This window comes from Rapidithrix thailandica (assembly GCF_039710355.1).
Classification (GTDB): Bacteria; Bacteroidota; Bacteroidia; order Cytophagales; family Flammeovirgaceae; genus Rapidithrix; species Rapidithrix thailandica.
Genome location: NZ_JBDKWZ010000014.1, coordinates 1 through 57,671, shown reverse-complemented (window position 1 = coordinate 57,671; position 57,671 = coordinate 1). Strand labels below are relative to the sequence as shown.

The window sequence follows — 57,671 nt, the reverse complement described above, 5'->3', positions numbered from 1 at the left end:
AACATCAGGAGGAGAATTTTCAGGTTTGATTGGTGAGATTACAACTTGCCCTTTAACCAAGGAACAACTCAATAGCAAACATATCAATAGGGAAAAATAAAAAACTTTCATATAAGAATTTGGTTTATGATTAAAATCTAAAATTTAACTAAGTATTTACTGTTTCCCTTTCAACTCACTCACTTCTTGGCGCAGTTGACGATTCTCTTCTTGTAGGGATTTCACCGTTTTCTCAAAAATTTCCATTTTTTTATTCTGCTCTATCAAATACAAAGTCAGTTCTTCCACTTTTTGCAACAGCTTGGCATCCATCTCAGCTACGTCAATGCCGTTTTGTTCCACCTCTTTGGCCGAAGGAATTTCCGGTAGGTGCCGGTTTTCCCGAACAAATTCTTCCACTTCTGCCAGGGATTTTAACTTATAATTATCCGAAAAAACATAATCCGGCCATACCCCTGTGCCGTCTCCGGACAATTCTACTTTTACCCCTTCCATTATCGCTTTTCCTTTCACCGCAAAGGCATAGCCATCCGGTACCGAATTGGTATTGATACCGACTTTGTTCTTGTCAAATTCTCCATAGATCAAAGGGATTTCACTGGAGGAGTTTTCTATATAGAGACGATGGCTAATGTTCTGTATATTTTCATTCGACCCGGCTGCATAACCAATAAAGACATTGCGTTCTCCTGTACGGTTTTCTCTACCAGCCATTGCTCCCAGAAATACATTGTAATTTCCACTATTATGGTACAACCCTGCCATATCCCCTATTGCAGTATTGTATATAGACACATTGGCATCCTTATTAACTTCCTCTCCCTTTTCCGTATGAAAATACCCAGCACCAGAAGCCCTACCAATAAATACATTTCCTGATCCTACAGCTGTATAAAAGCCTGCTTGATACCCTAAAAACACATTGTTATTACTTTCTCCAGAGCCATTCGCATAGTCTATATATCTACCTGCCAATGCTCCCAAAAATACATTCTGAGAACCTTTCACATTGCTTTCCCCTGCATAACTCCCCAAAAAAGTGTTATAATAGGCAGATTGACTGTTTACTCCGGCAGTACTTCCCACAAATGTGTTGCTATAACCATTTTCAGTTGCCAAGTAGTTGGACTTACCTGCATTATACCCCAGAAACGTATTCCGGTACCCTATTCCATCTACAGTACCTGAGTTAATACCTATCATGGTATTAAAATTTTCATTGCTCAATTTGACAAACTCTCGCCCTTCAACTTTGTAACTTCCAGAGGTGTTGATATCGCCGTTGACGTCCAATTTATAATTAGAATAGTTGACGCCTATACCCACATTTCCATCAGGCCGGAAGGTCATCCAAGGGCTGGTATGTACTGAGCTTTCCGTGCTGTTTCCCCCTATGTATCCATACCTCAATTCATTGTTTGTATTAAGATAGGCACCAAAGGCAAATAACTTACCAGTACTGTTTACTGTAAAACTATACTCCCGGGCCCAGCCGGAATTCACACCACTTCTATTAATATTAATTCCATAGGGATAACCTACTGGTTCATCAAGTTGGATATTGCTATCGAAAGGATAAGTAATCTGACCTTGTCCGAAAGCAGGAGCAACCAGGGTGAGTATACATAATACTACGATGCCAGACTTGCATGCCCGGCTTACAAGGGAAATTGTTTTCATCAAAATACGGGGTTAGAGAATTTTGTTATTTTACGATATATATGGTATACAATTAACGGGCAAAGTTAAAAACTATATGGATAGTTGAAAATCTCTTATTCAAATTTTCATACCTATTTTCTATATACATTATGTGAAAAGTGTAATTACTTACTTTTTTTACATAATTGACCAATACAACTACATGTATATTTCACCAAATAACACCTCTCAAGTCTTACCCCATGATCCTTGGACTCTGCCCCTTTATCACGAGTTTTACTCTAGAGATACAGGCTCCTTAATGAAATATTCAAAAAATTGCTTGATTCGTCTAAATTATTTTTTTACTATTGTGTGATCGAAAACAACGTATCAATCAACTCTACTTACTTAGTGTTTTAGAGTAGCTGCTCCCCACATCTGCAAACAAGTAGTTGCCAATAATCCCCAAAACTTAGGTATCCTTTAATTATATCAAGTTTCCCTTCCTGAAAAGGATAGAAAATATCTCTTTATAGGAAAATTGTCAGTTCTGTTAGGAATGAATAGGTATTATCCTTTCACTATAGTGCCATTAATCAAATTGTACCTCTAAATTCCTTTGTATATAACATACAAATATGAATAAACCATTTAACAAGAACTTGCTCTCTTTCAATAAATTGAATAATTATTCTATATAAACGCTGAAGGAAAACCAAGTAGATTTTAACATTTCATTCACAAAACTTAAGCGAGTTTATCATTTTCTTAATGAATTGCATTATCCGGCTCCTATACTGATTTATTACTTTAGCCCCGGAATCAAAAAATAGTATAAAAAACAACGACAAATAGGTTCAGACTAAAATATCAATATCAACCAGCCCAACTATCATCATGCTTTTTCTATAACAATGCATTGGTGGCTTTCCGCTCCAAGCACTCAACAGCCTATAGGCCGGCTTGTTGAGAAGATTGTATGTACTGTTATATAAAAATTAAACTTTAAAATTCGAGCAATCCTCTAAACGAGGAAGTAGATATATCTGTCAATTTACTTCCCTGGCTGAGGTATGCCTCATTTTTTCTACATAAATCGTATTACTTCAACTAAACTTCAATTATTCATGAAACAATTGTTTACACTGTTTATCTTTCTCACCGTGCTTGTCCCCCAAATGGGATTTAGTCAGCACATCACCAAAGGAACAGTGACTGACGCTTCAGGGGAAGCTCTTCCCGGAGTAACGGTTTCTGTTAAAAACACGCATTCCGGTACGGTTACCGACCTTGATGGTAAATACTCTGTCAATGCTCCTGCTGATGCTGTTCTTATTTTTTCCTATGTAGGTTATGAAACACAAGAAGCTTCTGTCAGTGGCCGGAGCGAAATTAACGTGGTGCTGCAGGAGGCGTCCAAAATGATGGACGAAGTGGTGGTCACGGCTATCGGTATCAAACAACAAAAAACAAAATTGGGTTATGCTACCCAGGAAATGGACACCGAATCGTTACGGGAATCCAAAACGTTGAACCCCGGTAGTGCTTTGGCCGGACAAATTGCCGGATTGACAGTAAATAACCCTACCGGTATTTTCCAAGAACCGACCTTCGAGTTGAGGGGAAAAAAGCCGTTAATCGTTGTCAATGGCATCCCGGTAGAATCTGACTTTTTTGATATCTCTGCCGAAGACATCGAGAACATCAACGTCTTGAAAGGAACCTCTGCCTCAGCACTGTATGGCTCCAGAGGTAAAGATGGCGCTATTTTAATTACGACTAAAAACGCTGAAAAGGAAGGCCTGGAAGTAAACTTTACCACCAACCATATGTTCTCTGCCGGATTTACGGTTTTCCCGGAAACGCAAACGCAGTATGGAAACGGTTCCAAAGGGAAATACGAGTTCTGGGATGGCGCTGACGGTGGTGTCTCTGACGGTGATATGATCTGGGGACCTAAATTTGAACCGGGGGTAAAAGTGGCTCAATGGAACAGCCCTATCCGGGACAAAGTGACCGGCGAGGTGATCGAATGGTATGGAAATGTAGCCGGAACCATTTATGACGACAAATCCCGGTACGAGCGGGTTCCTACCGAATGGAAAAGACACGATAACCTGAAAGACTTTTTGAAAACAGGTATGGTCAGCACAAACGATTTATCCATTTCTTATAAGGGGGAAAAAGCAAGTTATTATGTATCAGCGAAGTACGCCTACCAAAAAGGTCGTGTTCCTAATACATCCGTACACACAGGCGGATTGAACTTCACCTCTACTTTTGATTTGTTGAAAAACCTGAAATTGGATGCCTCCCTATCCTACAACAAAGTGTACTCACCTAATTACCCCCGTTACGGATACGGACCGAAAAACCATATGTACACGATTTTGATCTGGATGGGAGACGATGTAAACGGACAAGATTTGAAAAATCATATGTATGTACCCGGACTGGAAGGTTATAGACAAGCCAATTACAACTATGCCTGGTACAACAACGTGTATTTTGCCGCGAATGAATTGGAGCAACAGCACAACCGGGATGTTTACAACGGTCAACTGAAATTAAACTGGCAAATTACACCTAAATTGAACTTACAAGGCCGGATCAACGGTCGTGGAAAAAAGCTTTTTGAAGACCGCGCAACTCCAAAATCTTATTTGAATTACGGAGATTCCCGGAACGGAGATTATAAAATGTGGAATACTTCGCAACTGAACCTGGATGCGGATATATTGGCTACTTACACACAAGATATCACGTCAAATATCGGAATGACACTTAACGCAGGTGCCTCTTCTTTCTTCCGCAGCTACCAACAAGAATATGCTTCCTCGGACGGATTAATTGTACCGGGTGTATATAGTTTGTACAATACGCAAGGGCCCGTACAGGCAACCAATAACCTCAATGAAAAAACGATCCGCAGTCTTTACGGAATGATCGAATTCGATTTGTTCGGAGCTCTTTTCCTGAACTTCTCTGCCAGAAATGACTGGTCATCCACCTTGTCTACCGTCAACAACTCGTACTTCTACCCTTCTGTTTCAGTCAGTACATTGGTATCCGAATACATCAAAATGCCTGACTTTATTGACATGGTCAAACTTTACGGTTCTTGGGCACAAGTTTCCAGTGATTTAGATCCTTACAATATTTCTGCTACTTATGCCAAAGGTGTAACTTATGGCACGCTTCCCTCAGTGTATTATCCGGGAACCTTGATCAATCCTGATATCAAGCCAGAACAAAGTACCTCTACGGAACTCGGATTATCTACTTCGCTTGCAAAAGGAAAGCTATCCTTTGATGTAACGTACTATAATGTGATTGATAAAAATCAAATCATCAAACTGGATGTTTCCGAGGCTTCAGGATTTCCGGAACGTTTGGTAAACGGAAATGTCTACGAAACCAATGGTGTGGAAGTAATGGCCAAGTGGAAAGCCATCAAAGCGGAAAATTTCTCTTGGAACATAGGCGCTAACTGGAGTAGCTATGTGAAGAAAATCACGGAAATTTACGGAGGTGCGGATGTCTATGAAAATTTGAGAGTAGGTGACCGGGCCGACAGCTACTATGCTACCGTATGGCAAAAAAGCGCTACCGGAGAGTTAATCCTGGATGCTGACAAAAGCATGCCTATCCGAGACCCATACAAACAAAATGTCGGGCATTTGTTACCCGACTGGCGCTTAGGTTTGCAAAACCGTTTCAAAATTCACGATTTCAATGTTTCTGTAGATATCGATGGTGCCTGGGGGGGCTTGATGAATTCTCTTACGGTAGAAAAAATGTGGTGGGGAGGAAAACACCCGAACTCTGTGGAATACAGAGATGCGGAATACGCTGCCGGCAAACCTGTGTTTGTGCCTCAAGGAGTCGTAGTGACCGGTGGAGAGCTTAAAAGAGATACCGATGGCAGCATCATTTCGGATACCCGTACCTATGAACCCAACACTACCGCAGTAGATTGGCAAACCTGGAGCCAAAACTACCCTTATAGAGCTGTGGTCACTGAAGACGAGAGTGAGAAATTTGCCAATACGTTTGACCGAAGCTACTTCAAACTGAGAAGAGTGTCCGTAGGGTATGACCTGACCAATATTATGGATCTGGGAAAAATCAAGCAACTGAATGTCACGGTATACGGATACAACCTGTTGATGTGGAAAAAAATGGATTTGCTGGATCCTGATTACGGAAATGATGATAACCTGCAAGACCCTTCCTCCAGGTTTGTCGGGTTTTCACTCAATGCGAAGTTCTAATCCCCACTTCAGTCAATGGTTTGAAGATTTAATTTTAGAAAATTATGAAAAAATTACTGATATATATTTTACCGTTTTTAGTGGCTTTGTCTTCCTGCCGTGATTTGGAAGAAATCAATGTCAATCCCAATTTACCATTAGAGACTCACCCACAGTTTCAATTGACGAAAATACAATGGGATGCCTTTCGGGAAAAAGCCGGCACCGGACCTTTGTACGCCACCAAAATGCTGGTGCAAACCGATGGAGTGAACTCCGGTCAATACTACCAATGGGACAGAGGAAGCTTTGAAGATTTTGGGAACCTTCGCGACATACAGAAGATGATGGAAGAAGCCCAACAACTCGAAAGCAATGCTTATATAGCCCTTGCCAAGTTCTTCCGCTCTTTCTACTTTTATTCGCTTACGCTTACCTTTGGCGACATTCCGTATGCCCAGGCCTTACAGGGAGAAACCGACTCAAATTTCACGCCTGTTTACAACAGCCAGAAAGAGGTATTTTTGGGAATTTTAAAAGAGCTGGAAGAAGCCAATACTTTATTGTCTGAAGAAGCGGGTAGCATTGCAGGGGATATTATTTTTGACGGAGATATCACCCAATGGCAAAAAACGATCAATGCCTTCCGCTTGAAAGTATTGATGAGTCTTTCTCATAAAGTAGGCGACAGTGAATTTAATATCAAATCTACCTTTGTCCAGATTGTTCAAAACGAACCGCTTTTCGAAAGTACGGAAGACAATGCCCAATTGGTATTTCTAGACCAGGAAGGCAACCGGTACCCGGAATTTAACTCCAGTGGCTATGGCTCGGGTATGTATATGGATTCGACCTTTGTCAAACGCTTACAAATCCACCAGGACCCCCGTTTGTTCATTTATTGTACACAAACCAAAAACGCCAAAGAGGCAGGAAAAGCCATCAATGATTTTACCGCTTATGAAGGAGGTGATCCTGCTGTTCCTTATAGCAAGGTGAATGACAAAGCTTTGGCAGGAAATGTTTCTAAAGTAAATGAACGCTATCACAAAGACCCTACAAACGAACCCATGGTCTTGATCGGCTACCCGGAGCAACAATTTATTTTGGCTGAAGCAGTGGTAAGAGGTTGGATTAACGGTGACGCCAATGCCTATTACCAATCCGGAGTCAAAGGTTCTTTCAAATTCTATGAAATGCATGCCGAAGGATATGAACAATACGTAGATGAAAATGCAGCCAACCACTACCTGGCATTGACTGAAAACGACCTTGACCAAGTCGCTACAGCGGAGGAAAAAATTGAACTGATTATCTTACAAAGGTACTTTCAGACATTCCAACAATCCGGCTGGACTGCCTTTTTTGAACATTTGAGAACGGGTTACCCGTCTTTCCGCAGACCGGATGGTGTTGACATTCCTTTCCGCTGGATTTACCCTCAATCCGAATACAACTACAACACGGAGAATGTTTCTATTGCGATAGAACGGCAATTCGGAGCCGGCAATGACAAAATCAACCAAGAAGTTTGGTGGTTACAATAAAGACCTTTCGCATGATTAACCTTTAGTCTTCTCACCTACTAACCAACCGGGTGCCAGTGTAATACTGGCGCCTTTTCTTTTTAAAAGGGATTACTCTTCCGAAAAATGCCCTAAACACTCTCGAATTATTGCCCCCTCATTTGCTAACTTTGTTTATGAAGTGAATTAAACTTTTTCTTTTTCCTAAAAAATGTTTCAAAAAGGCCTCCTCTGTGTTACTTTTTTCAACAATAGCTTTGGCTATTCTCTTCAAAAAGTGCCTTGATGAGCCGATTTTGATTCTATTTTCGGTCAAAAACGATAAGTTGAAATCACTTCTATTATAATTTTTTGCGAACAGTAAACCTATTTTATGAAATTTTTTAGAACTACTATTTCCATACTAGGGATGGTCTTACTTCTTTGGGGATGTGAACAGAAACAAGTCAAACTGCTTCCCGTTCAAATCATTCCCCAACCCCGGTCGATCGATATACAGGAGGCCCCTCCCTTTCTCTTGGACAAAGATATTCAAGTATTTATCAATGATTCCAGCATGTTGCCGGCGGCTAGTTTATTGCAAGATATTCTACCTGTCAACAGCACACTGGCCTGGTACAACGAAGAAATTCCTCAAACAGGCTTTTTGTTACAACTTTCTCCCGAACTGGACTCTTTAAGTCGGGAAGGGTATTCATTACAAGTGAACGAAAAACAAGTCGGCATCCGTTCGGCAGGGCCTCAAGGCTTATTTTATGCAGTAGAATCCATCCGGCAGTTATTACCAGCCCAAAAAGAAGTACCGGCAAATACAGTCTTGGGCCTCCCGGCAGTCCGGATTCAGGATGCTCCCCGTTTTGCCTGGAGAGGTATGCATTTGGATGTGTCCCGTCATTTTATGCCGTTGGATTTTGTCAAAAAATACATCGATTATTTAGCCCTCCACAAGCTCAATGTCTTTCATTGGCACTTGGTAGACGGCATCGGTTGGCGCATCGAAATCAAATCTCACCCGGAGCTAACGGACTGGGGTGCCTGGCGTGTGGTGAAAGAAGGAAAAAAGCCCTGGCAGGATTTTGAAATATGGAAACCAGGGGATGAGCGACCGAAATACGGAGGATATTATACCCAGGAAGAAATTAAAGAGGTGTTGGCTTATGCCAAAGAACGCTTTGTGACGGTAGTACCGGAAATCGAACTCCCCGGCCATTCCGAAGTGGTTTTCCAATGTTATCCTGATTTGTTATGCCAAGATCATAAAGGAAAATCTTTGAAAAATATCGGTGTTTATTGCGCCAGCAACCCAAAGAGCTATACTTTATTGGAAGAAATATTGGATGAAGTGATCGAGCTTTTTCCCTCCGAATACATTCATATTGGCGGTGATGAAGTAAGCAAAAGCAATTGGAAAGCATGTGCCAATTGTCAAAAGTTGATGAAAAAAGAAGGCTATACACCGCATGAATTGCAAAGTCATTTTGTCAATCATTTTGATAAATACCTCAAAGAAAAAGGACGTAAATTGATTGGCTGGCATGAAATCCTGGAAGGTGAGCTAAGCCCTTCAGCCACCATTATGTACTGGGGAGGAGAAAAAGGGGTGGCGGATAATTTGAGCATGGGCCATCCCACCGTACTGACTACCGGTTCGCACTTTTACTTTGATCACTATCAAAGCTTGAGTAAGGAAGAACCAAAAGCCTTTGGAGGCTATGCCCCCCTGAAAAAAGTATACGAATACGAGCCTGTTCCCGATGGTTTGGACAAATCCTTAAAAAATAACCTTTTAGGAGTTCAGGCCAATATCTGGACAGAATATGTTCCCAACCCTCAACATGCAGAGTATATGGTTTTTCCCCGGATGGCTGCTTTAGCTGAAGTAGCTTGGCAGGCTGAAGGAACAAAAAACTGGGAACGATTTCAAAATAAAATGGAAGCGTTATTAAACCACTACCAAGCCTTAGGCATAAACTACGCTCCTAGCGCCTTCAGGCCGGATATTCAATTTGCGCTCGACCGTGAAAGCAAACGCCTGAAAGTCACCCTGGAAACCGAATTAAAAGCAGACATCTATTATACGACCGACGGATCGGAACCAAGTCCTCAGTCAGGGACACCATACCAAGCCCCTTTTTGGTTAGATGCATCCTGTACAATAAAAGCCATCGCTGTAAAAAACGGTAAAATCATCAATAAGCCGGAAACAAAAGAGGCTATTTTACACAAAGCCATAGGTACAGAAGTCGAACTGAACAACGAAGGCTATGGAAAGTACAAAGCAGAAGGAGGATACACCCTGGTAGACGCAGACTTTGGCGGAGACAAATGGGGCAATGGCAAATGGCTGGGCATTCTTAACCGCGACTTGGAAGCCACTCTAAAGCTAGATACTCTCTCTGAAATTCGACAAATTAAATTAAGTTGTATTGAAGAAACCAGCGCGGGAGTTTATTTTCCGGCAGCCATTGAAGTGGCCGTATCTCAAGATGGTAAATCCTATCAAACGGTTCAGGCCTTCAAAAATGAAAGATCTTTACCCATTCCGAAAGTTCCGGATATCCATACCAACACCTTTGAACTCAACTTTGATCCGGTAGCATGTCAGTACATTCGTGTAAAAGCCCAATACCAAAAAGTTAATAACCAAGGAGTTTTCATCTTTGCAGATGAGCTCATGGTAGAATAAGGTTATCTCTATATTTGTAAATAAAAAGTGTACGGGAATACTTGCCTGTACACTTTTTATTTTTCACTTGACTAAGTAAACTTGAACTTATTTCAATCACTCCCCCTTCCCTAAAAAGGATCCCCCGTTACTCGGTAGCACTACTTTCGGCTTATTCTTGGAAACTTTATGTGAATTCTTTTTTAGATCCCACATTTTTTTATAAACTTGTCACATAGTATTACTTCCGTTTTTTAGGTATGTATAATATCCAAGAAGTAGAGTTTTTACTAAAAAAAATATTGTGAGTACCTGTGGCTTTTCAATTTTTTTATGAAAAAAGAAGTACTTAAGGAAATCCTGTTTCCGGAAAGCAGGACAAAGCAGCTGAATATGAACTTTTTACTTCAGGCTTGGTAATTTTTATAACAATTATCTTATTCGTTGTCTTTAGTACGGAAAAGGAAAGAAAAATGCCCGCCTATCGACCCTTACAGGTTGATCTTCTTCACCTAACCCTCAATTTAATTTGCTACTAATTTCTTACCTGGTTGGTAGATTTGCCAACCAGGTCCTTTCTTTTTTCGATTGGTTTTAGTTGAGTAAATTGATGTACCCTTGTTGAATAGTTTCTAAGACCCCTAGTCACTCATTTGCCAAACTACACAGACCATGGGGTTATTTTCAGAAAAACCCTTCTGTAACCTTCCTGTTATCCATAACACAAGGGAAAATGGCTAAAAATTCTATAAATTCGCTTATCCTGTTATTAATCTTAATATTACCTATTCAAAAATGAAAAAAATGTACACCTTACAGTTTGCACTGAACAAGTGGTTGCTTTACTGTCTATTGTTTTCGGTGACTGCCTGTACACAAAAGCAGCAAAAAGAGGAAGCACAGACAACTGCCGCTACTCCACCCAATATCATCTACATATTGGCGGATGACATGGGTTATGGAGAATTGGGTTGTTACGGGCAAAGTAAAATAGAAACGCCCAATATCGACAAGCTTGCAGCCAATGGAATGAAATTTACCCAACACTACTCCGGAGCACCGGTTTGCGCCCCGGCACGAGGAGTATTACTGACCGGACTGCATGCCGGTCATGCGCATATCCGGGGAAATGACGAATGGGCCGAACGCGGAGACGTTTGGGACTTCGCAAAAGCGGTTGAAGACCCAAACTTGGAGGGACAAAGACCCATCCCGGCCGATACGCCTACTATTGGCAAACTTTTGCAACAATCCGGATATAAAACCGGAGTAGTAGGAAAGTGGGGACTGGGAGCGCCTTTAACTGATGGTATTCCGAATCAGCGGGGCTTTGATTTTTTCTTTGGATATAATTGTCAACGCCAGGCACATACCTATTACCCTAAACACTTGTGGAAAAACCAAGAAAAAGTACTGTTGGATAATGAACTGGTAGTGCCCAATGCCAAATTGGCAAAAGATGCCGATCCGTATGACTCTGCAAGTTATGCCAAGTACAACCTGACGGATTATGCTCCGGAGCTCATGCAAAAAGAAGTGTTGAACTTCATTGAAGCAAATAAAGAGCAGCCCTTCTTTATGTATTATGCCACTCCGATTCCTCATGCACCTATTCAAGCACCAAAGCGTTGGGTGGATTATTATGTGAAAAAATTCGGAGAGGAAGAACCTTATTTAGGCAACCGGGGCTACTTCCCACATCGTAATCCTAAGGCAGGCTATGCGGCAATGATTTCTTACCTGGATGAACAAGTGGGTGAAATTGTAGCCAAACTCAAAGAACTGGGTCTTTATGAAAATACCCTGATCGTCTTTACCAGTGACAACGGCCCCACCTATAACGGAGGAACCGAATCCCCTTGGTTTAATAGCGGTGGACCGTTTAAAAGCGAATATGGATGGGGGAAAGGCTTTTTGAAAGAGGGAGGCATCCGTGTTCCGATGATTGCCAGCTGGCCCGGTCATATCAAAGCGGGTACACAGACGGATCACGCTTCTGCCTTTTATGATATTTTGCCTACTTTCTGTGAAATTACCGGCACACAAGCTCCGGACAATACAGACGGCATCAGCTTCCTCCCCACACTATTGGGCCAAAAGCAAACAAAAAGTCACGATTTTCTGTATTGGGAATTTCCAGCTTACGGAGGACAACAAGCCGTCCGGATGGGGAATTGGAAAGGAATCCGTAAAAATATTCTGGACAAGAAAAAAGAAATGGAATTTGAACTCTTTGACCTCAGTGCAGACATACAAGAAGTCAATAATCTGGCTGACCAACACCCTGAAATCGTAGAGAAGATTCTAAAAATTATGGAACGCGAACATACCCCTGCTTCAATCGAACGCTTTAAAATGCCCGCTTTGGGAGATGAATTAGCCGCAAAAGCCGAATAAACCGACAAAAAATACCTTGCTTCATAGACCTGTACCTTAAGAGGCAGGTCTTTTTTTATACCATTTGCTTGACACAATACTACTTTTTCGGCAACTTGTATAAGGGATCCTATACATACAGGCATTGCATGCACAGAAGAAAAGAATATAGCCAAAAGTATTTTCGTATTAAAAAGCATTTGTATTCCCCTACATACAACTACCAAAGCGAACAAAATGCCCTAACCAACCAGATCTATTATTAGGATTACCCATTCTACTAAACAAAGAAATAAAACTCAAACATTATGAAAGTTCTCAAAATCATTTTGATCATTGTGGTGATACTGGCCGCAGTGTATGTCTTTCTACCTGGTTCAAGCCATGTGGAGCGCTCTGTTATGATCAACTCCCAGCCTGAAAAAGTCTATACGGTGGTTAATAATATGCACAGGTTTAACGATTGGTCGCCTTGGGCCAAAATTGACCCCAATACACAGTATGAATTTGAAGGGCCCGAAAGTGGCGAAGGGGCCAAAATGAGCTGGACCAGTGACCATAATGAAGTGGGCAATGGCAGCCAATGGATTGAAAAGTCAGTTCCGAATAAAGAGGTGGTTACGATGCTCACTTTTGATGAAGGAGACCCCGCCAAAGCCAAGTTTTTGCTGGAGCCTACAGATGAAGGAACAAAAGTTACCTGGGCATTTGATGCCGAACTTACTGGGTTTATGAAAATCATTGGCCTGGGAATGGACGGCTTCCTCGGCCCTATGTACGAAGAGGGATTGAACAATTTGAAAAACTTGGTGGAAAACATGCCGGACGATATGGAAACCACTGATGAGTGGCCGGAGGAGGAATGGCCGGAGGAAGAGGAAAATGTCGTTGAAAATTAAACGCGTTATTGGAGACTTTATCCGGCTTGACCATAGGAGTGAATGGCAGGTTAAACCCAAAAAATATTGGGTTCAATCAAATTTCAAACACCTTTTGAACTATAGAAAATGAACCGGAATAAAGTCTAAAAAAATGACCAATATTTCGAATACAAAACTTAAGCAAGGAATACATTTGTCCTCAACATACCTTTTTCAATGATAATTGTATCCCTTGCCTTATTTTGTTTTTTTAGGGAGCCTCCGGTTTTTCTTTGATCTCAGGAAAATAGATGCTCAAGTCTAAAGGGTCTTCCAATGCTTCTTGCTGCCGTAATAACTCTTCAAACAAGGAGGCTTTCACTTGCCGATGCGCTATAGAAGTTGAAAGATCTTCTGTTTCTGCCGGATCGTTTTCCAGATCAAACAACAATGCCTTCCGGGCTTTGGGATAGAGAATCAATTTGTACCGGTCCGTTCGGATCATTCTCTGTAAGTTCATATAACATCCGTACACAGAAGCATAGACACTGGATGCACTTGGGTCTTTAATATAAGGCATCAGGCTGTTAAACTCTACCTCCTTTGGTTTTTGAATGCCTGCCATCTCCAAAACAGTTGCCATAACATCCTGTAGATATACTTGTTGTGACCGCTGACTACCTTTGGGAATTTCCGGACCTACAATCATCAAAGGTACCCGTATACTGTGGTCATACATATTTTGCTTGCCCAATAAGCCATGTTGCCCAACGGCTAAGCCATGGTCTGAAGTGAAAATAAGATAGGTATTGTCCCTCTTTCCCGAGGCGTCCAGCGCTTCCAAAACCCGTCCGATTTGATCATCCAGATGAGTGATAATGGCATAATACTCCTGAATATGTTTTTGTATGGCCAAAGGAGTTCTTGGAAAAGGCGCCAATCGTTCATCTCTTAAATCCGAGCCACAACCGATACTATCTTTATAAGGGTACAATTCCTGAAAATTTTCCGGTAATACAATCTGTTCCAACGGATAACGCTCTACAAATTCCTTGGGCGCTTGCCTTGGATCATGAGGGGCATTGAATGCCAGGTACATAAAAAAGGGCTTTTCCCGGGTATTCGCCTCCCGGATATACTGAACGGCATCATCCGCCAATACTTCACTCCAATGTTTGCCTCCTTTCCAAAAGCCTTCATACTTTGTATGCCAGGGCAACCAAGTAGTGTCCTTTTCGCTTTGGGGCCGGTTGTACCCTTGTGGGGTTTGATTCGGCATTCCGGGCCGAATATGACTGACATATTGAAAAATACTGTCTACAGGTGCTTTTACATGCCATTTCCCGGTAAAGTACGTTTCGTATCCCGCCTGTTTCAAGTGCTGTGTCCAGAATTTGCCCTCATCCACCAGACTATCCAGATGAGACTCAGCATTGTTGGCCCGCCATACGGTCATCCCTGTATTGAGCATGGTACGGCTGGCTACACATACCGCTCCATGCCATGCGCCCATATTGTAGGCATGGGTAAAGGTTGTCCCCTCTTTAGCAAATCGATCCATATTAGGCGTTTGTACGGCTTCCTTTCCAAAGGCATTGACAGTACTAAAACGCTGATCGTCTGTGTAGATAAAAATAAAATTGGGTTTTTGACTTGAAGAATTTTCTGTTTTTTCACCGCAACCCAATGCCCATACTCCCCATACCAAAAGCCATGCATACCGAAGCATTTTCATATTCAGGATCAAATTAAAGGACATAAAAAACACTGATTTCAAAGTAAATAACAGCTTAATCCAAGTAATAAAGTATTGTACTTATTTCTTTAGTAAAGGTCTTTTTTGAACTCCCTCATTCACTAACGTGCAAATGTCTATCGCAAATCGAGTTATTTTACTCCTGTAATTTTCAATGCCTGTGCATATTCACTAGGCAAAGCCAACACGGAAAGTTCAGGGATTTCAACAAGCAAATTTCCCTTTTCCTGTCGCCAATTCAGTTGCATTTCCGTCCCGAGAACTTGAATTTTTGCATCTTTTTTTACTTTTAAATCTTTGATAATCAACTGCTTTTCCGGCCAACGAGGTAAAATAGCAAAAACAGCCTCTTCATTTTGAGTAAAAAACATTTCTTTGACGGCATAGCCGGGCTCCGGATCTATGGTTTGTTTTAAGATAAAATCTCCCCCCAAATAATGCTGCCCTTCCGGTTTGTAATCTTTTTTTCCTGCTGACCATTGATAAGGCTTGTCCCAAGTGCGGGTTCCATAAATCGCCTCTCCGTTTACCTTCAGCCATTCTCCGATTTGCAATAGACGCTCTTGCATGATCACCGGAATTTTACCGTGTCCGTCCGGACCGATATCCAATAAGAGGTTCCCTCCCCTACTCACTACATCCACCAACATCAGCACCAGGGTTTGAGCGGAATTATAATCTTCAAGATCTTCATTCCGGTTAAAACCAAAGGAAAACCCAATACCCCGGCACTCTTCCCAAGGATGGCCGCCTTCCAAGCCCGATTCGTACTCAGTGGTATAATAACCTCCGTGTTTATGCCGGTCACCTTTCCCCCAACGGTCATTAATCACGACATCTTTCGGGGCTTTGGAGTCGTTGTACAACCATGCCAATAATTCGGCAGATTTCCACTCTTCCGCAGTTTTTTCCCACTCCCCGTCGGCAAAAATCAAATGGGGCTGATAGCGGTTGACCACATCTTTGAACTGTGGGTGAAAATGCTCATTAACAAAGCGGTCAAAATCTTTCTGATACCAAGGGTGGAACCATTCGTACAGAGAATAATAAAGACCAAACTTTACGGAGGTCTTATCCATTGCCTCTTTTAATTCTCCTAATAAATCTCTATTTGCCCCGGTTTCCATGCTGTTCCACGGAAATCCCCAGTTAGTCGAAGCCTCCTGGCTGGGCCATAGGCAAAAACCATCGTGATGTTTGGACGTGATGGCGATGTATTTCGCTCCGGATTTTTCAAACAGTCGGGCCCATGCATTTGCATCAAACAATTCTGCTTGAAACATTTCCCCAAAATTGTAATAACTGAAGTGCGGGCCGTAAGTACGGGTATGGTAATCGTAAACTTCCGTGCCTGAAAATTTTCCATTTCCGAATAAAGTCTTGTTTTGCAACCAATATTGGTACCATTCGGAATACGTTCCTTTGGGCGACCAGGCAGGAACCGAATACGGTCCCCAATGAATAAAAATACCAAATTTGGCATCCTGAAACCAACCCGGTACCGGGCGACTATCCAATGATTCCCAATTGGCTTCGTATTTTTCGGTTTGTGAAAAACTCATCGAGCTGGTCAAGCAAATGAACATACTTAAGAAGAGTCCGATTTTCATTCTTGTAAGTGTCATGGATGTCTAATTATTTAAGCTTAAGATCGGTGGTTGCCGTTTGCTGATTACGGTAATATTTTACTTGAAGATGCTCTTTCCATTTGTTTCCTTGAAACTGGTTGAGTAGCTCTGCCATGTTGTTCACTTCTTTTCCGTCCAGTCCCAATAGTACATCCCCTTTCTGCAATCCGGCTGTTGCCATAAGGCTCCCCTCTTCGATGGCTAAAATAAGCACTCCATTTTCTCCACTCAAGCCCGCTGCCGATCTCTCGGCCAAGGTCTCCACATTTTTGAGGGTAGCCCCCAGCCACTCGGCTTGCACTGAAGTTTTTTCTTCCAGTTCAAAAAACAATTGAGGGATTGCCGGTGATTTGGCCATTTTTTTCAACAAAGGCAACTGTACACCAAAGCTATCCATACTAAAATTTTGAAAACCAACTTCCAGGGCTGAAGATTGTTCTCCTACCCGGAAGTCGCCTTGAGAAGCAGCGACAAATTTCGGGTCACCGGCCTGGCTGTGTTGCCCCACGGTTCCTTTCTGCGACAATTTAAGGGCATTTTCAGAAGTAAAAAAATTATAATCCACTTCTTTTCCCCAGGCCTGCAAGGCAATGTCCTGATGAGATGTCATGACGATATTTGCACGAAAAATGTCGTTACTTTGCTTAAACCATACATGAGGGTGAAAACCGTTATTGACTAAAATATTGTTCTCCACCACTCGGTGAAAACCTTCTCGCAATTTCAGGCCTCCACTCAGGCATAAGTTATTGTAAATATGATAATTGGAAGAGCCATCGTCCAGGTCAATGTCCCAGCCATGATCACAACGGAAGCGGTTATTCCGGATAGTAGTCGTATAGATCGCGTCCCAAGCCGGCATCCCGGGATGCCGGGCCACCAAGCTGTCCATTACTTTCCGGTTGGGATGCCAAAAGCGGTCTCTTCCCCAAGAGTTAAAAGCTCCGTGGTCTCCGGTTTCCAGTACGGTATTGAACACATCGTTATAGGCGATATCATGCCCGCCCCAAGTGCCTTCACTGATATTGATTCCGGCCCGAGGAATGTCGTAAATACTATTATGTATCACCGAAATCTTCGCAGCCATAGAGATTTGTACTCCGGCCACTTGCTTCTCTATCGTACCGATATCGTGTATTAGATTGTTTTCAGCCAGACAATTTTCGGGATAAAGGGTATTTTTAGGACCTTTCAACGTATCCATTTCTTCCCAAGGTACAAACTCCTTGTATTGAAAAGACGGGGAACGGACGGCCGAAGGATCGCCTACAAAGGCGATGGCTGTCGCACCACATTGATAGATATGATTTCCAACGATTCGAATATCACGATTATACCCGTCCACAAAGATGACATTTCCCCCTAAATTCCGAAAGGTATTCTGTTCAATACTGCAATTTTCAGCCCCGGAGAGGGTAATTGCCCCTCCCCTGTAAACCATCCAATCGCTTCTTAACAAAGGTTCGTATTTTTCAAAAAGAGTCCGTTGGCTTTGTTCAAATACGATTCCGGAAATGCTCACACCTTTTACCGGATTATCTCTACTTCCTTTAATGTTTATCAACTGTTTTAAATGACTCACTTCCGTTTTGGCTGAAGTTAAATCCAGTCCTTCCGGTGGCCAGAAGTAGACAGTCTTTTCTTCTTGGTCAAAATACCACTCTCCCGGGCTATCCAATTCTTCCCGGATATTCTCCACCATTCGATAGTTTTTGTGCAAATTCCAAGGGCGGTTATTTTGATGCCCTCCGGCCAAAACCGGTGCTCCCTTCTCGTCCAAACCGGTAATTTGATAGTGAAACCCTCCCCATTCGGCTCCGTGTAAAACATGCAAAATTCCCCCTTGGGGCTGTTTCCAATGTTTGATTCTTTCCGGGGCAATGGCATCGGCTGCACTGCCATTCCAATGATTTTGTTGAGCATCTATGTTGGGATAACGGGCCAGTACCTGTACTTCACCATTGATCACTAACTGATCGAAGCCTTGCGAAGTATTGACCTTAGCCTTCCATAAGCCTCCTTCAAAAGGCTCCCAGCGAGCCTCTAATCGCTTTGCACCCTTCACAACCACCTGACCTTTGTCTTTTGTAGTTAATCGAATACCGCTCAACTCAGGACCTATTTCCAATGTTTGGCCCAGGTAATACTCTCCCGCTGCTATTTGGATTTCAATTTCCTGAGCAGGAGCTTCTCTCCGAAGCTCTCTGGCAGCTTGTAAAGCCTTTTCTAATTGGTGAAATGAATCGGGATGTGAATTCGTCTGGCCTTCCGGTACAACTGTGAGAACTCTGTCTGAAGATGAAGTACAGCCTATACAAAGCATACTGGCAACCAAAGCCCATGCGTAGAGAATTTTCATATTTACAAATTAAGGATTTTTAGTGTTAGCTTCTGATTTTAGTGAATGCAATCTAGGGATTATTCATTGCTTGGACAAAGCAAACGTTTGCTACTATTTGGTAGGAAAAACCGGAAACCAATGGGCTTCGCATAAGGTAAAAGAGTGACAAATTATGTTCTTTCCAAAGGCCGGGTGGTCTCTCTCAATACCAGATTTGTGTTCAATACTACTGAAGTCGTATCATCAATCAACTGATCTTCTTCAATTTGGGTAAGCAAAAGTTGGGCGGCACTCTTTCCCATTTGTAAGGCTGGTTGGAACACGGTACTTAATGCAGGAGTCATATAGGTAGCAACCGGTTCATCGGCAAAACCGATAACGGAGACATCTTCCGGGATACGCAAACCGTTTTGTTTCACCGCCTGTACAAACTCAAAGGCAATGTAATCGTTATAGGCAAACACCCCATCCGGTCTATCCGGCCCGTCCAACAAGGCATGAAATTTTTCAGCCCGTTGTTCGGCCAAATCCTCCCAATCCACCAACAGATTTTCGTTTACATTCAAACCTTTGTTTTTCAAGCTTTCCATATACCCCATCTGCCGGTAAAAGGAGGTTGAAAGCTCATCAGGGCCTTTGAGATAAGCAATTTTTTTACAGGCTGTTTGTATTAAGTAGTCAGTTGCCTGATAGGCCCCTTCAAAATCATTGGTAATGACCGAAGGGGCTGCCAAATCTTCGCAAATACGGTCAATAAATACAATCGGCACCTGATTTTTAATGACTTTTTCAAAGTGCCCGTATTCTTTTGTATGATCACATAGGGAGACCAATAGCCCGTCTACACGTGAATGCAAGAGGGTTTCCGCAGCTTTCTTTTCTTTCAGTACATCGTCATTGGAAGAGCAAATGACTAATTGATACCCGGCTTGACTGACCACCTCATCAATTCCCTTAATGGCTTTGGAAAAGAAGTTATGAGTGACATCCGGCACGATAAGTCCCAAATTATATGTTTTTTTGATCAACAAATTGCGGGCTGGAATATTAGGGACATAACCCCATAGTTCAGCCAATTTCAATACCTCTTTTTTGGTAGATTCTTTCACTGTGGAAACATCATTCAGCGCACGGGAAACCGTTGAAGGCGAAAGGTTTAGCTCTTTTGCGATATCAACAATTGTCACATTTCTTTTCTGCATGTTGCTACGGATTTACATTCTTCCCTTGAGATGAGGGGTATGGTAAAAATACAAAAGAAGTAGCTTATCTTTACTTGAACGGACAAAATAAGCTAACTCTCCCCTACTCTTTTGTGGAAAAGGCAAAAGATTTGCGTCAAAGGACGGAGATTACTTTGTTATTCGCATAAAACTTTATGCAAAGCAAATTAGAAGGTATGATGGCTGTTATTTTAGTGAATATGGAGAATGTGGAGTATATTTCGAATAAAATAAGAGCGTGTTTAAATTCCATCCTCTGGCTCAAAAATTCCCATTTCAAGAACCTTAGCGCATCATTTTGAATGGCGGCTCCCCGCAACGAATTTCAAACATGTTCTAAGCACTAAACAATGGTTTATTTACTTTTTTGCCAAAAATGTTTTAATTAAACGGCTCCTTATCTTACTTCATTCACACATTCCCCCTTTCTCAAATAAATACTCTTTGTAAGACCACAACCTGGATCTTTTCAAATGAAATCAGACATTACTTTCCCATCCTATTCCGCAAGATGCTTATACGTGCGGTAACCGTACAAAGCCACCACAACAAAACAGATCAAAGGCAAGATAAATGAAAAGTTGACTGCAGGCATCCCCATCATGGTCTGTTGGTCAATAATGGCTGCCTGAAGCGGAGGCATCAAAGCTCCCCCAACAATTGCCATTACTAATCCGGCGGCTCCGATTTCGGCATCATTTCCTACATTTTCAAGGGCAATTCCATAAATTGTCGGAAACATCAGAGACATAAATGCTGAGGTTGCTACCAAACAATAGAGCCCTGCCATTCCTTGTAAAAGGATGGTTCCGCTTATACACAAAAAGCCACCGATGGCAAATAACATCAGCAATCTTCCGGCATTCACATACTTCATTAAGAATGTAGAAACAAACCGGCTTAATAGAAAACCTACCATAGCCACAATATTATATACTTGGGCTTCCGCCTTGGAAAGACCTAGATTTTCCGCATATTGAATAATGAAGGTCCAACACATAATTTGTGCCCCTACATAAAACACCTGAGCCAGCACCCCTTCTCTATACCGCATATTGGCAAACAAGCGCTTAAAGGTTCCGCCCAAGTCCAAGCCATTCGCATTTTTCCGGGCTTTCTCCGGCATTTTGGTAAATGCAATCACCACTAACATTACGATCACAACCAGACCGATCATGATATAGGGATCGCGAATCACCATTAAATCCTGTGCCCGGACGGTGGCTTTTTCAGTTACTTCCAGTGTAGAATAGATCAAATTCCCCGCGCTGTCTTTATCATCGGATTGCAACGCAGCCAAAATAAATTGTTGGGCGACAAACATGCCTGTCAAAGAACCCATAGGATTAAACGACTGAGCCAAATTCAGTCTTCTGGTGGCTGTTTCCGGGGCTCCCATCGATAAAATAAAGGGATTGGCAGTCGTTTCCAAAAATGCCAAGCCAAAAGTGAGAATGTAATACGCTACCAGGAAAAAACCGAACATTTCAAACTGCGCAGCCGGATAAAATAACAATGCCCCTACGGCATACAACCCTAAGCCTATGAGTACTCCGGTTTTATAAGAATATTTTTTGACAAATAATGCCGCAGGTATAGCCATGGTAAAATACCCTCCGTAAAAAGCAAATTGTACCAATGAAGCCTTGAAATTGGAAATCTCCATTACCGTTTGGAAAGCGGAGACCATGGGATTGGTGATATCGTTGGCAAAGCCCCAAAGTGCAAACAGACAGGTAATGAGAATAAAAGGAAGCAATAATTTTTTGGAGACCACCGGACTCTTTTGTGCGGACGTTTCCATAGTTAAGTTATCAGGACTTTCCTGTATCATATTTACTGTGGTTAATTTCTTTTATTAAACTGAGAGATATAGCCGAGTTCCCGACTTTTTTGCCAGGGGATTTTTCATTGAAGAGCGTAGGCTTTTGCCTTTTACAATCACGATAAAAGATGCTCTTAACAAAAGGCAGCAAATTATGTATAATTCGCAAAATTCACAATCGGCCCATTCAAATATTTTAATGAAAACGTTTGCGAAATTGTATTCCCGGTACAAAGAATTACCATTGTGTTGTTTTAACTAAATACTTGGTTACAGGCACTTACAATAACAATGTACAAACCAATGAGTTATCTCTGCAATTTCTTCTTGAGAATTGTTAAAAGGAAATGAATGGTTTTCTATCTAAAATTATACATCTTTGTAACAAACCGCACCCTAAGTAATACACCATTAGCAAAACATTAGCAGTAAGAATATTGCGATTCATAAACACCTAAACTTTCTCCGTTTTATAACAAGGAAGTGGTTTACACTTATAGTTTTTGACCGGAAATGGAATCAACATCGGCTCATCAAGGCACTTATTGAAGAGAATAGCCAAAGCTATTGTTGAAAAAAGGAACACAGAGGAGGCGTTTTTGAAACATTTTTTAGCAAAAAGAAAAAGGGTAATTCACTTCAAGGAAATGCCTGTAAACTCCTAATCGTATTCTTCAAAAAAAGAGTAGTTTATGAACCAATCCAACCTGGAATTAGAGAGGCTGAAAGAGGTTCGGAAATTCCTTATTCAAGAAAATCAATTAAAAAAAGAGCTTCAACAATTGGTTAAGCTCGCAGCTAAAATATGCCATGTGCCTATGGCGGCAATTACCCGGATTGACGCGCATACACAATGGTTTGAAGTTGCTTTGGGAATTGAAGAAAAATTTATCCCCCGGACACAGTCATTTTGTAACCGGGTGATAGAGGGGAACTCAATGATGATTGTGGAAGATGTCAGTCAAGATGACCGCTTCAATACCTCTCCCCTATTCTTAAGTCAACAAGCGGTACAATTTTATGCAGGCGTACCACTCGTCACTTCTACAGAGCATGCACTTGGAACCTTATGTGTTTTGGGTCTTCAGCCACAAACACTAAGTGACGATCAACAATGTATTCTTAAGACATTGGCCAAACAGGTGATTTTCCAACTTGAGTTAAAACAAAAAAACGATCTTCTGAAACAAGCTCAACAGGCACTGGATGAGGAAAAAGAATGGCTCAGACAAGCACAAGCCTTGGCCAGTATCGGTAATTTTCTAGGAGATTTTGAAAATCGCTCTTGGAAAGGATCGGATACTACATTGGAGATCCTGGGATTTGAAGAACAACGCCTTTATTCTTGGGAAGAATTCGTTACCGGTATAGATCCGGAAGATTTATCCAAGCTTACTTCTCAATTTCAACGATTACAGACAACACAAAATGAATTTCATTCACAATACCGCTGGTATCACCGGCAAAATGGGAAGACATTACGAATTCATACAATCTATAAAGTCATAAAAAATGCCCAAAACAAACCCTCAAAGGTTTTTGGCGTCATAAAAGATGTCACCCATCAATGGCAAACACAAAAAGACTTACAAGAGAGTAAAACCCGTCTATCAGCTTTGGTTAACAACTTACCGGGCTTGGTATATACTTGTTTGAATGATGTCCATTGGACGATGTTATACATCAGCGAAGGCTCTACAAAACTGACCGGATACGAACCGGATACTTTTTTAAAAGGAACCATTGCATTTAGTGATCTGATTCTTCCATCGTACCGGAACAGACTGCATAAAGAAGTCCAGGAATCCTTCCACAACAACCAGTCTTTCGAGCTTTCTTACCCTATCATGGTGAACGGACAGGTAAAATGGATTTGGGAACGGGGCAAAGCCGTTGGGAAAACCAAGGACAATGTTGAAATATTGGAAGGATTTATGACAGACATCTCGGAGCAAATCGAGACCGAAAAAGCCTTAAAACTAAGCGAGCAACGCTGGCAATTTGCCTTGGAAGGTGCCGGAGACGGCGTTTGGGATTGGAATCTGGAAACTGGACAAGTATTCTTTTCCAAACACTGGAAATACATGTTGGGATATGATGTTGAGGAAATTACGGACCGGGTGGAAGAATGGGCCAACCGGGTGCATCCGGATGATTTGGCACGTTGTTACCAAGACATAAACCGACATATTTCGGGAGAAGCCAGCATGTATGTGAATGAGCATCGCCTGCGAAAAAAAGACGGAACGTACTGTTGGATCTTGGACCGGGGAAAAGTGATAGAATATTCGAAAAATGGCAAAGCCTTACGGATGATCGGCACACATACGGATATCACACATCGCAAACGAACCGAACGTACACTAAAACGGCAAAACGAAGAAATGCTGAAAGCCAATCAGGAGTTGGATAACTTTGTGTACAGAGTATCGCATGATTTACGGGCTCCTATTTCATCGGTTATCGGCATTATAGAGCTGTTAAAAAGCGAACCTAACAATTCTGAATCGGCATCACATTTATTAGAACTGGCTAAAACCAGTTTGAAAAAGCAGGATACCTTTATCCGGGATATTCTGGATTATTCGCGAAACTCCCGCCTGGAAGTAAACCCCGAAGAAATTAATTTTCAGGAATTAATGGATGAAATTTTATCGCATTTTGAATTTTCCGAGGATTTCAAAGAAGTACATCAAAAGGTTCATATCGAACAAAATCATCCCTTTCATTCTGACAAAAAACGATTGGAAATCATCCTGAATAATCTCATATCCAATGCTTTTCGGTATAGAAATGTACTGATACAGGATTCTTTTATACAGATTGATGTAAAAGTGAAGCAACACATTGCCAATATAAAAATCATTGACAATGGTATTGGCATTCAACCTCAATATTTACATAAAATTTTTAATATGTTTTACCGGGCTACAGACAAGAAGCCCGGCTCGGGGTTAGGCTTGTACATCGCCAAAGAAGCCGTTAATAAAATTCAAGGAAATATAGATGTCAGTTCCAAACCCGGTGTGGAAACAAAATTTGTGGTCACCGTTCCCAATTTAGAACCCTGATATTAATTTCCTTTTTATAAATACCCACAAAGTGTAATTGGGAAATTCCTTTGCACTTTGTGTATTTTTGAATCACCAGCCACCTTGCCAAATAGTGGCAAAATACAATTACATCTCTCCCACTTTTTCCTTTTTTACACCCATTCCCTGATTTTACTTGTTCAAACCTCATTTATGCCGGTTAAAAATATAATCCTGCTCATACTGACTTTTGTCATCATTCAGTTCTCAATTATTTATCAATTTCGCGAACCCATTATTAAATCAATTAAAAAACTAACATTTCCATAGATCCATGGTAATTGCCGAAGAGATTGAAACAAGACGTATAAACGAACTTAGAAAGTACAATTCCGATCCTATATTTCACCGGAAAGAACTCACGGATCTGACGCAACTGATTGCACAAATCTGTGAAGCACCAATGGCGGCTATCACTGTAGTGGAAGAAGAAGAGCTTCAAATAAAAACTGCTGTGGGGTTTGATGAGCGCTCTGCCCCTAGAAAAGTCGCTTTTTGCCATTACACGATTCAAGAGGATGAGCCTATGGTTGTCGAAGACACAGAGGACGATTATCGTTTTTGCCATACTCCTATTTTTCTCAAGCATCAACAAGTCCGGTTTTATGCCGGTATGCCTTTGATTTCGCCCAATGGACTTGCTCTTGGGACGCTCTGTGTTTTTGATACCGTTCCCAGGCGACTCAACCAACAACAGCTATTTGCCTTAAAAACATTGGCCAAACAGGTAATGCATGAAATGGAGTTGTCCGTTAAAAACAAAAACCTGATCCGGAGCAACCGGCAACTGTTGAAGGAAAAAGAACTACTGCGTCAATCCCAATACCTGGCGAAAATCGGTAGTTTCGAATGTAATGTTCAGGACAAAACCTGGAGCGGCTCTTCTAATTTTTTAAGGATTTTTGGTTTTCATAAAGAGAAACAATACTCCTGGGAAGATTTCAGAGCAATTATCCACCCTGAAGACAGAGCTAAAGTCGACCTGTCTCTGAGCAATATGCAGCATTCCAAAAACCACCTGGAACTGAACTACCGGTGTATCAACCTTCAAACCAAAGCAGTACTCCATGTACATTCCATCTGCCGGGTAATTAAAAACCTGAACAACCAGGTCGTAAAAATCTTTGGTATTAAACAAGATATTACGGAGAAGGTCCTGTCTGAAAAAGCCTTGGCGAAAAGCGAAAAACGCCTGGCAACCCTGATCAACAACTTGCCGGGGATGGTGTTTCAATGCAAAAATGACGAAGATTGGAGTCTTATGTATTGCAGTGAAGGAAGTCATGATTTGTTTCATTGCTCACCGGAAGCACTTAAAAAGTGCCGCCCAACAATGGCCAAAAGAATTCCGAAGGGTTATCAAGAAAAGGTGAAACAGGCGATCCGGCAAGCACAAAAGCACAACAATCATTACGAAGTCACCTATCCGATCAAAGTAAATCAAGGATTTAAATGGATTTGGGAAAGAGGTAAAGTCGTAGGCAAAGACTCGAACAATATAGAACTGTTGGAAGGGTTTATGACGGATATTACCAGTCAAATACAAACTCAAGTGGCTCTAAAAGAAAGCGAAGCCCGTTGGCAATTCGCCTTGGAGAGCTCCGGTGATGGCATTTGGGATTGGGATTTGCCTCAAAACAAGATGTTTTATTCTCCTCAATGGAAGGCCATTTTGGGATACGGATCTCACGAAGTGGCGGAAAGTATGGAAGAGTGGAAAAAAAGGATACACCCGGAAGATTATACACGATGCATTAGCAAGTTTCAAAGACACCTTCTTCAGAAAACCGATATGTTTCAGCATGAATACAGGATGAAAACCCGGGAAGGAAAATACAAATGGGTATTGACCCGGGGAAAGGTTATCAAATTCAGTTCATTGGGTAAGCCCTTAAGGGTCATCGGTACACAAACGGATATTTCCGACAAAGTCGCTACCGAGAAACGTCTCAAAAAGCAAAACAGCGAGTTGACCAAAGCAAATCAGGAATTGGATAATTTTGTGTACCGGGTATCTCACGATTTACGGGCTCCTATTGCTTCCGTCACTGGCATCATTGAGCTGCTCAAGCAAGACAATACACTGTCTGAGGCATCGGTGAATTTACTGGACTTGGCTAAAACCAGCCTGAATAAACAAGATCATTTCATTAAGGATATCCTGGATTATTCGCGAAATTCCCGATTGGAAATCCAGAAAAACGCCATAGACTTTAAAAGCCTGGTTGCGGAAGTCTTCTCTCATTATGAATACAATCCCGAATACGAAAAGGCAGAAATCAGCTACCAAATAGAGCAAGCAGCCCCTTTTCTCAGTGATAAGAGACGTTTGGAGGTTATCCTGCACAACTTGGTTTCAAATGCATTGCGCTATGCCAAACCGTATTTTCACAATGCAAAAATCCAAGTGGAAGTGATTGCAAATGCCCGGGAAGCCACTATCCGGGTTACAGACAACGGGATAGGCATCGCTCCGGAGCATTTGCCAAATATCTTTAAAATGTTTTACCGCGCTACGGATCACAAACCGGGTTCGGGCCTAGGCTTATACATTGCCAAAGAATCCATTCAGAAGATATACGGGAAAATTCAAGTAGCTTCTACCTTGGACAAAGGCTCTTCGTTTACTTTGAAACTCCCCAATTTACTCCAAAGGTAAACGCAAAGATTCTTTTTTGAACATTGCCTATAGTAAGTAAAAGCCCCCTTGGAAAAATGAATATCCAAGGGGGCTTTTTGTATATATTCCGGAATAAGCTTCCTGTTCTTTTTCAAAGAAGCATAAAAAAAGCCTATGTCATTGCACAGGCTGTCATTTCAACGATTCACATTCTTTAATTCTCTTCAGAATCCTCTTCATTCCACTTTTTCCCGTTTTTGAGTAATTTCTTATCAGCAGTTTTGATTCTTCTTTCCAATTTCTTGATATCTTCTTCGGGAGGAAGCTCCTCTGGCCGTATTCCTTGTTTGATCAGGTAGTCTCTCAAGTCCTGATTACTGCTAATATGTTCTTTGGCTATATTTTCTTCTCCTTGTAAATCCTTTTGCTTCACATTAAAGTTTGTTACTTGTGTAGCCAGACTTTTGGCCGTGATGGTAATTTCCGGTAAAAAGTCGGCCAGTGGTCGATTTTTCGGAATCTGCATTTTCTGCTTCATCTGATCGGTAGAAAAGCCACCAAACAGGGCTTTGTCTCCCAAACTCCGTATACGGGCAAAGCCGATATGGTCTACCCCACGTTCGTAGATATTCTTGGAAAGTTCTTTTTCTACCTGGGTAAGCTTTTTACGGGCTTTCAAGCGTTCATTCAATTTCAAACGCTCTTCGATCAGTTCCTGCTTACGGGTTTGGAGTGCAAAATAACTCTGAGCAAAGGCCACGGTTTCTTTCCGGCTGTCTGCGTTTTGGGCCGTCAAATAACAAGCGTAGCGGGTCAACATATAGTCATCTACTTCGCGTTCGCCTCCGGAACCGATCTCTACCATTCTCCCCACGCGGAGGAAATGGTCGTCTTTGCCTTCCCCACTATTCTCACAGGCGGTCTGTGCTTTTTCCAGAACATTGGTAAACTTGTCCCATTTGGTATAACCCAGAAGACTTTGTAAATCCCGGGCCAACCAAAACTCCACATTATTATGGTGTTGGGCCACGGTTTCGAAGGCTTCCCGCATCTGATTGATTTTTTGAGTATTCATTGGCTGTAGGTTTTGGGTAAATCAAAAAGAAGAACATAAAGGACAATTTGTCCTTTATGCGTTTAACTGTGCTTCAAGGCGGTAAATCTCTTGTTTTAGTTCTTCGCAGGCTGCCCGACTGTTGTCGTCATTGCCTTTGATCCGGCTGGTAAGATTTAGAATTCTCTTCTTCGAAGCTTCCACTTCGGAAAGGTTGTTCTGAGTGGTCTTTTTCGTATTTTTCTTTTCTAATACACCGGAGATATCCTCCACCTTACTCACCTCTACATCATCGTCCAATTTGGAAAGTTCTTGGATCTCTCCTTTCTTCACTTTTATCTTTCCGGACAAAATATCATGTTTCAAACCCTGGTTGAACTTTCCGATTTTATCCAATCCGGCAGCATATTGAGCATCCCGTTTTACGGTTTTTTCACTTACGTTAAATTCTTTTGCCAAACGCTCAGAAGTGCTGATGCCTTCATCATAAGGGTCATTTTGTCCTTTATATTTGTCCCGATCGTATTTCCCTTTTTCCAGCTTTTCCCGGTTGTATTTCAACCCTCGCAAATAAGAGGCTTGTTCCGGAGTCAGGTTTCTACGCCCTAACTGGTTATCGATCATATAATCTTTGACTTCCTGGATATCTGCGAAATGCAGTATTTTAATATTGAAGTCAAGTCCGTGTTTGGAACAAATGGAGTAGCGGTTGTGTCCGTCTACCAATATGTATTGTTCCTCATGTTCCCATACTAACAGTGAATCACGGCAACCGTTTTTAAGGATATTCTCTTCCAGGGCTTCCAGTTCATCGTCTTTCAAGGGGGGAATCAGATTTAACAATTCCGGAATAATGGTGATGTTTTGTTTGATCCCTACCGTTTGTATAATTTTTTTGTCCTTCTTAATTGCCCCTTTGCTAAAATTCTTTAATAAGTTCTTTTTGTTTGCCATGTCCAGTTTGTTTTTTTACTCGAAAAAATAATTACTCCCCTAAAATTTCCTTAGCCAAACTCATATAGTCCCGGGCTCCATGTGTATTTTTATTATAAGTGAAAATATCTTGTTGGGCCGATTGTGACTCGGTAAGGGCCACATTCTCTCGAATCAAAGAATTAAAAATTTTAAAGCCCGGCAAGCTCTCTCTCACATATTCCATATTGGTTTGGTGCACTACCAAACGGGTATTTACTAATGTAAAGACAATTCCTTCTACCCGGAGCTCATCGTTGATTTCTTCCTGGATTTTCTCAATCCGCGTCAAGATTTTATCCAGACCTTTAATTGCGGAAATTTCCGGCTGAAGCGTAATCAGACAACTGGTAGAAGCAACCATGGCACTGGAGGTAATGATGTTTAGAGAAGGAGGGCAGTCAATCAATATATAATCGTAATCTTTATGTACCGGTCTCAATACTTTATTCAGGCGGTTAAACCCTCCGATGGTTTGCACCAGTTCCATATCTGCTTCGGCAAGTTCCAAGTCACTGGGGGCGAGGTCAAGCCCCTTGGCAATATTGTAAATGGGCAAAGGCTTTTCTTGCAACAAAGCATGTACTACTTGCTCTTCGGGTTCGTCCACACCCAATCCTTGGGAAAGGTTGCCTTGTGAATCCATATCAACCAACAACACCCGTTGGCCATTCATCGCAAGTGCTTTTCCAAGGCTAATCGTAGTGGTAGTCTTTCCCACACCTCCTTTGTGATTGACAATACTTATAATTTTGGTTTGGCCATCTTCTTGATGTTCTTTATACCCATATTTCTTTAATACAGGCATGATACTGCGTAAATGGTCTTTGTTGAGTTTGCGGTCGCCACGTAGTACTTTACTCAATAAGCCCACAGGTAAACCGGCTTCTTTTTCTAACACGGCTAAGGAGAACACCGCGTTGTTTTTCAGAAAGTTAATGACAGCTTCGTTGGTCAGTGACATAGTGTGTAGGTTTTATTTTGTCGTAAATATAAGACAAATACTATGCACTTGTCCTAAATTATTCCAAAAAAAATACAATCCCGTAAAATTTATCTCAAAAAGCAGCGCATCGCAGACAAAAAAGTTATCAGGATTGCGAAAACGTATTGCATTAAAAACAATTCATTCCAGGTGTTTTACGCTTCATAGAGTAGGGGAATATACTCTCAAAACCTTACCGGACGGCAATTACTTTCATCCTTTATTTTAAAAATCTTTCTCTAAAAATCAAAACCTACTACACTTCGCTACAAGTAGCAAAAGTTTTTAGAGTATGTTTAAATTTTACTTTTTGGGCTACAAATTCCCATTTCAATAACCTCAGTCTATCATTTTGAGAATCCTACACTGAAAACTTTCATCATCAAAGGGCTACCCTTTCAAAATAGCCCCAGTGGATAGCCCCACAACGAATTTTAAACATGCGCTTATGGTCTTTTATGGGCGAAAAAGTAAAACGACAGTTTTCGGGAACTGACAGGCAGAGCTATCTTCTTTTTTATAGCGACAATTTTCGGGTAAAAGATTCATTTTCTTCTTTTCTGTGCTTTAAACGGGGAAAATGAGCGAAAAAATCAAAACGACAGTTTTCGGGAAGCATGGGCAGTTTGCTTATCAATTGGAGATCAAGTAGTTACATTTAACAACGATAATTTCCGGGAAATGTAAGTAGAATCTATTCCAGATAAAAGACGACAGTTTCCGGGATCGGATTGTCTGTATTTTGAGCCGTTTTATAGAAAAAACCTCTATAAGCGACAAGATTAGGGCAATTGAGCAAGTAAATAAAACGACATTATTCGGGACAAGTGTCTATTGTATTCACTTTTACATTGTTATTGCCATTTAACAGAAATAGCGACAAAATCCGGGAAACTTTTCCTTTTGAAAAGAGACATTTAATCCCTGTTACAATAAGACGACAAGATTCGGGAAAGGGGAATTATTAATGACGACAAATGCCGGGTAATAAGGTTATTATTCTTTTACTAATTGATAATCAATAATTTAAATAAATTTATAAAAGCTCAGATTTTTAATTCTGTTTATATCTTTTTAATCTTTTCTTATTTTTAGGGGGTTATAACTAACTGATAACCATGCTATTACAAGACTAAACAACGACATTTTCCGTTAATGAAGACGACAAAAGAAGGGCGATTTCAGACATTTTTCGGGAAAAAAACGACAAGATTCGGGTAGTAAAGTAGACAAATTTCGGGTATAAAACGACCTTTTCCGGGATAAACAACGACATTTATCGGGGAAGGCGACATTTTTTTACCGCTGTCGTTTTTCTGTAAAATATTTTCTTATATTTGTTCATTCGATTTTTCTTTTGATGAACCAGGACAAAGAAGAGCTCAAATCATACTCAAAGCTTTTTAGCAAGTAAACCAATGAAAAAGAATACCGCAACTGTCGTAAAGGCAAATAATGTCATTGAGGCCAAATATAGGTTGAGTACCCGGGAACAAAAAGTTTTGTTGTTGTTCATTTCCATGCTCAAACCTTCCCACCAAAGAGGCCATGTATACACCACCCATGTCAATGAAATCATGGAGGTCTTAAATACCTCGGATACGAAATGGGGGGACGCTTACACTTCCTTTAAAGAAATTGTGACTTCGCTAAAGAGTAAACCCTTGCATTTGGAAAATGACGAAGAGGTGATTATTTGTAACTGGTTGGGGGCGGTTTCTCTCATTAAAAAATCCGGTGAAATCAAGTTTGCCTTTGAGCCGCAACTCGAACCGTTTTTATTTGAGGTGAAGAAAAATTTTACCATGTATCCTTTGCATAACATTGTACGGCTGAAGAGTTCTTTTAGCATCCGGGTTTACGAATTACTTAAGCAGTATGCTTTGATAGGCAAGCGGAGGTTTGAGCTACAACAGTTGAGGGGGATGTTAGGGATTCAGGATGCATTGTATTCCCGGTATTTTGATTTCAAGAAACGGGTATTGTTGACAGCCCAAAAGGAACTGGCTAAAAAGACGGACATTAGCTTTACTTTTAAAGAAGAAAAGAAGGGGCGCAGGATTGCGTATTTGACATTTTATATCAATCAGAATGAGTCGAAAGGCGCTGTAGAAGGGGAACAGGTATATGAATTGAGCCTGGAAGAAGAACCTCAAAACACAGGCGGTCAACAACTGTCGTTGGAATACGACAAAGAACAGAGGCTTCGCGAGCGGCTTTTGGAATTACAGTTGGACGAGTGGCAAGTAAACCGGGTAGTAGAAAGGGTAGGAGTGAACGGAGAAAGCGGCATTTGGAAATTGATCAATGAAATAAAAATGGACAAAAGAGACGGAAAAGTGAAAGGGGGGATTGCCGGGTATACGGCTAAGCTTTTGGACAAGAGGTATAAATTAGGCTTTTTCAAGGCAGCCGAAGAGGCTTTGAGCTAGTGAGAGTAAACAACGACATTTTAAGGGTTGATTTTATTGAAAAATAAAAGTGGTTTGAGCTTCTGTACATCAAACCACTTTCACAATGAAGTGATTTCAACTTATCGTTTTTGACCGAAGATGGAATCAAAATCGGCTCATCAAGGCACTTTTTGAAGAGAATAGCCAACGCTATTGTGGCAAAAAGGAACACAGAGGAGGCGATTTTGAAACCTTTTTTAGCAAAAAGAAAAAGGTTAATTCACTTTAAGGAATATATAGTTACTTAACAGGACTTATACCCCACTGTAAATACTAAAACCTCCATCGACAGGAATGACCGTTCCCGTTACAAATTTAGAGGCATCGCTGACCAACCATTGTAAGGTACCGTTTAATTCCTCAGCTTCTCCAAAACGACCCATTGGAGTGTGGTCAATAATTTGTTGACCTCTTTGGGTCAGGCTGCCGTCTTCATTGGTCAATAATCTGCGATTTTGGTTACCGATAAAAAATCCGGGGGCAATGGCATTGACACGGATTCCTTCCCCGAATTTTGACGCCATTTCCAGTGCCATCCAACGGGTAAAATTATCAATAGCGGCTTTGGAAGCGGAATATCCTACTACCCGGGTTATGGCACGCATCGCAGCCATAGACGAAATATTGACAATCACGCCACTTTTCTGATCGGCCATGGCTTTCCCAAAAATGATGCTGGGCAGTACGGTTCCGTCCAGGTTCAGTTCGCTTACTTTTCGAAAGTCTGTAAATGACAAATCAAACAGGGTTTGATCGGGACCAATGGTAGCTCCGGGTAAGTTTCCTCCGGCAGCGTTTAAGAGGATATCCAATTTTCCCCACTTGTCCAAAACGGTTTGTCGGGCTTCTTGTAATTGCGCTTCATCCAATACACTGGCTTGTAAACCTATGGCTTCGGCTCCTTTTGCTTGTAATGCACTGACCTTTTCTTCTAATTGTTGTGAACTGCGTCCCAAAATAGCCACATTTACGCCCTCCGTAGCCAAATGTTCTGCCATCTTTCCTCCTAATACCCCATATCCTCCGGTGACAATGGCTACTTTTCCTTCCAGGTTAAATAATTTTTCGTTTTTCATTTTTTGACTAAATAATGTAAGATGGTAGTTGAAATTTTCTGCAATTTGGATATTACACAGAAGAGTTGCAAATGGATTCCCATCAAAAAGACTTTTTCCTCATAACCCGTTTTTTAAAACAAACCATAGCAGTTCCTTTAAGTTAAAAAGGGTTTTCCCTAAAGGGAAGACAAAAGACGATGAAGAAAACGTCCCTACAGTAATCGTTTCAACGAAAATGAAAGAGAACGATTTTCTATGGACTATGGGAACTATAAGTAGCTGTTGGTTTATTGAGAATGTCGATTTATATAAAATCTCATGTCCGCACAAGTTGAAAAGCTTTATTGAAATGCATTTTTGCTATGAAGTGGTTTACACGTATCGTTTTTGACCGAAAATGGAATTAAAACCGGCTCATCAAGGCACTTTTTAAAGAGAATAGCCAACGCTATTGTTGAAAAAAGGAACACAGAGGAGGCCTTTTTGAAACATTTTAAAAAAAAGGGGGGATTTGGAAATGACCGGGCCAGTAAGATTTTTTTTGATTAACAGTGGGAAAGTAAAAATCATGATACTCCTGATGGAGAAGGGTTGGAGTTTATGATGGATTTGGTAAATGAAGAAGAGGGCAGAGGAGGAGGACTCTGTTCGGTAGAAGAATTCCGATACGGTGGTTCAATGGCGACTTAACTTTTCCCAAACCAGATGATAAGATAAAAATAAGCATTTTCCCTACATGGGGAAAATGGTATTGAACCGTTGGAGTTGAAAAAACATCTTAAAACGAAGGCATAGTACCCGAAAAATGTCGCTGGTACTACGCCCTTACTCTTTCAAAGCCTAAATGAACCGCCATTATTCAGGTAAAATCCATGGCAGTTTACACATTGTCAACCTACTATTTACGTCTAATAGGGGAATAATTCCTGAAAACCCACTTCTTTATTTATGCCCCTTGTTATTTCAAAATAAAGGTTAAGCAGATACTTTATATCTGTTTAATGCAATAAAGGAAAAGGAAATAAGACGACAGATTCCGGGTCAATTGCTTGATTTTTGATCCAATGCTTTTTGGATAACAGGCAATATATTTTCCGTGTAACGGGAGTACCCTAAGTCCGTATAATGTATGGCATCCACAGTGGCTTCATGATCAGTCCCGATCAAATCTTCTCCGTTTACATAATACAATTGAGAGTACCCTTCCAGTTTTAACTTCGTAAAAGTTTCTCTCAGGTAGTTGTTTTTTAATTGATTAACCATAGCCGCTTCGTCTTTCACCCACTTTTGTTGACTCCCCGGCTCCCCCACTAAAATAATCGGTACATTGGGTTTTAGCTTTCGCAAATATTTGACGAATGGCAGGCTTCTTTCTTTTACCTGTTCGGGAGTTAAATTAGGCAAGCAATCTACGATATAACAACTTGCCTGAATTTCTGCCATTAATTCGGCCAGTTCCGTTTCCATCCGGCCATTGCCCGAAAAACCCAAGTTGATGGTTTCTGCCGGGAGTTGGCGGTTGATCCGGTTGGTGGAGATCAAGCCGGGACGAGAGGCACAGCAACCCTGCATGATAGAGGTTCCGTAAAAAACCAACGGTTGGTAAGCATATTCAGAAGAATCAAAGGGTTTTATTTCTGTTCCGTTTTCGATACCAATTTCTAAAAAAGCAATTCCGTCATAGCAAGGTAGAAATAATTTATATTCTCTCCATTGAGTGGGGATGTCCCCGATTAAAGTCGTTTCTACATCCTGGGAATAAGGTTTGGAAGCCCCGGCCCACTGCCAGGTTTCGCCCTCTTTGATATACAAATCCACTCCTTTGGTATTGACATCCGTTTGATGTGGCAGGTGGTTGTTAAAGCGAAGTTGGTACTTTACTTTTATAAGCGGACTGTTGGAGTAAAAATGCAAGTACATCCCGGCCGTGCTTTCCGAAAGGTTCCAGACTTTCGTCCTTACCTTTCCCTTGGCATGCTCAGGGAGCCTGTCATAAGGGTGTAATAAGGTTTTCCAACCTTGGCCCTTTACCCCTAATTCGATAGCATCTATCCATTGTACTTCCTGTACTTTTTGGGCAAACAGAGGGGAGTAACTAATCAAAAAAAGTAAAATAACAAAGTGGATACGTATCATTTTCAAAGAATCAATTGAGAATAGTAATTGTATAATTTTAAGAATGTAATTTTTGAAACGGGCCTTTCGAATGGACTTAATTTCCTATAAAGGTTCAATAAAAAAGTGATTTTACAAAAGAAAATTTTGTAAGTACCAAAAAAAAGAAAATATAACTCTTTGTTAATAATTGTTACATATGGATAGGTAAGAACCCGGGAATCTTTGGAATAGTATACTTTTGGGGGCTAATAAACTAACTGTTTAAAAACCAGTGGGATAAAAAATTGTATTTTCCCCTGATTATTGAATCCCAAAGATAATGAGAACATTTATACATCTTTTCACTAGTTTGCTCTATGTATGTATGTTTTGCATGCAAGTTAATGCAAACAATGTAGATTCCTTTACTAAACCGGAACTTGATTATCAAGGAACTGACAAAACAGCTACTATTCAAAGTACCGTTTTGAACCCTAACGATCCGGTGATTGAATACGATCCGGATAACCCACCAGTAAGGCCTGCATACGGACAGATAGGCAAATGGGTAAGAACGACCCGGATTACAAAGAATACGGATGTCTACAAGGCTTATATTTATAAAAATCTGCGCTTCCGTTTGAAATTTCCCAAAGGGATAGACATGCAAGCCAACGATGGAAAACAATATCCCATCATTGTCATGTTTCACGGTTTGGGAGAAGCGGGGGATTTATACGATAATGAAAAACAACTTACCCATGGATGGAGCAAACATAGGAATGCCGTAGAGGATGGTACTTTCAACGGGTTTGTGCTTTATCCACAGTCTTTTGGCGGTTGGTCGGACAGTGAGTTACAAGAAGTAAAAGAGCTAATAGGGCTTTTAACAGAACAGGCAAAAGTGGACCCTTTCCGGGTGAATATTCACGGTTTGTCCAACGGGGGAAAGGCCGTATGGCGCTTTTTGATAGCTAATTCAAAATTAGTGGCCAGTGCCTTGCCTATGAGTGCTACGACCGGGGATCGTTCGGCCGCAACCATTCATAAGATAAAGTTCACACCCATTTGGAATTCTCAAGGGGGAAAAGACACCAATCCCACTCCCTCTGCCAGTGCATCTTTATACGAATTGATTCAAAACTACGGAGGCAATATCAAGTATACTTTGTATGAAGATATAGGCCATTCGGTATGGAATAAACATTATAACGAAGCTGACTTTTTTCCTTTTATGAACCGGGCCAATAGCGTCAACCCTTGGCCACTGTATGAACAAAAAGAATTTTGTCCCGGTGAAAATATCACGCTGACTTTAGGCGTAAATGCGGGCTTTGAAGCATATCAATGGCGAAAAAACGGAATAGTGATACCCGGAGCAACTGCCAATACCTATCAAGTGGCCGAAGTCGGGATGTATGATGTACGGGTCATGCATAAGGGAGCTTGGTCTTATTGGTCACCGGCTCCTGTGGAAGTGAAATGGAAAGAAGCAACTCTGACGCCACCTATTCAGTTATCCGCTCAATACAGCCGGGTGATTCCTTCCCCTGACGGACGGAATCATACCCAATTGGAGTTGCCGGAAGGCCCTGACAATTTGGAAAGTTACGAGGCCTATACATGGAAGAAAGCAGGCTCCAACACAGTGATAGGCACCGGCCGTTTGTTACAAGTATCCGAACCGGGTGAGTACATTGCCTCTGTAAAGGAAAAGTTCGGATGCTCGAGTAATTATGCTCCAGCGTTTAAAGTGATTGATGCCCACGGAACCGGAGCGCCTGATCCTGCCATTGGCTTCAATGCCGTACCTGTTTCGAAAACGGAAATTGAACTGAATTGGAGTGACAATCCGAATGCAACCTATAACGAAACGGGTTTTGAAATTTATCGTAGCGAACGTTCCGGTGAAGCCTATACCTTTGTGGCATTGACTCAGGCGGATGTTTATTCGTTTATGGATACACAGTTGGAATCCGGTAAAAATTATTATTATATCATACGGGCTGTGAACGAGGAGGGAGCTTCTGCAAATTCGGAAGAAGCCACTGCCAGTACTATTGCTGATACTCAGGTGCCGACCACTCCCGGAAATTTAAGAGTGGTAAGAACCACGGATAACAGTGTGACCTTAGCTTGGGAGCCTTCTTCGGATGATGTAGGGATTTATAAATACGATATCTATAAAAACGGATTGAAAGCCGTAGTGACTGAAAATACATCCGTAGTCGTTTACAACCTGAAAAAAGGGGAAACATACAATTTTGTAGTAAAAGCCAGGGACTTTACGGAAAACATCTCTCCTGCCAGTAATCAGGTAACAGCCCTGGCAGGCTTGTCAGGACTGTTCTATTCGTATTATGAAGGAACTTGGTCTAAACTTCCGAATTTTGACAATTTGACCCCGGTAAAAACGGGGAAAATCGACAATTTTGATTTATCTCCTAAAAACCGAAACAACGAATATGCCTTTCGGTTTGAAGGTGTTATCCGTATTGAAACGGCCGGAGAATATACATTCTATACTTCTTCGGACGATGGCAGTAAATTATATATCGATGGCGCCCAGATCGTAAACAATGATGGCTTGCATGCTGCCAGTGAAAAATATGGCAAAGTCAATTTGTCAAAAGGTTTTTATGCGATTAAAGTCACTTTCTTTGAGAAAAGTGGCGATGATGAACTCACCGTGAAATGGAAAGGTCCGGGTATTTATAAACAGGTAATTCCGGATGAAGTCTTGGGGGATGGGTTTACTTTGCCTGACCCTCCGGCCTTGCCCTCTGACCTGGCAACTGAAGTGATATCTTATCAACAAATCAACCTAAGTTGGCAGGACAAGAGTCATGACGAAAGTGGCTTTCAGCTTTTTCGCGCTACGAACCCGGAAGGGCCATATTTGGCTATAGCTACTGTAGAAGCCAATGAAACGCAGTATCAAGATAGAGACTTAGCTCCCGAAACAACCTATTATTATAAAGCTCAAGCCATTGGAAGCAATGGGGAGTCCGGTATGACGGTAGCCATCAGTGCTACTACGGAGGAATTACCTCCGGCACCGTTGGCTCCGGAAAATCTGATTGGAACGGCCTTGTCATCTACTACGATCCGGTTAAACTGGGAGGATAAAAGCACGAACGAAAGCGGGTTTGAAATTTTCCGTTCTACCAATGATAACCTGAATTATCAGAAGATAACAACTACAGCGGCAAATGCCACTGCGTACCAAGACGAGGAGCTTTTTGCCAATGTTACTTATTTCTATAAAATAGTAGCCATTGGGGTAGGAGGGAACACTACTTCCAATGAGGATTCGGTGAAGACGCTTAATAACCTTCCGGTATTGGCTGAAATAGGAAACCGCACGGTGAAATACGGAACGGTTCAACAAATTGCGCTTTCGGCTAGCGACCAAGACGGGGAGCTTTTAACCTTTTCGGCACAAAATCTGCCCGGTTTTGCCAGTTTACAAGCTACGGGCGAAGGAACGGCCCTTTTGGAGCTTCAGCCACAAGCCTCGGATGAAGGTGTTTATACTTTCACGATCCAAGTGGAGGATGAAAACGAAGGGTTTGATTCGGAAGAAATCTCCCTGACAGTGAATGATAACAATGTACCGGTATTGGAGCCGGTACCGGATGTTGCTCTTGCGGAAGGAGACATACTACAATTGCAACTGGCTGCTACCGAAACGGATGTGCAAGATACCTTGAAATGGGAAGTCGGTAATTTACCCGGATTTATCTCATTGACCAAAATCGATCATCAAAATGCCGTATTGGGTATTCAGCCTGGCTATGTACATGCCGGCACATATCCACTGACAGTTAAAGTAACGGATAGCCGGGGAGGAGTGGATGTAAAATCTTTTACGGTGATTGTTACCGAAAAAGACCCGAATGTGAAAGTCATGGTCAATTTTTCCCATACGACTACTGCGCCTTCCCCCTGGAATAACCTAAATTCCGTAAGCTCTTCAAGCCTTTTAAATGATCAAGGAGAAACCACAGGCATTACATTGGATTTACAACCTACAGTTTGGAAGGCTCATTTGGAAGGGGATGTAACAGGCAATAATTCGGGAGTATATTCTGATGCAGTCATCAAAGATTATTATTATTTCGGTATTTTTGGTGCTCCGGAAAGGCCCAGTTTGAATGTGAGTGGCTTGGATGTACAAAGAACTTATTCCTTTACCTTCTTTGCGAGCAGTAAATGGACAGGAGTAGCAGATAATGGTACCACGGAATATACGATAAATGGGGCAAAGGTAGCTCTCTATACACAAAATAACCGGCAAAATACGGTCACGATTCATAACATTAGTCCGGATGCTAACGGGCAAGTGCAGATTACCTTGTCAAAAGCCGAGGATGGCACGGCTGTAGGATATTTGAATGCCTTAGTGATTGAGTCTGCCTTTGACGATGGGAGTAGCCCGGCCGCTCCTGCAGCATTTGCCGTGGAGTATGCAAACAATCAGGTGGAAATGCAATGGAAAGATGTGCCGTTTAATGAGACGGGTTTCGAAATTTTCCGCTCTCAAACGGAAAACGGGCCATATACGCAAATAGGAACAGCTTCAGCCAATGCCACTTCTTTTGCCGATAAAAATGTCAATGGAAATAACACGTATTTCTATAAAGTAAGGGCATTTAATGCCAACGGGCTTTCTGCCTTTTCGGAAGTTGCTTCAGTGGGTATTCCGGCAAATCCTCCGGTCATTACCCCTTTGGAAAATATTGTCGTAGAAGCCAATTCCTCGTTGACCGTACCGGTAAGCATCAGTTCCGTACCTCAAGGAGATGTTTCTTTAAATGTATATAGCTTGCCTTCTTTTGCCCGGTTTACGGATTTTAACAATGGTACGGGGGAAATTACTTTGATGCCCGGATCAGAAGATATTGGTTGGTACTATGGTTTGGAGTTGACCGCAACAGATGACTATGGTTCCCGCTCGGAGTGGTTTGATATTGAAGTGAAAAAGGAAAAACTGTATGCAGTAAATCTGAACTTTACTAAAAATGCACTGGCAGGTACCGGTTGGAACAATACGGCAAAAGCCCCTCAACAAAATGATTTGTTTGCTAACCTGACAGACGAAACCGGTAATACCACCAATGTCAATGTGAAATTCCTCACTGCCTGGGGAGGGGATTATAACCAGGGGGCAACCACAGGAGATAATTCCGGGATGGTGCCGGACAATGTATTGAAAGAATACTATTGGTTTGGCTTAAACAATACCCCACAATCCGTTCAATTTGAAATAAGCGGCTTAGAAATCGATAAATTGTATGCTTTCAAATTTGTGGCAAGTAGTGTGTTCCGCGGCAATGGTATTTCGGATAACGGAGAAACAAAATATACCATTGGTGAGAAATCCGCAACCGTACAGGTAGATGGAAATACCCAAGCATATGCACTGCTCAGTGATATAGAGCCGGATGTGAATGGAAAAGTACTTGTAACGGTGAGTAAAGGCTCCGGTGCACAGGCCGGTTATGTAAACGGAATGGTGATTGAAGCGTTTGACAATCCCAATGCCTCCCCGGGTCCGGCTGCCACCAAAGTAACCGCGTATGGTACATCCCGCTCTACCATGCAAGTTGATTGGGTAGAAGTGCCCCAAGCCACAAGTTACTATTTGTACAAAGCTACCGAAGCTGACGGGCCGTATCATTTGGACTATGTAGGTAGCCAAACAAGCTATACGGATACGGGTTTGAGTATGGGTACGCATTATTTCTATAAAGTAGAAACCGTTTATGGCACGGAAACCTCCATGTCAGAAGTAAGCGTAGGGACGACCCTGTTGAACTCCGTGATGATCAATATGAACGATGATAACCAATACAATGCCCCGGCCCCTTGGAACAATTTGGGGATTTTGCCCGGAAATGGCGATGCCTTTAACGGCTTGGTAGATCAAGATGACTATGCTACAGGCTTGGAGCTGGAATTCGAACAGGCGTTGACAGGAGCAAATGACTGGGGAATGAGTACCGGCAACAATTCCGGAGTGTACCCCGACAAGGTATTAAAGAGTTTTTTCTTTATGGAAACCGATGAAGTGGCTAAAATTGTGGTTCGGGGCTTGGATCAGTCCATGCGTTATAATTTTGTATTTTTCAATTCCATTGAAATGAATTTCACGGTCACTACGGATTTTGCTATAGGGAATAAGACTGTCGTTGCAGATGCCACCAACAATACTACGGGTACGGAAGCTATCAGAGGTGTAAAACCGAATGAGAACAACGAAGTGATCATCACCATTACCAGTCCGCAAAACTGGTCGATTTTCAATGCGATGATTGTGGAAGCTTATCCGTATCATCAGGATGGTTCGGAAGTGACAAGTATCCCTAATGCCCGTATGGCATTTGCCAGTCCGTCTTCTTTGTCATCTAATTATGCCTCAAAAGTAAAAATAGGGGATGAAGTGGAAAAAGTATTGGGCAACCGGGAAATTAAGGCGGGGCCAAATCCATTTGATACCTATCTCAACCTGACGGTAGATGTAGAAGAAGCAACTAAGGAGGTCTATATCCTGATGATGGATGCCAGTGGAAGTATTGTATACAGGAGCAGGGTGACTTTACAAACGGGCGAGAAGGAAGTGACCTTGGATTTTTCAGGAAAGTCCTTAAGAAAAGGTCTGTACCTCTTGAAAATTTCCGATGGAAACTCAATTGATAAAGTGATTAAATTATTAAAAAGGTAATTTAAAATACAGTCACCGGATGGCAATCGAAAAATCATCCGGTGACTCCTTTATTTCATGGAAGGAGAAACGACTACATAGACAAATAATCCAATACCAACATGCACTATATCAGAAGCTTAGACGGACTTAGGGCAGTAGCCATCCTTTTGGTGATCTTTTTTCATTTCTTTTTTGTCCTGGAAGTAGGCTGGATAGGCGTACAATTATTCTTCGTCCTTTCCGGCTTTTTGATCACGTCTATTCTGATGAAAAGCAAGTCCTATACATTTGGACCTTATGTCAAAAGGTTTTATTGGCGGAGGTCCGTACGGATTTTTCCTTTGTATTACTTGTATTTGTTGGGAGTCGCCCTTCTTTTTCTATTGATTCGGCAACCGGATACCTTTCCGCAAAAAGCCCCCTATTTATTCACCTATACCTTTAATCTCGCACCTCTTTTTATTGGCTATGACTTTGATGCCTTTTTTACCCATTTCTGGTCTTTGGCGGTGGAAGAGCAATTCTATATGGTATGGCCTTTTGTCATTTTCTTTCTAAGTCAAAAACAGTTAAAATGGGTGTTACCAGGCATCATGATTGTATCTCCCTTAGCCCGGTATTTCTTCTGTCATTGGATAGAAGCGCAGGGCATTTACCCGGAAGAAGTGATAGGAGAGATCGTCTATCGCTTTACATTAAGCCATCTGGATGCCTTTGCATTCGGGGCCTTAATTCCGGTGTGGGGCCTTCACAAAAAGATTCAAAAACCCGGGAAAGGTTTTCTATGGGCTTTGGGTCTGGTACTTTTGGCAGGGCTGAGTAATTATTATTTTCTAAAACAAGACGGTGTACAATTAGGCATTTCCTCCTTGGGTTTTCCAATCGGCGGAACGGCCAACTATCAGCATGTTTGGTCGTATACTCTCTTGAACTTCTTTTCCATGATGTTCATTTTACTCTTAATCAATCCCTCTGGCTGGGGTGGGAAAGTAGCGAAAGTATTGGAAAATAGCTTTTTAGTAATGATTGGCAAAATTTCCTACGGAATGTATTTGTACCATTGGGTGATTTTTGTCTTTCACAAAAAACTGCTGCATGCCTACATGCCCAATATGTTTCTGTCTTTTCTCGCCTATTTTTTGATAGTACTGTTGGTATCCCTGATGAGTTACCATGCATTTGAAAAAAGGCTACTTCAGTTAAAAGATTATACATTTGCCAAAAAGAAGAAACCGGAAAAAGTTCTGGAAGGATAGGAGGGAGGACTTTTCAATGTTGTTTCATGTTCATAAATAACCAATACGCTTCATGCTGATCCGATATTTATTATTTGCCATCATTGCCACAGTGGTCAACCTATTGTCGCAAAAAGCCTGTTTTGAATTGTATCATGGGCCTTTTCAAATATATTTGGCCATGATGATAGGAACCGGGTCAGGGTTGGTCATCAAATATATCTTAGATAAGAAATTCATCTTCACCGAGCATACGGTAGACAATCTGCAACAAGAAGCCAGTACCTTTACCTTTTACACTTTGATGGGAGGATTAACCACCTTAGTTTTTTGGGGAATAGAGCTCGCATTTGATTATTTTTTACACTACGACTGGGCCAAATACCTGGGTGGGGTCATAGGTTTAGGTATCGGCTATACCATCAAGTTTTTCCTCGACCGTAAGTTTGTCTTCCGGTAAGCGCTTTTCCTTATTAAATAATAAGGATTGGAAGATATATTTTATACTCCTGAAAAGAGGATAAACGACAAAATTCAGAAGCCTGGAATGAGAAGGTGGGTACTGATTTATTGAAAAAAGCTATACGCAAGGTGGTAAAAGATATTAAAGAAGAGCATTTGGATAAAACTAAAGCAACTTCGGAGAATTAAGACCTAAAATGAAAATAATTAATGAAAATAGCACTGTCATAGGGTTACTACTATTTGCCTCGGTAAGTTGTTTATACGGATATTATATAAAAATTCCTCTTGAAAAAAATGAGTTAAAAACAATAATAAGAACTCTCCGGGAAAAGCCATTTCTTGGAGAAACCGGTGGTGATATGCCGAGCCAGTTTATTAGGGTTAGGGTTCAAGAAGATGATAAGAATTATGATCTTATAGACTGTTCATTTGATGCATGCAAGGCCGCGGAAGTTTTAAAATTGAATCCGGGAAAACAGATAAATATTAGCATAAAACATAGTGATGTTCATCGAAGAACCGTTGATGTTTTTGCCTTGTCCACAAATCACAATTTCTTATTAAAATTAGAAGATTATAATAAATGTAATGCTAATAGATGGAGAATGTTTGTTCCATTTATTATTATAACAGCATTGATATTATTGTATCGAATACTCAGGCCTTGGATTAAGGGGCTTAGGTAAAATAGATGTAGATAAACAAATGATTGAAGAGTTTGGTGAATTTATTTATAGCTTACGCCATAGCCATTATCAATCTGGGTTAGTTCCTATCACCCCAATAAAAAAGAAGGAAAAACAAAGTGATAGTAATTAAATTAATCAACTTTGACAAAAACAGATAAATCAATAAAATTATGTATAAGTAAAAAATATAAAGAGTTAATATTTACCGACTATGAGGTATACTTAATAGGCGTTCGAACGGGGTTGACTATTGAAAGGTTAAAAAAACATTTGATTGAGTTAGCTAAGAAAAATACAGTCATACAATTTTAAAGACTACTTGTTCGATCATTTATAAAAGCTATATGAATATAAGTAAATACTATCCATTACTATTGAAAGTAGTTTGTTGGATTCTTTTTGCGAATTACTTTTTCGGGATTTTTACTACTATATATGTTGATTATTTATCCTTTCCGGAGTTAATAGGTGAATATTACTTACCTGTAGATTTCTTTTCAGAAGTAATGCTGTCAATATATTTAATACTTACTTTTATACTGTTTTTTTCTACTGGTATAATAGGGGTACTTTTATCAAAAAAATGGGGGTGGTATCTAATGAATGTTTTATATGTAGGAAATTTGTTATACTACCTTTATCATGGTTTGCTTTATAAACTACAAGAGGTTTATATTACCAATTGGGTGACCTATATAATTGAATTAGCTATTTCCGCTACCATTATATTGCTCTTAAACAGCAAAGAAGTAAGAAGTACATTTAATCTCAAAGCTCCATTTGGGCTTAAGTTTTTAGGGAAATCTTAATAACTAAGGTTACTGAGGGGGCATAACTCAAATTGAACAACCGGAGTATGGCAGTGGGTGTTCAAACGCCCCATCCAGCCCTGCTTAGCATACTAATTTTGGTTAGTCCTCATGGGTGCTTCCTGTCGTATCTTAACCATATGGGACATATCCAGTACAGGGAAGAGGATAAATACCCTTTGTCTCCTATTAAAATGTCTAATACATTGTAGTGAAGCTCTTTTCCCGAAGTGTAGAGAGACGGAATGCAGTGGAATGGACTTTACAGAATTTTCAATGAAAGCTTGTAGGTATTTAGGGAATTCCCTAAATTCGCAGCTATGGAATTGTTGGCAATCATTAAGTCTTTATCAAACGAAACACGTTTAAATATTCTTAAATGGTTAAAAGACCCCTTTGCACATTTTCCTGAAGAGGAACTGAGCGAAGACACGCCAGCATTAGGTGTATGTGTATCCGATATTGCCGAAAAGGCCGGCATGTCCGTGCCTACCGTTTCTGATTATTTAAAAACTATGTCGGCCGCGAATATTTTGATTGCCACAAGAAAGGGACAATGGACATATTATAAAAGAAATGAAAAATCTATCCAAGAGTTAGCAATATATATAAAAGAGAAACTGTAGATATTTTTTTAATTTATCATTTAGGTATTTACCTAATTTACTAAATATATTAATCATGAAAGCAGTAATGTTAAAAGAGTTCGGCTCTGTTGAAAATTTCGAAATGGTAGACATACCAATGCCGCAACCTAAGTTCAGGGAAGTTTTAGTCAAGGTCTTTGCCACTTCTGTGAATCCTTTGGACTACCAAGTGCGCCGGGGGGATTATAAAAATGAATTGGACTTGCCTGTCATCACGGGCCATGATGTCTCTGGTGAGATCGTAGAACTTGGCCCGGGAGTAGAAAACTTCAAAGTCGGTGATGAAGTGTACTACACCCCTGAGATTTTTAAGGGGCAAGGAAGTTATGCGCAATATCACTGTGCCCACGAGTCTATCATTGGCCTGAAGCCAAAAAGTCTTAGCCATCTGGAAGCCGCAACGCTTCCCTTAGCAGCAGGCACCGCTTGGGAGATGCTAGTTACCAGGGCACAACTCAAAATCAACCAGACTATTTTGATTCACGGGGGTGCCGGAGGTGTAGGCATACCAACCATTCAAATTGCCAAGGCTATGGGAGGAATTGTGTTTACTACAGCAAGAAAAGTGCATCATGACTTTCTTATGGAATTAGGTGCCGATTATGTGATTGACTACGAAAATGAAAATTACATCAATGCTATTCGGCAAATGACAGGCAATAAAGGAGTGGATGTAATAATTGACACCATAGGAGGCACTACCCTTGCTGATAGCGGGAAAATACTCAGTCAGATGGGGCAGGTAGTTACATTGGTTGATATTGAGAAACCTCAGAACCTTATTGAGGCCTGGGGGAAAAATGCCACCTACCATTTTGTCTTTAATCGACAGAATAGAAAAAAATTGGATGAACTGACCCAATTGGTAGAAAGCAAAAAGCTAAAACCGATTTTAAACAAGGTCTTTTCATTGTCAGAGATCGGTAAAGCTCATAGTTTATTGGAAACCAAAGCTGGGAATGAAGATTTCTATGGCAAAGTCGGAATAGAGATTGAAAAAGAAATATAAAAAGCTCCTTAACACGGTTGAATCCATCGTTTAAAACGGACTCAATCCCTGGTTTTGGTTTGGAAATGAAACGTCCCTTCCCAATACATCGGAAAGGCTTAACGTAATGGAAAGGTGAAATTTGGGATGAGGCCCAAGACTTTTACAAATAAGCCGGTGGCTGACTACCGTTAAGCTAGCCCGGAAACTTATTGAGTGCATGCCTAACACCAGCCTGTAAATATTACGGCTACACTCCTAAAAGTGGCGGCAGTCGCAGCAGCGGCTGCCGCCAATGATCTACTGTTGGCAAGAAAGTGGAAATATTCTGCAACAAGTATTCTTGAAAAAATTAAGAAAAATACTAGATTAGAGGTAGAATATAGTGCGGATAAACGTCAGTAATGGTGTTTATTCGGTTGTTAGCATTACTGATTTATTGATGTCGAAATATAGTTTTATAGTAATCATCTGCCTAGTTCTAACTTCTTGTTCGAACCCGTGGAAAGAACCAACAACATGGAAGAGCAAATTGAAGAGCTTGATATTCACCGGAAGAATGAATTAATCAGCAAGACCCTTTATGATAAGTTGAAAGAATATTTTGAATCAGGAGGATCATTGGACACTGATGATTGGTTGTTTTACGTAGAGCATAAATTTGAAGATGAATCACTTTTAGATATCCCTCAACTTCAACAAGAGCGGAATTCCCAATTCGACTTTAACGAATCCCGGATATTTAAAATTTTAAAGGAAAATGGCTTTTTTGAGAATCAAGAATATGCTCCTTCTCAAGAGTCTAGAAAAATCTTAAACAAACGTTTTGTTGAAGAGACAGTAAGTATTGCCTCCCTGGACAACTCAAAAATGATGCATTTCGATTTAGAAGGCGATGTGATGAAAGAGAATAACTCTTATACAGTCTTCCTTGAAGAAATGGAAGTATTCACAAAGGGTATCTTTTCTCCAACTAACATCATTGAAAAGTGGAAATCATCTGAAGGCCCAATTGAAGTACAATTTGTTTGTGGTGAAGATGAATATAATTTCAAACCATCATACTATGATGATTGGTACGACCTTGGCCAACCATTAACTCAAATAAACGGCATGGCATCTATACAATAACCGCTGAATACACAACAGGATAAGACGTTTTTGAGTGAAGCTCAACATAAATCTCTGAAAACAGAACTTGGTTGGCAACTCGAACTATTGAACTAAAAAGAAAATGCTAAAATAAAAGTAGCTGTAAGAAATAAGCTAACGGAATGTGAATGTAGAAAACCCATGGCATTCACCCAAAATTACCCTGGTTCTGTAAACTCAAATCGCATATTGAAAATATTATTAATTGCTGGCAACGTTCCGGGCTATGTGTAGTTTATGAAGTGGTTTAAACTTATAGTTTTTGACCGAAGATGGAATCAAAATCGGCTCATCAAGGCACTTTTTGAAGAGAATAGCCAAAGCTATTGTTGAAAAAAGTAACACAGAGGAGGCGTTTTTGAAACATTTTTCAGGAAAAAGAAAAAGGTTAATTCACTTCTATTTCATTAAATATGAAAAGCGGAATATTTAATAAATTATTGGGTTTCTCAAATTACGGCTAACGGTCGCACAGGTAGCCGGTAGTGGTTTTAAAGCTTGTAAGGATAAACTAGGCTAAGATCGAAAATGCTTGAAAGCATAATAGCATTTACTATAAGTTACAGGCAACGTTGTGTCTGGTTTTTCAGGTTTACATGGTTTTTTATTTTACTTAAGTCTATATCCTGATTTTTTGGAATTGGTATAAAAATATGAGCCGTTCTTTTTATTACCGAACCAAAACCACCTCCATCAGGGCTCGCTGGGGAGTAAAATGCCTTTTTTACAACAAACTTCAAACAACTGGTGTTGTATAAATTAAGTTTTTCAATATCCACTAAACGAAGATTGTTATTACTATTTAGGTAATGATTATACGGGTAATACGCCTCATTTATAGTTAGTCCATTCTTGTAAATTTTTACTTCATATTTGTTTTGAAATAATTGATTTTTTAGTTGATGAATGAACTTACCCAGCGTAAAGGGAATCATAGGTATTGTTAAAATCAGAATTAGTAATAATAGAACAATGGAAACCATAGGTTCTACTTCTTTGTAAAGAAAAAACAAAAAAGACCCGATAGGTACCCATATTAATAAGATTTTTAGAAAATATAAAAGCCCTTTTTTCTGAAATTCTTTGGTTTTGAAACTCTGCCAGTATCGCGTTTCATAATTCCAATGAAAAATGGGTTCGGTTTCGTATAATCTGGCCCTACTTTTATTTACTCTAAATCTTAAATTAAAATAAATAAAAAACATAGCACTTAAAGAGCTGATAACCATGGCTAAATGAAGTTCTATTCCATATTTTTTGCGAATCTTGTCAAAATCATTACTCGGTAAATATTCTATCCCAAAGGACACAAAAAACATCATTAACAATGCCACAAATAGCAATGTTAGAAATACTTGAAGTAAAGGGTGTAATTCTTTATTTTTCATAATTCGGCACTCTTATTCACTATTTTTTATCGTTGGCTATATGGAGTTTTAGCTGTTTTTATTATGTCGTATAGTTTCTCTTCTAAAATCAAAAGAACGGATTATTAAAGAAGTCTATACTATTCCAAATACTTCCTGTGCCACTCATAAGTAGTTTTTTAGTTTTCCCCTAAACTTAGTTATTTCTATAAAAAATCCAATAAAGTGAACTTTCATCTCTTATATGACCACACCTTTACTGATTGTGTAGGCGGGCGTTGAATTGCTGGCCGGTGGTGTCCAAAGTGATGAAAGGAGAAAACTGTACTGAATGCCGCTTCGATACTTTGAGCAATGTAGTGATCTACTTCCCTCGCGGCAAACAAGTGACTGACCGGAAGTATTCGGATGAAGCCTACCGTTGTGGCTTTAACGGGAAGGAAAACGACAAAGACTTCGGCAATCAGCACCTGATCCAGGATTACGGTTTCCGCTTGTACAACCCGGAGATTGGGAAGTTTTTGTCCGTGGATCCGTTGACTAGTTCTTATCCTTGGTATACGCCGATTGCAGCAGTTGATTTGGACGGACTGGAAGACCAATATTATTTATCATCCAAGTGCATTCCCTGCACATGAAAATGCAATGAGGTTGGGGGTAGATATTGCTGATGGTTATATGGCCGGCAAACAATTGTTTACTTGGGGGTAAAGGGTGTTAAGGCATTAAAAACCTTAAAGGTTGAGGTTCCAAGAGATGAGATTTTTTCTGGGTTTAGGCTAAAAGTTGGTATTGCAAATTCCAGTTATGAGAATGTAAGTGTTGCCGCTAAGTCGGTGACAGGTGATGCAACAAGGATTAATCTTGCAAATGGCCAAACTAGATTTACACCTTTAAGACCTTCAACAGGACAACCTGTATCGGAAGGATGGAACCATGTTGTCAATGGTCATTTTAATAGAGCCTTAGGTAATAATAGATCTGTATTTAGTATTTCTCAAACAGAGTTAAGGGGAATACTACAAAGTGAGTCTGTGATAAATTCTCCGTTATCAGCAGTTGAAGGGGGGGCAGTTCGTTAGGACTGTAAATGTAGGTAAAACCATAGGTAATGCCAGCTTAAAACAAGGGGGCGGAACCACATCATGGTTGAAAGTGCTTACAGATTCCAAAGGAAATTTAATAACAACGTACCCAGTAGCTGCGCCATGAGTCATATTGTTTTAGAAAAATGGAATGAATTACAATTAAAAATAGAACAGCAAAGAGATGAATTAAATAGAGAATCTTTGTTAATCATTTTATTCGATTGGATTCGAGGAATAAAAAAGATTAAAGATTCTAAGGTTCAAAATTTATATCATGAATATTTGGCATATTTTGAAGAAGTCAGTGACCTGGATGGCATCTTAAATATAAAACCTTGGTACTCTTTGCAAGAACTGATTGAGTATGATATACTAAAATCGACAGAACTATCATTTGAAAGGCCTATTGTTAAAGTTCGTGATGTTCTTTGGGAACTTTTAGTTTTTAAATCCGATAAGGAGTGTCCTTGTTGCGGAGATGATAATCTTCGAGCAATGACCTATAAAGGGCAGAAAGAATTATTTTTTTGCTGTGATATATGTGGATGTATTGTTGATGAAGATGGAGGCAGAAAAGAAGTCGATGATAAACTTTATCCAGCCCCATTCGAATTAGTAGAATTAAAAAAAATAGGGGTCAGTTCTATTGATAATTAAAAATATAGCTATCATTCGTGGTGTCTTTTTTTACATCAAGTTGATTTTAGCGGCCTTGATGAAATTATCAATGGTCATTAACAGACTGTCTCTTTCCTTTTCTGGTAGGTTATAAATTATATAAATGCCAAAATTTGGGTAATTTACTAAAGATAAGAATGGATTTTTTGCCAATTTGTCAAGATTATAGTGGTAGAGGAAATACCAGATAGCCAGCCAATGGTTTTCCCAAGTTTTGGAAAAAGCCAGGTTTTTCCGCACTAACCTTGCGCAGCGTTGCCGCAGGGTATTGTTCAGGCGTTCGATCTTGGTGGTTTGTTTTTTTCCTTCGGACTTGATGTTGACCTGGGGCAAAGATGGCTTCATAAGCCGCCAAACCATCGGTGAACACCAAGGCCTTTTCGCGTAACGCTTCCGGAAGACTCAGCCATAAGCCCCATGCCCCAGCCTCATCCCGACTGCCCAAATGGAAATCCACCACCAAGCCTGTCCGCCTATCTACAGCCAACCACAGCCATTCCGGACAATCTTTCGCCCCTACAAAGCTCCACATCTCATCTGCTTCCAGACAATAAAGGCTTACTGCCGGCAGCAGATCTTTCACTTTTTGCCAACAGCACCGGGCCTTCTGCTTCACCCAGTGGAGACTGACTTTCAGAATGCGGGCAAGTTTTCATGTAGTTAGATTTTGTTCAATCACCATACTACAAAATTCTTCTCCATTGCCAAATTTTTAATAATACCATCCTTATTTCGAGTGCACTACTGTCGAGTGTACTACCGAATTCCGGTCAAAAATTTAAAATAAAAATATTGCCATTTGAGGAAATCTATGACCCTACTTTAGTATGGGAAGTTGAAAATTTGAAAGAGGTTGTTGTGCCAAAAAAAGAAGTAACAGTTAAGGTTTTAAATGTTTTAGTTAATGGTGAGGTCAGAGATTTTGAGTATAAGGTGAATTTTTTCAGGTACTCAGATGAAGTTTAATGAGTTTTGATGGAAACTGTGTCACTTATCCCGTTGTTCGGAATTACAAATTCCGAAGTTCTATCGTAGGATTTGAAATCCGATATTTACGTTTGGCTCGGTCCGTTCCTAGTTCACAGTTGTTCCTGGCTGGCAGTTGGCTCAACCCGTAAGAATACAGCTCGGGCAACCGGGTATACAAGGGAGTGAAAGTAGGCACAATCACCAAGATGACCCACTATGTACGGGGTGCTTCGGATGAAATATCGGGCAATGTGCTGGCGATTTATAAAGACCAGCAGGTAAGCGAGCAACCTGTGTACGGCAGCAGCCGGGTAGGGCTGTTCAGACGCTCTATCCAACCGGAAGGACAAGCAGAAGAGAGCCAACCCCAGGCCGGAGAGCTGGCTTTGGGCCATCGGCAGTACGAACTGAGCAACCACCTTGGGGCAGACGCCTAGTCAAATGTCTTGGCGACTATCACCGACCGGGTGAAATACAAGGACAACCGCCGGGCCTCCGAAGTGTTAAGTGCCTCGGACTATTTCCAACTAGCCGTCCGCCCTTTGGCAAACAAATGGCCGGTCGGAACTACTCGGATGAGAGCTACCGTTACGGCTTTAACGGGAAGGAAAACGACAAAGACTTCGGCAACCAGCACCTGATCCAGGATTACGGCTTCCGCTTGTACAACCCGGAGGTTGGGAAGTTTTTGTCGGTGGATCCGTTGGCCCCGGATTATCCATGGTATACACCTTATCAGTTTGCGGGGAATACGCCAATACAAACGATTGATTTGGATGGAGCGGAGGAGTATTATTATTCCGATGAAATGTTCATGCGTAAATATGGGATAATGGCAGATCAAATGTGGAATGGTGCAGTAGATGGTCTAAGCAATATCGTAATAATACCCATTCTTTTTAACCAAGAATTACGCTATCAATTAATCAGTATAGTAGCAGAGCGAGAAGGGTATGATATATCGGATATACCATATAATGTCGTAAATGAAACCTTTACGGTTGTGAAGGAAAACAGGGAGTTTAAGCTAAAAACGAAACAAACTGCTTTTCAAGGGAGTGTACAACTGCTTTCCGATGTACTAGCAAGTTACAGCCGTATTAAAACCAGGTAATACAACAGGTTTTCTTGCAAAAGCCCCTACTGCATCTGCATTGTCCAAAATAATTAAAGGTTTAAAGATAAATTCTAGAAGGAAAGAAATAGAAAAGCTTGTTGATCCTGATGGAGGTAATCTTGACAAATTTGAAGCTGATGGGCTAGCTATTTTTGAACAATCGATAGGAGGGAAAGTCTCTGAATCCCTAGAAAAGGGTGTGGATGCATATATTTTTGGAAATAAAAGGGTATCTCATTTTGGAACAGGAGGAAGGGCTCTTGATGAAAAAAGCTTTAATAAATGGATGGAAGGTGCCTTCAAAAAGCATTTTAGAGATAAGTCAATTGACTATTATCTAATTGATATAAGGAAGATGACACAAAAGCAAAAAGAAACTGTTCAAAATGCAGTTAATAACATGGGTGAAGAGGTTGCAAAAAAGACTTATATAATTAAATAACTCATATAATTAAAAAAATATGGCACACTCTTATATTTCAACAAAAAAAGGCGGATACGAAAGAACAGTATGTGTAACAGATTCTATTCTTCATGTTTTTATTTACTTTTTCATTGTTTCTTCAAATGATTGCCCTAGCCGAGGAGTGTTAAAGCCAACTATTAATAGTTATTTAGAGGAATTATCTGGGAATAATATTTCTTTTATGGATTTGTACCTAGAAGAATTTATTGATGAAAAATCAATTAGAAAAAGTTACCTAGAAGTTTTGGGTTTAATGAAGAGGAGAATAGAGAGTTATGGGGAATCAATACAAAACGAGATTTTAAATAACTTAAGTGAAATGAAAAAAGTCTTTAATAAACCGGTTCCAACGAAAAAAATCTTTGATTTAATTAACGATGTAAGTTGGTTGTTACATAAGGAAAGTGTTCATCCCTCAGATAGTTTTAAATGGTTTGAAGACAAGCTATAAATCCCACTCGCTTGGCACAATTGGATTACGGGCTAGCCGTGTGGGGGCATTTGCAAACCTCACTAACGCTCGTTTGCCACGCGTGAAACATATACTTACATCATGGGATCAGCGTCACGCAGAAGAAGCGTAGGCCAAAGCCGTTCGGCATAAGAAATCCCATCGCCCAAAACTAACGGACGGTTGGGTTTTGGGTTTTTAAGGATGGGGTTATTGTTAGGAGGTGTAAGCCTGTTTGATCTTGCTGTCCTGAATGTATGCGTTCATGATGGAGAGTATGGTTTCCTTTTCGACCAGCTTCTGTAACTCACTGAGGCCTCGGACAGCCGGTAGCCAACCCCAAGCCGGAGAACTGGCCTTGGGCCACCGCCAGTACGAGCTAAGCAACCACCTTGGGGCAGACGCCTAGTCAAATGTTTTAGCCACGATCACCGACCGGGTGAAATACAAGGACAACAGCCGGGCCTCCGAAGTGTTAAGCGCTTCCGACTATTTCGACAAGCTGTCCGCGACTGGCCGTCCGCCCTTCGGCAAACAAATGGCCGGTCGGAACTACTCGGATGAGAGCTACCGTTACGGGTTTAACGGGAAGGAAAACGACAAGGACTTCGGCAACCAGCACCTGATCCAGGATTACGGTTTCCGCTTGTACAACCCGGAGATTGGGAAGTTTTTGTCGGTGGATCCGTTGGCCCCGGATTATCCATGGAATAGTACTTATGCCTTTGCTGAAAATCGCGTAATTGATGGAATAGACCTGGAGGGAGCTGAAAGGAAATCTACCATAGGCAAATTCAGTGTAGATTTTGGCTATACACATGGAAGTGACCATGTTCCCTATACTCAACATACAGAGAACATAGAGTATGCATTAAAAGTAGCTCCTGAACTTGAACAACAAGAGGCCTATAGGATAGCATATGAGCGATGGAGGAATAGCCCTGCTTATAAAATTTATATGAAGAAACGGGGTTATCATGAATACGATGGGCAGTGGTATCCAAACGGGAGTATAGTACCTGTTAATATTGAATACGAAGCCATAGAATTGGCCGCATCGTTCGGGCTTGGCAAGGCCGTTCGAAAAGGCGTCCAGTGGGGTTTAACAAGGACAGGGAATGAAATGCTGGAATACGCAGTGAGAAAAGGAGTACCCGAAAAACTTCAAAAAAGACTTGCTTTATCCATTGTTGACCCTGAGGATGGAAATTCTCCTTCATTTGGTAAGTGGCCATGGAAGAAGACAACAGCATCTGTAGCTGATCTAACTGTTGGTGGAGGTAATTGCAAGATGTGTGCAGATAAAATACAAAAGGTATTGGGTGGAGATATAATTAAAATAAAAGATAAGTATGGAGCCCCAGGTATTGGGCCCGTTTATACAAAAAAGGTGAACTTATTTCAAGCGAATTTGTAGAACATTATGCTGTCAGAAAAGGTGATATGATTTATGATCGAATTACAGGTCCAACAAGTATGAAAGTTAGTGAATATCAGAAGTTATTCGACTATGGAGAATATTTAGACTTCAAAAATGTAGTAAAATGATATATCTTAAATTTAAAGTACTTATTCTAAATCTTAGAAATAGAAGAGGAATATACCTTTTTGATAATACCTATAAAGGGTTGACATCTTTTTTGATGGGTTACCAACTAGGAATAGAAAACAGTTCAGAAATACAACTATCTGACGAATTTCAAAATTGGTTGAGAGGAAAGTTTAATAGTCATTTTAGTATTCATTGGTCAAGTTTTATATTTCAGGAACTGGCAGAAAAAAATGAACAAAAAGCATCAGTTTTATTACTTGATTTATTAGATGAGTTTTTGGAATGTAAAATATAAAAACACTTGTCACTCATCCTATTTTGTCTTAAAGTGTTGTGTATATGCTTTAGATGACGCTAATCATGACGTTTTTTAGATTCTTAAGCATCTGGTCGACTACTTTAAAGTATCTGAAAGGCATAACCCAAATCGAGCAACCCGTGTACGGCCGCAGCCGGGTAGGGCTATTTAGACGCTCTATCCAACCGGAAGGACAAGCAGAAGAGAGCCAACCCCAGGCCGGAGAGCTGGGTCAGTACGAGTTAAGCAACCACCTTGGGGCAGACGCCTAGTCCAATGTTTTAGCCAGTATCACCGACCGGGTGAAATACAAGGACAACCGCCGGGCCTCCGAAGTGTTAAGTGCTTCAGATTACTTCGACAAGCTGTCCGAGACTAGCCGTCCGCCCTTCGGCAAGCAAATGGCCGGGCGGAACTACTCGGATGAGAGCTATCGTTACGGCTTTAACGGGAAGGAAAACGACAAGGACTTCGGCAACCAGCACCTGATCCAGGATTACGGCTTCCGCCTGTACAACCCAGAGATTGGGAAGTTTTTGTCGGTGGATCCGCTGTTTAAGTCT

Annotated in this window: 43 protein-coding genes; 29 read left to right on the top strand and 14 right to left on the bottom strand. The window is 40.9% G+C overall.

The window, feature by feature from the left end:
- Positions 1 to 156 precede the first annotated feature (156 nt).
- Positions 157 to 1,680 (bottom strand): hypothetical protein, encoded by a 1,524-nt coding sequence (locus tag AAG747_RS21195; RefSeq protein WP_346823232.1) that lies wholly within the window; start codon positions 1,678 to 1,680, stop codon positions 157 to 159.
- Positions 1,681 to 2,771: 1,091 nt separating this feature from the next.
- On the opposite strand from AAG747_RS21195, the gene AAG747_RS21190 reads away from it, so the two are divergent.
- The 5 genes from AAG747_RS21190 (at position 2,772) to AAG747_RS21170 (ending at position 13,363) form a co-directional block, all read left to right on the top strand.
- Positions 2,772 to 5,918 (top strand): SusC/RagA family TonB-linked outer membrane protein, encoded by a 3,147-nt coding sequence (locus AAG747_RS21190; RefSeq protein WP_346823231.1) that lies wholly within the window; start codon positions 2,772 to 2,774, stop codon positions 5,916 to 5,918.
- A gap of 44 nt (positions 5,919 to 5,962) precedes the next feature.
- Positions 5,963 to 7,444, top strand: coding sequence for a SusD/RagB family nutrient-binding outer membrane lipoprotein (locus AAG747_RS21185; protein WP_346823230.1), 1,482 nt, complete (start codon positions 5,963 to 5,965; stop codon positions 7,442 to 7,444).
- Positions 7,445 to 7,796: 352 nt separating this feature from the next.
- The gene (locus tag AAG747_RS21180) at positions 7,797 to 10,109 is read left to right on the top strand and encodes a beta-N-acetylhexosaminidase (protein WP_346823229.1); all 2,313 of its coding nucleotides are present in this window, start codon (positions 7,797 to 7,799) and stop codon (positions 10,107 to 10,109) included.
- A gap of 774 nt (positions 10,110 to 10,883) precedes the next feature.
- Positions 10,884 to 12,485 carry an arylsulfatase gene (locus tag AAG747_RS21175; RefSeq protein ID WP_346823228.1) on the top strand — a complete coding sequence of 534 codons (1,602 nt, stop codon included), beginning with the start codon at positions 10,884 to 10,886 and terminating at the stop codon, positions 12,483 to 12,485.
- 287 nt (positions 12,486 to 12,772) lie between these two features.
- On the top strand, positions 12,773 to 13,363 hold the full coding sequence (locus AAG747_RS21170; protein WP_346823227.1) for an SRPBCC family protein: 591 nt from the start codon (positions 12,773 to 12,775) through the stop codon (positions 13,361 to 13,363).
- A gap of 232 nt (positions 13,364 to 13,595) precedes the next feature.
- Here AAG747_RS21170 and AAG747_RS21165 read toward each other — a convergent pair whose 3' ends face one another.
- From AAG747_RS21165 to fucP, 5 genes are all read right to left on the bottom strand, one after another.
- Positions 13,596 to 15,059, bottom strand: a complete 1,464-nt coding sequence (locus AAG747_RS21165) for a sulfatase family protein (RefSeq protein ID WP_346823226.1) — start codon at positions 15,057 to 15,059, stop codon at positions 13,596 to 13,598.
- Positions 15,060 to 15,211: 152 nt separating this feature from the next.
- Positions 15,212 to 16,705 carry an alpha-L-fucosidase gene (locus AAG747_RS21160; RefSeq protein WP_346823225.1) on the bottom strand — a complete coding sequence of 498 codons (1,494 nt, stop codon included), beginning with the start codon at positions 16,703 to 16,705 and terminating at the stop codon, positions 15,212 to 15,214.
- A 10-nt stretch (positions 16,706 to 16,715) separates the two neighbouring features.
- Positions 16,716 to 19,067 carry a PDZ domain-containing protein gene (locus tag AAG747_RS21155; RefSeq protein ID WP_346823224.1) on the bottom strand — a complete coding sequence of 784 codons (2,352 nt, stop codon included), beginning with the start codon at positions 19,065 to 19,067 and terminating at the stop codon, positions 16,716 to 16,718.
- A 152-nt stretch (positions 19,068 to 19,219) separates the two neighbouring features.
- Positions 19,220 to 20,251 (bottom strand): LacI family DNA-binding transcriptional regulator, encoded by a 1,032-nt coding sequence (locus tag AAG747_RS21150; RefSeq protein ID WP_346823223.1) that lies wholly within the window; start codon positions 20,249 to 20,251, stop codon positions 19,220 to 19,222.
- 520 nt (positions 20,252 to 20,771) lie between these two features.
- The gene (gene fucP / locus AAG747_RS21145; RefSeq protein ID WP_346823222.1) at positions 20,772 to 22,106 is read right to left on the bottom strand and encodes an L-fucose:H+ symporter permease; all 1,335 of its coding nucleotides are present in this window, start codon (positions 22,104 to 22,106) and stop codon (positions 20,772 to 20,774) included.
- A gap of 683 nt (positions 22,107 to 22,789) precedes the next feature.
- Here fucP and AAG747_RS21140 point away from each other — a divergent pair.
- Both AAG747_RS21140 and AAG747_RS21135 read left to right on the top strand, forming a co-directional pair.
- Positions 22,790 to 25,168, top strand: coding sequence for a PAS domain-containing protein (locus AAG747_RS21140; protein ID WP_346823221.1), 2,379 nt, complete (start codon positions 22,790 to 22,792; stop codon positions 25,166 to 25,168).
- A gap of 295 nt (positions 25,169 to 25,463) precedes the next feature.
- Positions 25,464 to 27,848: a PAS domain-containing protein gene (locus AAG747_RS21135; protein WP_346823220.1), complete on the top strand. Its 2,385-nt coding sequence runs from the start codon at positions 25,464 to 25,466 to the stop codon at positions 27,846 to 27,848.
- Between the two features lie 175 nt (positions 27,849 to 28,023).
- Here the strand turns inward: AAG747_RS21135 and dinD are convergent, their stop codons facing one another.
- Genes dinD through AAG747_RS21120 form a run of 3 tightly spaced genes read right to left on the bottom strand, consistent with a single transcriptional unit; the run spans position 28,024 to position 30,799 of the window.
- On the bottom strand, positions 28,024 to 28,884 hold the full coding sequence (dinD, locus tag AAG747_RS21130) for a DNA damage-inducible protein D (protein WP_346823219.1): 861 nt from the start codon (positions 28,882 to 28,884) through the stop codon (positions 28,024 to 28,026).
- A gap of 54 nt (positions 28,885 to 28,938) precedes the next feature.
- Entirely contained in the window at positions 28,939 to 29,817 is an 879-nt protein-coding gene (locus tag AAG747_RS21125; protein ID WP_346823218.1) for a ParB N-terminal domain-containing protein, read from the bottom strand.
- Positions 29,818 to 29,848: 31 nt separating this feature from the next.
- Positions 29,849 to 30,799 carry a ParA family protein gene (locus tag AAG747_RS21120; RefSeq protein WP_346823217.1) on the bottom strand — a complete coding sequence of 317 codons (951 nt, stop codon included), beginning with the start codon at positions 30,797 to 30,799 and terminating at the stop codon, positions 29,849 to 29,851.
- Positions 30,800 to 32,238: 1,439 nt separating this feature from the next.
- On the opposite strand from AAG747_RS21120, the gene AAG747_RS21115 reads away from it, so the two are divergent.
- The gene (locus AAG747_RS21115) at positions 32,239 to 33,252 is read left to right on the top strand and encodes a replication initiation protein (RefSeq protein ID WP_346823216.1); all 1,014 of its coding nucleotides are present in this window, start codon (positions 32,239 to 32,241) and stop codon (positions 33,250 to 33,252) included.
- Between the two features lie 275 nt (positions 33,253 to 33,527).
- On the opposite strand, the gene AAG747_RS21110 is transcribed toward AAG747_RS21115, so the two are convergent.
- Positions 33,528 to 34,349 (bottom strand): SDR family oxidoreductase, encoded by an 822-nt coding sequence (locus tag AAG747_RS21110; RefSeq protein ID WP_346823215.1) that lies wholly within the window; start codon positions 34,347 to 34,349, stop codon positions 33,528 to 33,530.
- Between the two features lie 1,023 nt (positions 34,350 to 35,372).
- Positions 35,373 to 36,467 carry an SGNH/GDSL hydrolase family protein gene (locus AAG747_RS21105; RefSeq protein WP_346823214.1) on the bottom strand — a complete coding sequence of 365 codons (1,095 nt, stop codon included), beginning with the start codon at positions 36,465 to 36,467 and terminating at the stop codon, positions 35,373 to 35,375.
- Between the two features lie 355 nt (positions 36,468 to 36,822).
- Between AAG747_RS21105 and AAG747_RS21100 the strand changes: the two genes are divergently transcribed.
- The 8 genes from AAG747_RS21100 to AAG747_RS21065 all read left to right on the top strand — a co-directional run bounded on the left by AAG747_RS21100 (position 36,823) and on the right by AAG747_RS21065 (position 49,101).
- Positions 36,823 to 43,155 carry a fibronectin type III domain-containing protein gene (locus AAG747_RS21100; protein WP_346823213.1) on the top strand — a complete coding sequence of 2,111 codons (6,333 nt, stop codon included), beginning with the start codon at positions 36,823 to 36,825 and terminating at the stop codon, positions 43,153 to 43,155.
- Between the two features lie 101 nt (positions 43,156 to 43,256).
- A complete protein-coding gene (locus AAG747_RS21095) occupies positions 43,257 to 44,393 on the top strand; it encodes an acyltransferase family protein (RefSeq protein WP_346823212.1) in 1,137 nt (378 codons plus the stop codon).
- Between the two features lie 52 nt (positions 44,394 to 44,445).
- A complete protein-coding gene (locus tag AAG747_RS21090; protein WP_346823211.1) occupies positions 44,446 to 44,832 on the top strand; it encodes a GtrA family protein in 387 nt (128 codons plus the stop codon).
- A 199-nt stretch (positions 44,833 to 45,031) separates the two neighbouring features.
- Complete coding sequence (locus AAG747_RS21085; RefSeq protein WP_346823210.1) at positions 45,032 to 45,523, top strand: hypothetical protein; 492 nt, start codon at positions 45,032 to 45,034, stop codon at positions 45,521 to 45,523.
- Between the two features lie 1,132 nt (positions 45,524 to 46,655).
- Positions 46,656 to 46,961, top strand: a complete 306-nt coding sequence (locus AAG747_RS21080) for an ArsR/SmtB family transcription factor (RefSeq protein ID WP_346823209.1) — start codon at positions 46,656 to 46,658, stop codon at positions 46,959 to 46,961.
- Between the two features lie 55 nt (positions 46,962 to 47,016).
- On the top strand, positions 47,017 to 47,991 hold the full coding sequence (locus AAG747_RS21075; RefSeq protein WP_346823208.1) for a zinc-dependent alcohol dehydrogenase family protein: 975 nt from the start codon (positions 47,017 to 47,019) through the stop codon (positions 47,989 to 47,991).
- Positions 47,992 to 48,234: 243 nt separating this feature from the next.
- Complete coding sequence (locus AAG747_RS21070) at positions 48,235 to 48,375, top strand: hypothetical protein (RefSeq protein WP_346823207.1); 141 nt, start codon at positions 48,235 to 48,237, stop codon at positions 48,373 to 48,375.
- Positions 48,376 to 48,489: 114 nt separating this feature from the next.
- Positions 48,490 to 49,101 carry a hypothetical protein gene (locus AAG747_RS21065; protein ID WP_346823206.1) on the top strand — a complete coding sequence of 204 codons (612 nt, stop codon included), beginning with the start codon at positions 48,490 to 48,492 and terminating at the stop codon, positions 49,099 to 49,101.
- A 581-nt stretch (positions 49,102 to 49,682) separates the two neighbouring features.
- Here AAG747_RS21065 and AAG747_RS21060 read toward each other — a convergent pair.
- Positions 49,683 to 50,510, bottom strand: coding sequence for a hypothetical protein (locus tag AAG747_RS21060; protein WP_346823205.1), 828 nt, complete (start codon positions 50,508 to 50,510; stop codon positions 49,683 to 49,685).
- A 287-nt stretch (positions 50,511 to 50,797) separates the two neighbouring features.
- On the opposite strand from AAG747_RS21060, the gene AAG747_RS21055 reads away from it, so the two are divergent.
- The 3 genes from AAG747_RS21055 to AAG747_RS21045 all read left to right on the top strand — a co-directional run bounded on the left by AAG747_RS21055 (position 50,798) and on the right by AAG747_RS21045 (position 52,234).
- Complete coding sequence (locus AAG747_RS21055) at positions 50,798 to 51,127, top strand: RHS repeat-associated core domain-containing protein (protein WP_346823204.1); 330 nt, start codon at positions 50,798 to 50,800, stop codon at positions 51,125 to 51,127.
- Positions 51,128 to 51,190: 63 nt separating this feature from the next.
- Positions 51,191 to 51,571, top strand: coding sequence for a hypothetical protein (locus tag AAG747_RS21050; RefSeq protein ID WP_346823203.1), 381 nt, complete (start codon positions 51,191 to 51,193; stop codon positions 51,569 to 51,571).
- Positions 51,572 to 51,697: 126 nt separating this feature from the next.
- The gene (locus AAG747_RS21045) at positions 51,698 to 52,234 is read left to right on the top strand and encodes a hypothetical protein (RefSeq protein WP_346823202.1); all 537 of its coding nucleotides are present in this window, start codon (positions 51,698 to 51,700) and stop codon (positions 52,232 to 52,234) included.
- 30 nt (positions 52,235 to 52,264) lie between these two features.
- Here AAG747_RS21045 and AAG747_RS29240 read toward each other — a convergent pair whose 3' ends face one another.
- Both AAG747_RS29240 and AAG747_RS21040 read right to left on the bottom strand, forming a co-directional pair.
- A complete protein-coding gene (locus AAG747_RS29240; protein ID WP_430300668.1) occupies positions 52,265 to 52,519 on the bottom strand; it encodes a hypothetical protein in 255 nt (84 codons plus the stop codon).
- Positions 52,419 to 52,838 carry an IS1 family transposase gene (locus AAG747_RS21040; protein WP_346823201.1) on the bottom strand — a complete coding sequence of 140 codons (420 nt, stop codon included), beginning with the start codon at positions 52,836 to 52,838 and terminating at the stop codon, positions 52,419 to 52,421. Before AAG747_RS21040 ends, AAG747_RS29240 begins: the two co-directional genes overlap by 101 nt.
- 209 nt (positions 52,839 to 53,047) lie before the next feature.
- Here AAG747_RS21040 and AAG747_RS21035 point away from each other — a divergent pair, with 209 nt between their 5' ends.
- The 10 genes from AAG747_RS21035 to AAG747_RS20990 form a co-directional block, all read left to right on the top strand.
- Positions 53,048 to 53,221 (top strand): hypothetical protein, encoded by a 174-nt coding sequence (locus AAG747_RS21035; protein ID WP_346823200.1) that lies wholly within the window; start codon positions 53,048 to 53,050, stop codon positions 53,219 to 53,221.
- A 185-nt stretch (positions 53,222 to 53,406) separates the two neighbouring features.
- Positions 53,407 to 53,661: a hypothetical protein gene (locus AAG747_RS21030; protein WP_346823199.1), complete on the top strand. Its 255-nt coding sequence runs from the start codon at positions 53,407 to 53,409 to the stop codon at positions 53,659 to 53,661.
- 35 nt (positions 53,662 to 53,696) lie between these two features.
- Positions 53,697 to 54,338, top strand: coding sequence for an RHS repeat domain-containing protein (locus AAG747_RS21025; protein WP_346823345.1), 642 nt, complete (start codon positions 53,697 to 53,699; stop codon positions 54,336 to 54,338).
- 40 nt (positions 54,339 to 54,378) lie between these two features.
- On the top strand, positions 54,379 to 54,783 hold the full coding sequence (locus AAG747_RS21020; RefSeq protein ID WP_346823198.1) for a hypothetical protein: 405 nt from the start codon (positions 54,379 to 54,381) through the stop codon (positions 54,781 to 54,783).
- A gap of 19 nt (positions 54,784 to 54,802) precedes the next feature.
- Positions 54,803 to 55,258 carry a hypothetical protein gene (locus AAG747_RS21015; RefSeq protein WP_346823197.1) on the top strand — a complete coding sequence of 152 codons (456 nt, stop codon included), beginning with the start codon at positions 54,803 to 54,805 and terminating at the stop codon, positions 55,256 to 55,258.
- Between the two features lie 265 nt (positions 55,259 to 55,523).
- Positions 55,524 to 55,667, top strand: coding sequence for a hypothetical protein (locus tag AAG747_RS21010; protein WP_346823196.1), 144 nt, complete (start codon positions 55,524 to 55,526; stop codon positions 55,665 to 55,667).
- 30 nt (positions 55,668 to 55,697) lie between these two features.
- Positions 55,698 to 56,675, top strand: coding sequence for an RHS repeat domain-containing protein (locus AAG747_RS21005; RefSeq protein ID WP_346823195.1), 978 nt, complete (start codon positions 55,698 to 55,700; stop codon positions 56,673 to 56,675).
- A 127-nt stretch (positions 56,676 to 56,802) separates the two neighbouring features.
- Positions 56,803 to 57,105, top strand: a complete 303-nt coding sequence (locus AAG747_RS21000) for a hypothetical protein (protein ID WP_346823194.1) — start codon at positions 56,803 to 56,805, stop codon at positions 57,103 to 57,105.
- A 65-nt stretch (positions 57,106 to 57,170) separates the two neighbouring features.
- On the top strand, positions 57,171 to 57,380 hold the full coding sequence (locus AAG747_RS20995) for a hypothetical protein (protein WP_346823193.1): 210 nt from the start codon (positions 57,171 to 57,173) through the stop codon (positions 57,378 to 57,380).
- A gap of 30 nt (positions 57,381 to 57,410) precedes the next feature.
- The coding region (locus tag AAG747_RS20990; RefSeq protein WP_346823192.1) for an RHS repeat-associated core domain-containing protein at positions 57,411 to 57,671 on the top strand (261 nt) is incomplete at its 3' end.

Bases quoted from the DNA above. Each gene is read 5' to 3' on its own strand.
- AAG747_RS21195 (WP_346823232.1), bottom strand. From the start codon at position 1,680: ATGAAAACAATTTCCCTTGTAAGCCGGGCATGCAAGTCTGGCATCGTA.
- AAG747_RS21190 (WP_346823231.1), top strand. From the start codon at position 2,772: ATGAAACAATTGTTTACACTGTTTATCTTTCTCACCGTGCTTGTCCCC.
- AAG747_RS21185 (WP_346823230.1), top strand. From the start codon at position 5,963: ATGAAAAAATTACTGATATATATTTTACCGTTTTTAGTGGCTTTGTCT.
- AAG747_RS21180 (WP_346823229.1), top strand. From the start codon at position 7,797: ATGAAATTTTTTAGAACTACTATTTCCATACTAGGGATGGTCTTACTT.
- AAG747_RS21175 (WP_346823228.1), top strand. From the start codon at position 10,884: ATGAAAAAAATGTACACCTTACAGTTTGCACTGAACAAGTGGTTGCTT.
- AAG747_RS21170 (WP_346823227.1), top strand. From the start codon at position 12,773: ATGAAAGTTCTCAAAATCATTTTGATCATTGTGGTGATACTGGCCGCA.
- AAG747_RS21165 (WP_346823226.1), bottom strand. From the start codon at position 15,059: ATGAAAATGCTTCGGTATGCATGGCTTTTGGTATGGGGAGTATGGGCA.
- AAG747_RS21160 (WP_346823225.1), bottom strand. From the start codon at position 16,705: ATGACACTTACAAGAATGAAAATCGGACTCTTCTTAAGTATGTTCATT.
- AAG747_RS21155 (WP_346823224.1), bottom strand. From the start codon at position 19,067: ATGAAAATTCTCTACGCATGGGCTTTGGTTGCCAGTATGCTTTGTATA.
- AAG747_RS21150 (WP_346823223.1), bottom strand. From the start codon at position 20,251: ATGCAGAAAAGAAATGTGACAATTGTTGATATCGCAAAAGAGCTAAAC.
- fucP (WP_346823222.1), bottom strand. From the start codon at position 22,106: ATGATACAGGAAAGTCCTGATAACTTAACTATGGAAACGTCCGCACAA.
- AAG747_RS21140 (WP_346823221.1), top strand. From the start codon at position 22,790: ATGAACCAATCCAACCTGGAATTAGAGAGGCTGAAAGAGGTTCGGAAA.
- AAG747_RS21135 (WP_346823220.1), top strand. From the start codon at position 25,464: ATGGTAATTGCCGAAGAGATTGAAACAAGACGTATAAACGAACTTAGA.
- dinD (WP_346823219.1), bottom strand. From the start codon at position 28,884: ATGAATACTCAAAAAATCAATCAGATGCGGGAAGCCTTCGAAACCGTG.
- AAG747_RS21125 (WP_346823218.1), bottom strand. From the start codon at position 29,817: ATGGCAAACAAAAAGAACTTATTAAAGAATTTTAGCAAAGGGGCAATT.
- AAG747_RS21120 (WP_346823217.1), bottom strand. From the start codon at position 30,799: ATGTCACTGACCAACGAAGCTGTCATTAACTTTCTGAAAAACAACGCG.
- AAG747_RS21115 (WP_346823216.1), top strand. From the start codon at position 32,239: ATGAAAAAGAATACCGCAACTGTCGTAAAGGCAAATAATGTCATTGAG.
- AAG747_RS21110 (WP_346823215.1), bottom strand. From the start codon at position 34,349: ATGAAAAACGAAAAATTATTTAACCTGGAAGGAAAAGTAGCCATTGTC.
- AAG747_RS21105 (WP_346823214.1), bottom strand. From the start codon at position 36,467: ATGATACGTATCCACTTTGTTATTTTACTTTTTTTGATTAGTTACTCC.
- AAG747_RS21100 (WP_346823213.1), top strand. From the start codon at position 36,823: ATGCAAGTTAATGCAAACAATGTAGATTCCTTTACTAAACCGGAACTT.
- AAG747_RS21095 (WP_346823212.1), top strand. From the start codon at position 43,257: ATGCACTATATCAGAAGCTTAGACGGACTTAGGGCAGTAGCCATCCTT.
- AAG747_RS21090 (WP_346823211.1), top strand. From the start codon at position 44,446: ATGCTGATCCGATATTTATTATTTGCCATCATTGCCACAGTGGTCAAC.
- AAG747_RS21085 (WP_346823210.1), top strand. From the start codon at position 45,032: ATGAAAATAATTAATGAAAATAGCACTGTCATAGGGTTACTACTATTT.
- AAG747_RS21080 (WP_346823209.1), top strand. From the start codon at position 46,656: ATGGAATTGTTGGCAATCATTAAGTCTTTATCAAACGAAACACGTTTA.
- AAG747_RS21075 (WP_346823208.1), top strand. From the start codon at position 47,017: ATGAAAGCAGTAATGTTAAAAGAGTTCGGCTCTGTTGAAAATTTCGAA.
- AAG747_RS21065 (WP_346823206.1), top strand. From the start codon at position 48,490: ATGGAAGAGCAAATTGAAGAGCTTGATATTCACCGGAAGAATGAATTA.
- AAG747_RS21060 (WP_346823205.1), bottom strand. From the start codon at position 50,510: ATGAAAAATAAAGAATTACACCCTTTACTTCAAGTATTTCTAACATTG.
- AAG747_RS21055 (WP_346823204.1), top strand. From the start codon at position 50,798: ATGAAAGGAGAAAACTGTACTGAATGCCGCTTCGATACTTTGAGCAAT.
- AAG747_RS21045 (WP_346823202.1), top strand. From the start codon at position 51,698: ATGAGTCATATTGTTTTAGAAAAATGGAATGAATTACAATTAAAAATA.
- AAG747_RS21015 (WP_346823197.1), top strand. From the start codon at position 54,803: ATGGCACACTCTTATATTTCAACAAAAAAAGGCGGATACGAAAGAACA.
- AAG747_RS21010 (WP_346823196.1), top strand. From the start codon at position 55,524: ATGATGGAGAGTATGGTTTCCTTTTCGACCAGCTTCTGTAACTCACTG.
- AAG747_RS21000 (WP_346823194.1), top strand. From the start codon at position 56,803: ATGATATATCTTAAATTTAAAGTACTTATTCTAAATCTTAGAAATAGA.
- AAG747_RS20995 (WP_346823193.1), top strand. From the start codon at position 57,171: ATGACGTTTTTTAGATTCTTAAGCATCTGGTCGACTACTTTAAAGTAT.